The following is a 56405-nucleotide window of genomic DNA, read 5'->3' on the forward strand; positions in this document are numbered from 1 at the left end:
GCCCTGCCCGCCGTGGCCTTCGCCGCCGCGGCCCGCGGGGGCCCCCGCGCCGCGCTCGACCACCGGGGCACCGGGGCGCAGGTTCTGCTTGCCGTCCACCACCACGCGTTCACCCGCGCGCACACCGTCCACCACCGCGTCGTTGCCAGCGGCGTAAGTCACCGTGACGGGCCGCGCCGCGGCTTTGTTGCCCTCGATCACGAAGAGGGTCGTTCCGCGCGGGCCCTGGATGACGGCCGCCTGCGGCACCACCACCGCGCCGCGCAGCGTGCGCACGGTCAGGCTCACGTCCACGAAGGCGCCGGGCCACAGCGACTGGTCGGCGTTGTCGAACTGGGCCTTCACGCGCACCGTGCCCGACGCCAGGTCCACCGCGTTGTCCACGAACTGGAGTTTTCCGGTGCGGGGCTTGCGGCCTTCCGGCAGCACGGCCTGCACCTGGCCGCCGCCCTGGCCCATGAGCTCCAGCAGCGCGGGCAGCTCGCGCTGCGGCAGGTTGAAGGCCACGGCGATGGGGTCGATCTGCGTGAGCGTGAGCAGCGCCGCGCCCGTGGGCGAGACGCTGGTGCCGGGATAGACGTTCACGGTGCCGATGCGCCCGTCCCCCGGCGCCGTGATGCGGCTGTAGGACAGCGCCACCTTGGCGGCATCCAGCGCGGCGCGGTCCGCGGCCACCACGGCGGCCTGCGCCTCGGCCTGCGCCTGCGCCGTGTCCACCGCGCCCTGCGACACGAAGTTCTGCGCCAGCAGCTCGCGGCTGCGGGCGAGCTGGCGCTGGGCGTCGGCGGCGGTGGCCTGGTCGCGCAGCAGTTGCGCCTGCGCGCGGGCGACGTTGGCCTCGTCGTTGCGCGCGTCCAGCGTGAACAGCAGCTCGCCGCGCCTGACGTTCTGGCCCTCGCGCACGTGCACCTGCGTCACCTGGCTGGCCACCTGCGGCTTCACTTCCACGCTGCGCAGCGCCGTGACGGTGCCGGGCGCCTGCAGCAGCACCGGCACGTCGCGCTGCTGCGCCACCACGCTGGTGACGCTCACCGGCGCGCCGCCGGCGCCGGACGCCGCGCCGCTGGCGGGAGAGGCCGCCGCCGATGCGCCGCCGCCCGCGGGCGCGGCCTCCTTGCGGCCGTTGAACCACCAGGCGCCGGAGAGGCCGGCCACGATGAGGACCGCCGCCAGGGCAGCCGCTTTGGGCTTGGACATGGATCGCTGTGGTCCGTCGAAAGGAAGAAATTGCCGGTTCGCGGGTCTGTCGGCAAGTCGCCAGCCCGCAGCGGCCAAGGGTTTATTGATCGGCCAGCGGGGCGCCATCTTGATGCGCCGCGTGCCCGGGGCAAACGCTTAGGCGCATAAGCAAAGCAGGTTCAGTTCCGGCCGGTGGAACCGAAGCCGCCTTCGCCGCGCTGCGAATCGCCGAACTCCTGCACGCGGCGGAATTGGGCCTGCACCACGGGGACGATGATCATTTGCGCGATGCGCTCCAGCGGCTGCACGGTGAAGGGCTCCTTGCCGCGGTTCCAGCAGCTCACCATGAGCGGGCCCTGGTAGTCGGCATCGATGAGGCCCACGAGATTGCCCAGCACCAGGCCGTGCTTGTGGCCCAGGCCCGAGCGCGGCAGCAGCATGGCGGCCAGGCCGGGGTCGCCGATGTGGATGGCGATGCCCGTGGGGATGAGCGCCGCGTCGCCGGGCTGCAGCACCAGCGGCACGTCCAGGCAGGCGCGCAGGTCCAGCCCGGCGCTGCCGGGGGTGGCGTAGCGGGGAGCCAGTTCGTCCCAGCGCTCGGCGACGCGGGGGTCGAGGATTTTCAGGTCTATGGTGGTCATGCAGGGTTCCGGTTGAAAAAGGAACCGTCATGCCCGCGCACGCGGGCATCCACGAGCCGCGTGACGCAGCCTTGGCGGCATCACGGCAAGGGTGGATGCCCGCCTGCGCGGGCATGACGATGTGTTGTGGGAGTTGGGAGTTGGCCGGGTGTCTTCAGCTTCGGCTGGCCAGCCGCTGCGCAATTTCCTGTACCAGCACGCGCGAAAGCGCCCGCTTGGACGCGCAGGGCACTTCGCGCTCACCCTGGGCGTCCACCAGCAGCAGCGCGTTGTCGTCGCGGCCGAAGGTGGCGGGGCCCAGGTTGCCCACCACCAGGGGCACATTCTTTCGCTGAAGTTTTTCCCGCGCGTGTCTGGCCAGGTCGTGGCTCTCGGCGGCAAAGCCCACGCAGTAAGGCCTGCGCGCCAGCCGCGCCACCGCGGCCAGGATGTCGGGGTTCTCGACGAGCTCCAGCACCGGCACGTCGCGGCCCGGGGCCTTCTTGATCTTGGCGTCCGACACGTCGGCCGGGCGCCAGTCGGCCACCGCGGCAGTGGCCACGAACACGTCGTGCTCGGGGGCCAGCGGCAGCACCGCGTCGAACATCTGCCGCGCCGTGCGCACGTCGATGCGGCGCACCCCGGCGGGCGTGTCCAGGTGCACGGGGCCGGCCACGAGCGTGACTTCAGCCCCCGCCTCCTGCGCGGCGCGGGCGATGGCAAAGCCCATCTTGCCGCTGGAGAGATTGGTCAAGCCCCGCACCGGGTCGATGGGCTCGAAGGTCGGCCCGGCGGTGATCAGGAGCTTCTTGCCTTGCAAGACCTTGGGCTGGAAGAAGCCGATGACGGCGTCGCGCAGCTCAACGGCCTCCAGCATGCGGCCGTCGCCCACTTCGCCGCAGGCCTGGTCGCCGTGGCCCGGGCCCAGCAGCAGGGCGCCGTCGGCCACCACTTGGGCGACGTTGCGCTGCGTGGCCGGGTGGGCCCACATCTCGCGGTTCATGGCCGGGGCCAGCAGCAGCGGCACGCGCTCGTGGCCGGAGGCAAAGGGGCGGGCCAGGCATAGCAGGCTCAGCAGCTCGTCGGCGCGGCCCTGGGCGAGCTGCGCGATGAGGTCGGCGCTGGCCGGGGCGATGAGGATGGCGTCGGCCGCGCGGCTCAGGTTGATGTGGGCCATCGCGTTGTGCTCGCGCTCGTCCCACTGGCTGCGCACCACGGGGCGGCCGGAGAGGGCCTGCATCGTCACGGCGGTGATGAACTGTTCGGCCGCGGGCGTCATCACCACCTGCACCGTGGCGCCGGCGCGCATGAGCTCGCGCACCAGCTCGGCGGACTTGTAGCAGGCGATGCCGCCGGAGAGGCCGAGCACCAGGTGCCGGCCGGCGAGATCGGGGGGTTCCTTCATAAGGCGCGCACTCTATCAGGGGCTTGCGCGCGGCCATGTCCAGGCCCGTGGCTCGCTATGCTGGACCTTGGGGCCGTCGCCTGGCGCCCCACCGTTGCTCTGCCTGGAGAGGGTTCCTGCATGAAACCGCTGCCGCGCCTGTTCCCGCTGTTGCTCTCCCTGGGCTTGCTGCTGCCCTGTGCGCGGGCCGCCGTGCCGCCGGCCGCGCCGCGCGTGCTGCTCTACGGCGAGCAGCACGACCAGGCCGACCAGCAGCGGCAGGTGGCGCAGGCGGTGCGCGAGCTGGCGCAGCAGCGGCGGCTGGCCGCCGTGGTACTGGAGATGGCCGAGAGCGGCGCCAGCACGGCGCGGTTGCCCGCCGCGGCCGACGAGGCCGCCGTCAAGGATGCCCTGCGCTGGAGCGCCGCCGCCTGGCCCTGGGATACCTATAAGGACGTGGTGATGTCAGCCGTGCGCGCCGAGGTGCCGGTGCTGGGCGGCAACCTGCCGCGGCGCGACATGCGCGAGGCCATGCAGAACGAGTCTCTGGACCGGCTGCTGCCCCCGGCCATCAACGACGAATTGAAAACCGCCATACGCGAGGGCCACTGCGGGCTGCTGCCGGCCGAGCACGAGGGCGGCATGTTGCGCATACAGCTCGCGCGCGACCAGAGCATGGCGCGCACCGTGGCGCAGGCCGTGGAGAGCGCGGGCCCAGGCCGTCAGGTGCTGCTGCTCTCCGGCGCGCAACACGCCGCGCGCGACCGCGGCGTGCCGCTGCACCTGCAGCAGCTCGGCTTCAAGGCCGACGACTTGTTCGTGACCATGTTCGGCCAGTTCCCCGGCGACACCCTGCCCTCGGACCGCACCCTGCCCGCGCTGCATTCCACCGGCGGGACGGACCCTTGCGAGCAGCTCAAGGGGCGTAAGTGAGGGCCAAGTGACAGCCGAAAGCTGATCGGCAGCGCCCCCCGAATCGTCATTCCCGCGAAGGCGGGAATGACGAGTTAGAGCGCAGATGTCGCCACTCACGGCCCGCACCACCCAACAAAAAGCCCGTCGGCCAACAGCGCGACGGGCTTTTCCCATTCAGGCGCCACGTTGGGCGCCACCGGCAGGCTTACAGCCGCTCGGCCACCCAGCCCTGCACCGAGGCCAGGGCCTGGGGCAGCTTGGAGGCGTCCGTGCCGCCGGCCATGGCCATGTCCGGCTTGCCGCCGCCCTTGCCGCCGACTTGCTGCGCCACGAAGTTCACCAGCTCGCCGGCCTTGACCTTGGCGATGGAGTCGGCCGTCACGCCCGCGGCGATCTGCACCTTGGCGCCTTCGACGGCGGCCAGGACGATGGCGGCGCTCTTGAGCTTGTCCTTGAGCTTGTCCATGGTCTCGCGCAGGGTCTTGGCGTCGGCGCCTTCCAGCGTGGCGGCCAGCACCTTCAGGCCCTTTACCTCCACGGCGCGGGTGAGCAGCTCGTCGCCCTGGGAAGACGCCAGCTTGCCCTTGAGCGCGGCGATTTCCTTCTCCAGCGCGCGCACCTGCTCCTGCACTTGCGTGAGGCGCGCCGGCACGTCGGCCGGCGTCACCTTCAGGGCGCCGGCCACGCTGCTGACCGTGGTCTCCAGCGACTGCACGTAGGCCAGCGCGTTCTCGCCCGTGACGGCCTCGACGCGGCGGATGCCGGCGGCCACGCCGCCTTCGGCCACGATCTTGAAGAGGCCGATGTCGCCCGTGCGCTGCACGTGCGTGCCGCCGCACAGCTCCTGCGTGGAGCCGATGCGCAGCACGCGCACGCGCTCGCCGTACTTCTCGCCGAACAGCATCATGGCGCCCGTCTTTTGCGCGTCTTCCAGCGCCATGACGGTGGCGTCGGTGGCCTCGTTGGCCAGGACTTCGGCGTTGACGATGGCCTCGACGCGGCGGATTTCCTCGGCCGTCAGCGGCGCGGTGTGCGCGAAGTCGAAGCGCGTGCGCTCCGGCGTCACCAGCGAGCCCTTTTGCTGCACGTGGCCGCCGAGCACCTCGCGCAGCGCCTTGTGCATCAGGTGCGTGGCGCTGTGGTTGCGCATGATGCGCGCGCGCCGCTCGGCGTCCACGCGGGCGTTGAAGGCGTCGCCCACGCGCACCTCGCCCTCGACGACGCGGCCGTGGTGGCCGAACACGTCGGCCTGGATCTTCATGGTGTCGTCCACTTCCACGCGCGTGCTGGCGTTGCGCAGCTCGCCGGCGTCGCCGACCTGGCCGCCGCTCTCGGCATAGAAGGGGGTGTGGTCCAGCACGATCACGGCGTCGTCGCCGGCGCGGGCGGACTGGGCCTGCACGCCGTCCACGTACACGGCCACCACGGTGGCGGTGTCGTGCAGCAGCTTGTCGTAGCCGTGGAAGGTCGTGGCCGAGCCGCTGTACTCCAGGCCGGCGGCCATCTTGAACTTGCCGGCGGCGCGGGCCAACTCGCGCTGGCGGTTCATGGCGACGTTGAAGCCGGCCTCGTCCACCGTCACGCCGCGCTCGCGGCACACGTCGGCCGTGAGGTCCAGCGGGAAGCCGTAGGTGTCGTGCAGCTTGAAGGCGGTCTCGCCGTCCACCACCTGCGCGCCCGTGGCCAGGGCCGCTTCCAGGATCTCCATGCCGTTGGCGATGGTCTGGAAGAAGCGCTCCTCCTCCTGCTTGAGCACCTCGGTGACGCGCGACTCGTTCTGGCGCAGTTCGGGGTAGGCGTCGCCCATCTCCTTGACCAGCGCGGCCACGAGCTTGTGGAAGAACGGGGTGCGCGCGCCCAGCTTGTAGCCGTGGCGGATGGCGCGGCGCGTGATGCGGCGCAGCACGTAGCCGCGGCCGGCGTTGCCGGGGATCACGCCGTCGGCCACCGTGAAGGCGCAGGCGCGGATGTGGTCGGCAATCACCTTGAGCGAGGGCGAGGCCGCGTCGCAGTGGCCGGCACCGGACGCGTCCACCGCGCCCTTGGCCGCGGCCAGCAGGTTCACGAACAGGTCGATCTCGTAGTTGGAGTGCACGTGCTGCAGCACCGCCGCGATGCGCTCCAGGCCCATGCCGGTGTCGACGCTGGGTTTGGGAAGCTTGTGCATCACGCCCGCTTCGTCGCGGTTGAACTGCATGAACACGTTGTTCCAGATCTCGATGTAGCGGTCGCCGTCTTCATCAGGCGACCCCGGCGGGCCGCCGGCGATCTCGGGGCCGTGGTCGTAGAAGATCTCGGTGCACGGGCCGCAGGGGCCGGTGTCGCCCATCATCCAGAAGTTGTCCGAGGCGTAGCGCGCGCCCTTGTTGTCGCCGATGCGCACGATGCGCTCGGCCGGCACGCCCACGGTCTTGTTCCAGATCTCAAACGCCTCGTCGTCCTCGGCGTAGACCGTCACCCAGAGCTTGTCTTCCGGCAGCTTGAACACCTTGGTCAGCAGCTCCCAGGCGTACTGGATGGCGTCGTGCTTGAAGTAGTCCCCGAAGCTGAAGTTGCCCAGCATCTCGAAGAAGGTGTGGTGCCGCGCGGTGTAGCCCACGTTGTCCAGGTCGTTGTGCTTGCCGCCGGCGCGGATGCACTTCTGGGCCGTGGTGGCACGGCTGTAGGGGCGCTTGTCGAAGCCCAGGAACACGTCCTTGAACTGGTTCATCCCCGCGTTGGTGAACAGCAGCGTGGGGTCGTCGCCCGGCACCACGGGGCTGGAGGCCACGATGGCGTGGCCCTTGGACTCGAAGAACTTCAGGAACGACTGGCGGATTTCGGCGGCTTTCATCCGGTGCTTTCTGGAGTCAGCGGGCGGCTCTCGCGGCCCGCGACAGGCATGCTCTGCGACGGCCTTCCCGTGGGGATGGGAAGCCGCCTCCTCGGCCGGCGCCGGCGACAGCCGCTGCAGCGGTCGCCAAGTGCTTGATTCGGCACGTGTTTAGACGAACCGGCGATTATAGGTCGGCACCTCGCCGGCTTCGGCTGCGTCAAGGCCGCCCGCAGGGGCGCGCCTATCATGTCGGCCCTGTCCCGTGCACACGAAGCAGCCGACATGAACGACAACACTCCCCTGACCACCCTCCAGGACCCCAGCCTGCTCAAGACCGACGCCCTCATCAACGGGCAGTGGGTCGCAGGCGAAACCCGTTTCGAAGTCCGCGACCCGGCCACGGGCCGCGTGCTGGCCGAGGTGCCCAACCTGGGTGGCAGCGAGGCCGAAGCCGCCCTCCAGGCCGCCGACAAGGCCTGGCCGGCCTGGCGCGCCAAGACCGCCAAGGAGCGCGGCGCCATCCTCATGCGCTGGTACCAGCTGCTGATGCAGAACGCCGAGGACCTGGCCCGCATCATGACCGCCGAGCAGGGCAAGCCCCTGGCCGAGGCGCGCGGCGAAGTGGGCTACGGCGCCAGTTTCATTGAATGGTTCGCCGAAGAGGCCAAGCGCGTCTATGGCGAGACCGTGCCGACCACCGACGGCAACAAGCGCTACCTCGTCATCAAGCAGCCCATCGGCGTGTGCGCGGCCATCACGCCGTGGAACTTCCCCATCGCCATGATCACGCGCAAGGTCGCGCCGGCCCTGGCCGCGGGCTGCCCCGTGGTGATCAAGCCCGCCGAGGCCACACCGCTGTCGGCGCTGGCCGTGGCCGAGCTCGCGCAGCGCGCGGGCATGCCCGCGGGCGTGCTCAACGTGATCACGGCCGACTCGCAGCGCTCCATCGAGGTGGGCAAGGTGCTGTGCGACTCGGACGTGGTGCGCCACCTCAGCTTCACCGGCTCCACCGAGGTCGGCCGCATCCTCATGAAGCAGTGCGCGCCCACCATCAAGAAGCTGGGCCTGGAGCTGGGCGGCAACGCGCCCTTCATCGTCTTCGACGACGCCGACCTGGACAGCGCCGTGGAAGGCGCGCTGGCCAGCAAGTACCGCAACGCCGGCCAGACCTGCGTGTGCGCCAACCGCATGTACGTGCAGGACGGCGTGTACGACGCCTTCGTGGCCAAGCTGGCCGAGCGCGTGGGCCAGCTCAAGGTGGGCAACGGCTTCGAGCCCGGCGTGCAGGTGGGCCCCATGATCGAGCCGGCCGCCGTGGAGAAGGCCGAGGCCCACGTGGCCGACGCGCTGGCCAAGGGCGCGCGGCTGGTGAGCGGCGGCGCGCGCGTGCAGGGCCTGCAGAGCAACCTCTTCTACGCTCCCACCGTGCTGGCCGACGTGACCGGCGACATGCTGTGCACGCGCGAGGAGACCTTCGGCCCGGTTGCCCCCGTGCAGCGCTTTGCCACCGAGGCCGAGGCCATCGCCCTGGCCAACGCCACCGAGTTCGGCCTGGCCAGCTACTTCTACAGCCGCGACATCGGCCGCATCTTCCGCGTGGGCGAGGCGCTGGAGTACGGCATGGTGGGCATCAACACCGGCATCATCTCCACGGCCGAGGTGCCCTTCGGCGGCGTGAAGCAGTCCGGCTTGGGCCGCGAGGGCTCGCACCACGGCATGGACGACTACATCGAGCTCAAGTACCTCTGCTTGGGCGACATCCTCAAGTGACGTGAGGCCCGCGGGCGCCGCCGCACCCCGGCGCGCCCGCCCTGCCCCGGCCCGCCTTCGCCCCGCGGACCGTGCGGGTTGTGCGTGCTGCTACCGGGAAGCATCCCCATGAACCTCTCTCTCCAACCGCGGCACTGGGTGCTGCTCGTCTTCGTGGCCTCGGCGCTGTACGCGCACTTCCGCGGCCGCGTGCGCTTCGGCATGGTCCGCGCGCTGCTGGACTTCCAGGTGCTGCTGGCCCCCGTGAACGCGCTGATGTACCTGTTCTCGCGCACGCCGCGCAGCGCCTTCATAGACCCGCGCGAGTTTCCCGAGATGCAGGTGCTCACGGACCACTGGCAGCTCATCCGCGAGGAGGCCCTGCGCCTGAACGAGCAGGGCGCCATACGCGCGGCCGACGGCCACATCGACATGGGCTTCAACAGCTTCTTCCGCACGGGCTGGAAGCGCTTCTACCTGAGCTGGTACGGGCAGGAGATGCCCTCGGCCGAAGCCGCCTGCCCGCGCACGGTGGCGCTGCTCAAGGGCATTCCGTCGGTGAAGGCGGCCATGTTCGCCTCGCTGCCGCCGGGCGCGACACTGGTGCGCCACCGCGACCCCTACGCCGGCTCGCTGCGCTACCACCTGGGCCTGGCCACGCCCAACGACCCGGGCTGCTACATCGAGGTGGACGGCCAGCGCCACCACTGGCGCGACGGCCAGGCGGTGATGTTCGACGAGACCTACATCCACCACGCCGCCAACGGCACGCAGCAGCAGCGCGTGATCCTGTTCTGCGACGTGGAGCGGCCGCTGTGGTTCGCGCCCGCGCGCTGGTTCAACCGCTTCTTCGCGCGCCACGTCATGTCGGCCGCCGCCACGCAAAACGTGCCCGGCGAGCACGTGGGCGCCTTCAACCGCTTCTTCAAGGGCTTTTATGCCCTGCGCCAGAAAGCCAAGGACCTCAAGAAGCGCAGCCGCACGACCTACTACGTGGGCAAGTGGGCGCTGATCATCGCCGCGCTGTGGGCGCTGTTCTGGTGAGGCGGCCGACGCCTGCACCGTAGAGGACAAGGGCCGCGATCAGCGGCCCTTTTGTTTTTCGGCGCGGAGAGCTCATTCCTCGTCGTTGGCTGCGGGCTGCGCGCCGCGCTCGCTGAAGTTGGCGTAGCCGGCGCGGCCCACGGCGGGCGCGGCGGCGGCCAGCGCCACGGATCGGCGCAGCAGCTCGGCGGCGTCGCGGCCGTCCCCGGGGCTCAGGCTCACGCCCAGGGCCACGCCCACGGCCACGGCCTCGCCCTGCAGGCTGAAGGGGCGCTGCAGCGTCTCCAGCAACTTGTCGGCGACCTTGCGCGCGTCGCCAGGGGCGTCTATCCAGGCCAGCAGCACGGCAAAAGTGTCCGGGGCGATGGCCGCCACCACGTCGCTGGCGCGCAAGCCCGCGCGCAGCCGCACCGCCACCTTGCGCCGCAGCACAGGGGCCGATTCGCCGCCCAGCCGCGCCTGCACGGTGGCAAAGCCTTCCACGCGCACGGCCAGCAGCGCCATGGGTGCGGGCTCGCGCTCGCGCAGCGCCAGCAGGTGGCTGACGTGCTCGATGAGCTGCTCGCGGTTGGGCAGCCCGGTGGCGACGTCGGTGGCAAAGGTGCCGCGGGCGGCGCGTTCGATACGCTTGCGCTCCACGGCCAGGCGCAGCGCGCGGGCCACGTCGCCGGCACCCGCGTGCAGCGGCAGCAGGTCCTGCGCGCCGCGACCCACCAGCGCCAAGCCATCGGCCGGCTGCGGCAGCGAGGCGACCAGCGCGCATTCGCCCACGGCAGCCGACAGCGCGCTCCAGTGCTGCAGCTCATGCAGCGCGGCGGTGTCGGCCACGCGAACCCACAGCGCATCGGCCGGCTGCTGCTGCAGTGCGGCCAGGGCGGCGTCCAGGTCGTCACACGGCTGGAATTCGAAGCCGCCCCAGGGCTCGGCGGGCAGTTGGGGGGACGGGACGGCCACGGTGATCACGCGCAGCAACTTCATGGCGGGCTCCGGAGGGCACGGGGGACGGGCAAGGCAAAGTCCCGCATGGTACGTCCGTGGCGAAAGGGGCCCGGCCCCCACAAGCGCCAAGGGCCGCACGAGGCGGCCCTTGGGGATGTGTGTGGAGCGGGCGAAGGGAGTCGAACCCTCGTCATTGGCTTGGGAAGCCAAGGTAATGGCCGTTATACGACGCCCGCTCTGAGAGGCCGGATTATAGGGGCTGCGAACGCCACTTCCTCACGGCTGTGGCCAGCGCGCCGCACGGCCGCCGCGGCGCCGGGGCCTTCGCGCCACGGCACAATGCGGCCCCTTTTGCGCCGCGCGCCGACCAACGGCCGCGCGCCGGCGCCAGGACCGATCCGCTTTTCCGCCCCCTGCCATGAACGCCGCCGACGACGTCTCCGCTCCCGCTCCCGCCGAGGAGCCCTCCTCCACCCAGCCGCCGCACGCCCGCGCCATCCGCAGCTACGTGCTGCGCGCCGGCCGCATGGGCACGGGCCAGCAGCGTGCGCTGGCCGAGCTGGGACCGCGCTTCGTCCTGCCCTACCAGCCGCAGCCGCTGGACTACCCGGCCGTCTTCGGCCGCCAGGCGCCCGTGGTGCTGGAAATCGGCTTCGGCATGGGCGACGCCACCGCGCAGATCGCCACCACGCTGGCGGACCACGATTTCATCGGCGTCGAGGTCCACACGCCCGGCGTCGGGGCGCTGCTCAAGCACATCGGCGAGAAGGGCCTCACCAATCTGCGCATCGTCCAGCACGACGCGGTGCAGGTGCTGCAGCACATGGTCGCGCCCGGCTCGCTGGCGGGCGTGCATATCTTCTTCCCCGACCCCTGGCACAAGAAGAAGCACAACAAGCGCCGCCTGATCCAGTCGCCCTTCGTGGCCGAGCTGGTCACGCGGCTGGCTCCCGGCGGCTACCTGCACTGCGCCACCGACTGGCAGCCCTACGCCGAGCAGATGCTGGAAGTGCTCTCGGCCGAGCCGGCCCTGGCCAACACGGCCGAGGGCTACGCGCCCCGCCCCGAGTACCGGCCGCTGACCAAATTCGAGGCCCGCGGCCTGCGCCTGGGCCACGGGGTCTGGGACCTGGTGTTCAAGAAGCGCTGAGGCGCTTTCAGCGGGATGGCCGGTAAGGCTCGTCCTCGCCGATCCAGTCCTGCTCGGCCAGCGCCCCGGCCACCCAGGCCGCCACGCCCGGCGCGGACCACACGCGCGCCATGTAGTCGGCCACCTGCGGCGGCACGGGCAGCGCGTAGGTGCGCAGCCGCGCCACCACGGGCGCATAAAACGCGTCGGCCGCCGAGAACTCGCCGAAGAGAAAGGGCCCGCCGCTGCCCTGCAGCGCCTCGGTCCACATGGCCGTGATGCGCGCCAGGTCGCGCGGCACGCCGTCGTCCCCGGCCATCAGCTGCGCGCCCACCGCGGGCAGGCTGGCCTCGATGTTCATGGGGCACTTGCTGCGCAGCGACATGAAGCCGGAGTGCATCTCCGCGCACAGCGAGCGCGCACGCGCGCGCGCTTTCGCGTCGCGCGGCCACACGGCCACGTCGGTGAGCTTCTCGGCCAGGTATTCGGTGATGGCCAGCGTGTCCCAGATGGCCAGATCGCCGTCCAGCAGCACCGGCACCTTGCCCACGGGCGAGACCTCGGCCAGCCGCGTGCGGAAGGCCGAGCCCGGGGTGAAGTCCAGCCGCAGCTTCTCCTCCTCGAACGGGATGCCCAACTGCTTCATCAGCACCCAGGGCCGCATGGACCAGGAGGAGTAGTTCTTGTTGCCGATCACCAGGCGCATGGCGCTCTCCTTGCGTTGTGGGAATCCGTGGTCAATCCACCCAGTCGACCCAGCCCGTGTAGGCCGTCAGCAGCACGATGCCGCCGAAGACCAGGCGATACCAGGCGAAGGGCACGAAGTCGTGGCTGGAGACGTAACGGATGAGCCAGCGTATGCACAGCAGCGCGCTGGCGAAGGCCACCACCGTGCCCACGGCAAACAGCGGCAGATCGGCCACGTGCAGCGCCTCGCGCTGCTTCCACACCGAGTAGGCGCCCGCGCCCATCAGCGTCGGGATGCCCAGGTAGAAGCTGAACTCCGTGGCCGCCTTGCGCGAGAAGCCCAGCAGCATCGCGCCCATGATGGTGGCGCCGGAGCGGCTGGTGCCCGGGATCAGCGCCAGGCACTGCAGCAGGCCCACCCGCAGCGCATCCAGCCCGCTCATCTGGTCCACCGTCTCCACGCGCGCCGCGCGCGGCTTCTCGGGGTCGTCCGAGCCGTAGCGGGCGCGGTGGATGCGCTCTATCCACAGGATCAGCAGGCCGCCCACGATGAAGGCCATGGCCACCGGCACGGGCTTGAACAGGTGCGCCTTGATGGTCTTGCCCAGCGCCAGGCCCAGCACCACCGCGGGAATGAAGGCCACCAGCACGTTCAGCGCAAAGCGCCGCGCCACCGGGTCGTGGCCCAGGCCGCGCACCGTGCCCAGCAGCCGCTGCCGGTACTCCCAGATCACGGCGAACATCGCGCCGGTCTGTATGGCGATGTCGAAGACCTTGGCCGTCTCGCCTTCGAAACCCAGCAGCGAGCCCGCCAGGATCAGGTGTCCCGTGGACGAAATGGGCAGGAATTCGGTCAAGCCCTCCACCACGCCCATCACGGCGGCTTTCAACAGCAGCATCCAGTCCAAGAGACAGCTCCGCTCAGCGCAAAAGCTGGGGATGTTACCTACCCCCCGTGGCGCTCACGCAACGGTCGCGCCGGCAACGGTCAGCGCGCCGCGCCGCGCGCGAAATGCACCACCAGCCCCTGCGGCTGCACCTCTATGGTCCCGACGTCCAGCCCCGCGCGGCGCAGCCGCTGCTGCTGCTCCGCGGGCATCTGCCACAGGGTGAAGCCTTCCAGCAGCTGCTCGGCCAGCAGCCGCCCCGCGCGCGAGGCCTGCGATTGCAGCGCGCCCGGCAGCCCCTGCAGCTCCAGCTGCTGCACGGCCACCTGCGCCAGGCGCAGCGAGGCGTCCGCGGGCTCCCAGCGCAGCCCGGTATCGAAGGCGATGCGCCCGCTGCCGCCGGCGTCGAACAGGCGCTCGCGCAAGCCCAGGGCGAAGTCGCAGGCCAGGCGGTTGCTTTCCGGCATCAGCCGCACGCGCGGGTCGCTCAGGGTGAGATCCAGCACTTCCAGCACGCGCTGCGTGCGCGGGAAACGCCGCGCCAGGCGCTCGTCGAGCTCCTGCTGCGTGAGCGTGAGCTCCGTGGGCAGCCCAAGCGCGCCACAACCGGCCAGCAGCGAAGCGCCCAGCGCCGGGAGGGTGAGCAGCAGCCGTCGGCGGCAGGGACCAAGGGGGCGAAAAGGCTTCATGCGGAAATTCTAGGCAGCGCCCGCCCGCCCTTGCGCTGGCCGCCGCAAGCCCCATGACATGGGGCCCGCCTAGAATCCCGGCCGTCGATTCACGCTGCAAACACCCACACAACCACCATGAACGTCGAACAAGCCCGCTTCAACATGATCGAGCAGCAGATCCGCCCCTGGGATGTGCTGGATTCGGATGTGCTCACGCTGCTGGCGGTGATGAAGCGCGAGGATTTCGTGCCCGCCTCGCAGCGGGCCCTGACCTTCGTGGACATGATGGTGCCGCTGCGCCAGGGCGGCGCCGCCGGCCAGTGCATGCTCGAGCCCAAGCTCGAGGCGCGGCTGCTGCAGGACCTCAGGCTCCAGCGCCACGAGAAGGTGCTGGAAGTGGGCACCGGCTCCGGCTACATGGCTGCGCTGCTGGCGCACCGCGCGCAGCAGGTCTTCAGCCTGGAGCTGGAGCCTGAGCTGGTGGAGATGGCCAAGGCCAACCTCAAGCGCGCCGGCATCATGAACGTCACCGTGCGCCAGGGCAACGGCGCGCTGGGACTGGCCGGCGAGTCGCCCTTCGACGCCATCATCCTCTCCGGCTCGGTGGCCGCGGTGCCGCAGGAGCTGCTGGAGCAGCTCAAGGTCGGCGGCCGCCTGGTGGCCATCGTCGGCAACGAGCCCATGATGCGCGCCACGCTCTACACCCGCACCGGCGAGCGCGAGTTCGGCGAGGTGGTGCTGTTCGACACCGTCGCACCGCGCCTGCTCAAGTTCCCCGAACCCACCCGCTTCTCGTTCTGAGCCGGGAAAGCCCGCTGCCATGCGCCGCCTGCGCGTTGCCGAGCTGCAGGACTTCCTGCAGGCCCATGCCCAGCAGCAGCCCGTGCTGCTGGACGTGCGCGAGCCCTGGGAGCTGGAGCGCGCGGCGCTGCGGCTGCCGGGCACGCGCGCGCTGGACATCCCCATGGGCGAGCTGACCTCGCGGCTCAATGAGCTGCCGGACGACGCGCCCATCGTCTGCCTGTGCCACCACGGCGTGCGCAGCGCGCACGTGGCGGCCTACCTCGCCCACCATGGCTTCGACGAGGTCTGGGACGTGATCGGCGGCATAGACGCCTGGTCGCTGGAGATGGACCGCTCGCTGCCGCGCTACTGACCGCCCTGCGCGCCGCGTACCGCCTGGCGGCGCGGCCAGAGCCCCTTCCCCGACACCGACCCGGGCCTCCGCCGCGGCGGCGCCCAACCCGATCGCATCCCGCCCATGCCTTCTCCCAAGACTTACGGCCGCATGGCCGTCTGGCTGCTGGCCCTGGCCGGCACGGCCCACGCGCAAGGCCTGACCGAGCTGTACCAGGCCGCGCGCGGATTCGACGCCGCCTACCTGAGCGCGCGCGCCCTGGCCGAGTCGGCGCCCTACCGCGCCGCGCAAAGCGACGCGCTGCACCGGCCCAACGTGAGCCTCGCCGGCAGCGCCACGCGCACCGACGGCAGCACCCGGGGCCCGGCCACGGCTTTCAGCAACGGCGTGAGCTCGCGCGACAACAACAGCAAGCAAGTGGCGATCAACGCGCGCCAGCCCCTGTTCAACCGCGCCAACGACGCCACCGTCCAGCAGTCGCGCCGCAGCCTGGAGGGCTCGCTGGCCGAGCTGCAGGTGGCCGAGCAGGACTTGCTGGTGCGCGTGGCGCAGGCCTATTTCGACGTGCTGTCCGCGCAGGACACGCTCACCACCACGCGTGCGAGCAAGCAGGCCATCGCCGAGCAGCTGGCCTCGGCCAAGCGCAACTTCGAAGTGGGCACGGCCACCATCACCGACACGCGCGAGGCGCAGGCGCGCTTCGACCTGGCCACCGCCCAGGAGATCGCCGCCGACAACGACCTGCGCACCAAGCGCATCGCGCTGGACCAGCTCGTGGGCCGCAGCGGCGTGCAGCCCCTGCCGCTGCGCCAGCCGGTACAGCTGCCCGACGTGCTGGCGCCCGCCGGCATAGACGACTGGGTGGAAGCCAGCCGTACGCTGCATCCGCAGGTGCAGCGCGCGCAGGCGGCGCTGGAGATCGCCAGGCTGGAAACCGAGAAGGCCCGCGCCAACCACCTGCCCACGCTGGACCTGGTGGGCTCCGTCTCCCGCGGCAACACCAATGGCGACGGCGTGCGCAACGCCTCGACCAACGGCACCACCCAGACAGGCAGCGTGGGCGTGCAGCTCAACCTGCCGCTGTACGCGGGCAACTCCATACAGAACCGCGTGGAGGAGACGCTGAAGCTGGAGGAGAAGGCCCGCAACGACTTGGAGGCCGCGCAGCGCACGGTGGCGCTGCAGACGCGCCAGCTCTGGAGCGCGGTGCTCTCCGGGCGCGCGCAGGTGGGCGCGCTGGAGGCGGCCGAAAGCTCCAGCCGCTTGGCGTTGGAAGCCACGCAACTGGGCTACCGCGTGGGCGTGCGCGTCAACCTGGACGTGCTCAACGCCCAAACCCAGCTCTACAGCACGCAGCGCGACCTCTACAAGGCGCGCTACGACCTGATGGTGGGCGCCCTGCGCCTGCGCCAGGCCGCGGGGCTGCTGGAGCCGGGCGATTTACAGCCGGTGGAAGGGATGCTGGCGGCGCCTTGAGGACAGCTGGCGGGGCCGGGCTCCAGGCTGGCGCCCGGCTTTCAAATCACCGCCGGCAGCAGCCCAACGATGCGCTCGGCCATGCGCTCCGTCGCCCCGCGGTGGCGGCTGGCGAAGGTGAGCGCGCGGTCCACCCAGCCGTTGCGCTGCGGGTCCACGGCCAGCATGGCGGCATAGACCACGCCCTGGCGGATGTCGGCCGCGCGCATCGCGGCGCGCGCCTGCACGGCCAGCTCGGCGGCTTCGGCAAAGTTGAAGGTGTGCGGGCCCAGCACCAGCGGGCAGCCGCAGGCGGCGGCCTCGATCAGGTTCTGCCCGCCCAAGGGCTCGAAGCTGCCGCCCAAAAGCCCGGAGTCCGAGCAGGCGTAGTACAGCGCCATCTCGCCTATGGAGTCGCCCAGCCAGACGTCGGCCAGCGCTGCCTCCTGCGGCGGCTCGCCCTCGCCCCAGCTGCTGCGGCGCACGCCACTGAAGCCGGCCTGCTCCACCAGGGCGGCCACCTCGTCGAAGCGCTGCGGGTGGCGCGGCACCAGCACCAGCAGCGGCCGCGGTTGCGGCAGCTCGCGCCAGGCGGCCAGCAGCGGCGCCTCCTCGTTCTCGCGCGTGCTGGCGGCCAGCACCACGGGGCGCTGCAGGCGCGAGCGCCACTGCTGCCCGCGCTGCAGCAGCGCAGGCGACGGGGCGATGTCGAATTTCAGGTTGCCGCACACCTCCACGAAAGGCGCGCCCATCTCGCGGAAACGCTGCGCGTCGTCCTGCGTCTGCGCCAGCACGCGCAGGAAGCGCCCGGCCGCCGGCCGCATGAGCGTGGCGAAGCGCTCGCCCTTGCGCAGGCTCTTGGCGCTCAAGCGCGCATTGGCCAGCACCATGGGCAACTGCTCGCGCGCGGCCACGGCCAGCAGGTTGGGCCAGACCTCGGTTTCCATGAGCACGCCCAAGAGCGGGCGGTGGTGGCGCAGGAAGCGGCGCACGGCACCGGGCGTGTCGTAGGGCAGCCAGGTGTGCACGTCGCCGGCGCGCAGCAGCGCGTGGCCCGCGGCCCAGCCGGTGGCGGTGCTGGTGGTCAGCAGCAGCCGCAAGTCCGGCCGCTGCGCGCGCAGCGCGGCAATCAGCGGCGCCGCGGCGCGCGTCTCGCCCAGCGAGACGGCATGCACCCACACCAGGCGCCGCGGCGGCGGCGCGGGGTATTCATAGCGGCCCAGCCGCTCGCCCAAGCGCTCGCGGTAGGCCGGCTCGCGGCCCCCTCGCCGCCACAGTTTCAACAGGTAGGCGGGCGTGAGCGACCACAGCAGCGCCCCGTACAGCGAGCGCGCAAGCGCCTCCACGCCCCGCCGCCTTTCAGTGCGCCGCCGCGGCGATGCGGGCGTCGGGCTTCACGGTGCGCAGCGCGGCCATGAAGTCGGCCTCGATGCGGTGCAGCGCCTCATCGGTGTGGCCCTCGAAACGCATCACCAGCACCGGCGTGGTGTTGGAGGCGCGGATGAGGCCGAAACCGTCGGCGTAGTCGGCGCGCAGGCCGTCTATGGTGACCAGCTCGCTGCCCGGGAACTGCGCCGTCTCGCGCAGCTTCTCGATGAGCGCGTGCGGCTCGCCCTCCTCGCACGCCACGTTGAGCTCCGGCGTGTTGAAGCTCGTGGGCAGCGCGTTGAGCACGGCGCTGGGGTCGGCCTCGCGCGAGAGGATCTCCAGCAGCCGCGCGGCGGTGTACATGCCGTCGTCGAAGCCGTACCAGCGCTCGGCAAAGAAGATGTGCCCGCTCATCTCGCCGGCGATGGGCGCACCCGTCTCCTTGAGCTTGGCCTTGACCAGCGAGTGGCCCGTCTTCCACATCAGCGGCACGCCGCCGGCCTCGCGCACCACCTCGGTCAGGCGCTGGCTGCACTTGACGTCGTAGATGATCTGCGCGCCGGGGTTGCGCGCGAGGATGTCGCGCGCGAACAGCATGAGCTGGCGGTCGGGGTAGATGATCTGCCCGTCGCGGGTGACCAGGCCCAGGCGGTCGCCGTCGCCGTCGAAGGCCAGGCCCAGCTCGGCCTCGGTGGCGTTGACCACCTTGATCAGGTCGGCCAGGTTTTCCGGCTTGCTGGGATCGGGATGGTGGTTGGGGAAGTCGCCGTCCACGCGGCTGTAGAGATCGATCACCTCGCAGCCCAGGGCGCGCAGGATGGCCGGGGCGCTGGCGCCGGGAATGCCGTTGCCGCAGTCCACGACGATCTTCATGGGGCGCGCGAGCTTGCAGTCGCTGGTGATGCGGTGCGTGTACTCGGGGACGATGTCCATGGCCGCGATGCGGCCCTGGCCCTGCGCGTAGTCCTCGGCCTCCATGCGGCGGCGCAGGCCCTGGATGTCCTCGCCATAGATGGCGCGGCCGGCCAGGACCATCTTGAAGCCGTTGTAGTCCTTGGGGTTGTGGCTGCCGGTGACCTGGATGCCGCTGTGGCAGCCGTGCTGGCCGCGCGTGGCGGCCACGTAATAGAGCATGGGCGTGGTCACGGCGCCCAGGTCCACCACGTCCAGGCCCGTCGAGGCCAGGCCGCGCATGAGGGCGGCGGACAAGCCCGGGCCGGAGAGGCGGCCGTCGCGGCCCACCACCACGGCGCGCTCGCCGGCGGCCACGGCCTCGGTGCCGAAGGCGCGGCCCAGGTGTTCAGCGAAAGTCTCGTCAATGGTCTGGCCGACGACGCCACGGATGTCGTAAGCCTTGAACGCGGAAGCGGCAGTCTGCATGGATGTCCTCCTGCCGGGGATTGTAGGCAGCCGCCGCGCCCTGCCGTTGCGCCAATCCAGCCCATGGGACGGGATCGCGCCCCGGCGGTCGCGAAAGCCGCAACGATCGCCCCGCCTATGATCCGGCGATGAAATCCCTGCAGTTTCCCGCTCAACCGCCACGCCGGCCGCACGCAAGCCGTACCGCAAATTTTCCTTTGGTGACAGGCCGTTTTGCCCCGCCGGCCGGCACGGCCGGCGCCGCAGAAAGCGCCACCGCCGCGCCCGGCGCCCCTGGGGCATGGGCATGAAGGGGCGCGACCGGCTGGAGCTCATCGTCCTGGCCGCGCTGTGGGGCGGCTCCTTCTTGTTCATGCGGCTAGCCGCGCCGGCCTTCGGTGCCTCGCCGCTGGCGGCCGTGCGCGTGGCCGTGGCCAGCGCCGTGCTGCTGCCGCTGCTGCTGCTCACGCAGCCCAAGGCGCTGGCCGCCTGCCGCGGGCGCTGGGCGGCGCTGGCGGTGGTCGGCTTGCTGAATTCCGCGCTGCCTTTCGTCTGCTACAGCTTCGCAGCGCAGTCCATCAGCGGCGGGCTGGCGGCCATCTTCAACGCCACCACGCCGCTGTGGGGCGCGCTGGTGGCGTGGCTGTGGTTTCGCGAGCGCATGGACGCGCAGCGCATGCTTGGGCTGGCCCTGGGCTTTGCCGGCGTGCTGGGCCTGGCCTGGGACAAGGCCAGCTTCAAGGCCGGCGCGCAGGACACGGGCCTGGCCGTGCTGGCCTGCCTGGCCGCTACGCTGATGTACGGCGTGGCCGCCAACGCCACGCGGCGCTGGCTCACCGGCGTGCCCGCGCTGGCCCTGGCCACGGGCAGCCAGATGCTGGCCACCGTCGCGCTGGCGGTGCCGGCCACCCTGGCCTGGCCGTCGCAGCCGGCGTCCGCCACCGCCTGGGGCGCGGCGCTGGCGCTGGGGGTGCTGAGCACGGCCGTGGCCTACGTCATGTACTTCCGGCTCATCGCGCAGGTTGGGCCGGCCAACGCCACGACCGTGACCTACCTGGTGCCGCTGTTCGCCATGCTCTGGGGTGGGCTGGTGCTGCACGAGGCGGTGACGCCCTCCATGCTGGCCGGCGGGGTGGTGATCCTGCTGGGCACCAGCCTGGCCACGGGCTGGTGGCGGCCGCTGGGAGCGGCGCGCCAGCCCTGAGCGGCGGGCCGCGGCCGGCAGTTGGGGTCGACCCCAACTGCCGAAAAAGGCCGCGCCTTACTTCTGCTGCTGCTTGTGCTGCGGGCTCTTCTGGCCCTGCTGCTGCTTGCTGCCGGAGCTGCTGGACTGGTCCTGCTGCTTGTCCTGCGACTGCTTGCCCTGGCCTTGCTGCTGGCTGGAGCTGCCTTGCTGCTTCATGGCTTACCTCTGTCAACGGGCTCGGCGACATTGCCGACCTGCGCAGGCCGGCAAGCCCGGTGCCTGCCATGAGGGGTGGCACCCCGGTTGCAGCAGCGCTCCTTCACCGCCAACACTCGCGCCACCACTGCAGGAGGTTCTGCCCATGAGCTCCACGCCCCAGGCCGCACGGCGCGGCAAGCCCGCCCCCTACGCCGCCCGCGATGACGCCGCGGCCGCCGCGCCGGCGCCCATGCCCGCGCACCGCGTGGTGCAGGCCTACGACCGCTGGTCCCCGCTGTACGACCTGATCTTCGGCCGCGTGCTGGAGCCCGGACGCCGCGCCATGACGCGCGCGGCCGCCGCGCTGCAGCCCGACTCGCTGCTGGAAGTGGGCGTGGGCACGGGGCTGACGCTGGCGGGCTATCCCGCGCACACCCGCGTGGTGGGCGTGGACCTTTCGGCCGAGATGCTGGAGCGGGCGCGAACGCGCGCCGCAGCGCTGCGCGGGCGCGACATCGCACTGCACCTGATGAACGCCGAGGCCATGGACTTCCCCGACGACAGCTTTGATTGCGTGGCCATGCCCTACGTGCTGTCGGTGACGCCGCAACCGGCCCGGCTCGTGGCCGAGGTGCGCCGCGTGTGCAGGCCCGGCGGCACCATCCTGGTGGTCAACCACTTCAGCGGCAGCCGCTTCTGGTGGCTGATGGAGCGCGCGGTGCGCTCCATGGCGCAGCGGGTGGGGTTCAGGTCCGACTTCGGCTTCGAGGAGCACGTCCTCGTGCACGACTGGCAGTTGCAGGCCGTGCAGTCGGTCAACCTCTTCGGCCTGTCGCGCCTGGTGGTGCTGCGCAACACCAAGGCAAAGGCCTGAGCCGCCCGCCGCGCCCGTGTAATTCCTTCGGCAAGCGGCCGGCCGCAAGCACCGGCACGGCCCAGCCGCCGGCAGGCGGCACTCCGCCGGGGCTGCGGACCGCCGGAGCACCGCGACACCTGCGCACCTGGTTGCCGCCCCCCCGGGAACCGGCCTTGCCGTGCACGGGGAAGCTTTTCACAGCAGCAGGAGGATCGGCCTTGAACCAGTGCAGGCAGTGGGTGGCGCTGCTGGCCACCGCGGGATGCCTGGGCGCCGCAGCGGCCGCGCCCCAGGCAGATTTCGGCACCCGCCACGCCGCGGCCGACGTGCGCCGCGTGGCCGATTGGGCGCTGGACAGCGGCGACGCGGGGCAGCGGCCCTTCGTCATCGTGGACAAGCGCCGGGCGCGGCTGTACGTGTTCGAGCCCGGCGGGCGGCTGCGCGGCGACGCGCCCGTGCTGCTGGGCCTGGCCCGCGGCGACGACACGGTGCCCGGCATCGGCGACAAGCCGCTGTCGCAGGTGAAACCGCAGGAGCGCACCACGCCGGCCGGGCGCTTCCAGGGCGAGATAGGCCACAACCTGCGCGGCGAGGACGTGCTGTGGGTGGACTACGACGCGGCCGTCTCCATGCACCGCGTGCTCACCACCAACCCGGCCGAGCGGCGGCTGCAGCGCCTGGCCAGCGCGGGCGTGGCCGACAACCGCATCTCCTACGGCTGCATCAACGTGCCCACGGCCTTTTTCGAGACCGTGCTCATGCCGGTGAGCCGCGCCGGCGCCGCGCCCGTGGTGTACGTGCTGCCGGAAACGCGGCCGCTGCGCGAGGTGTTCCTGAACATGCCGCCGGCCACGCCGGCGCTGGCCCAGGCTTCGACAGCCGCCAGACGCTGAACGAGAAAGGGGTCCTGCGCGGCGCCGGGCACAAGCCCCAGCGCCGGAAAGCCGAAAGCCGGGAAAGGGAAAAAGCAGCAGGCAAAGCAAAAGGACCGCCGAGGCGGTCCTTTTGGCGTTCGGTGCCGGCTCGTGAATGACCGGGGACCGACCGGGGTGTCGGTGGGTCAGTTGCGGTCGGCGCGCGGGGTGCGCGTGCTGCCCGTGGAGCCGCTGCCGTAGCTGCTGCTGCCCGTGGAGCCGGAGGACATGTCCGACGAGGTGCTGCCGCTGTTGCCGCTGCTCATGGAGCCGGTGGTGCCGGTGGAAGGCTGCATGGTGGAGGAGCTGGTGCCGCCGGTACCGGTGGTGGAGCTGCCGCTGCCCGTGGTGGGAGCGTTGTTGCCCATGGTGCCCGGGGTGGTGCCCATGTTAGCGGACGAGTTGTTGCTGGTCTGGCCGTTGGACATGGAGCCGCTGCTGGTGCCCGCGCCGGTGGTGGAGCCCATGCTGCCGGAGCTGGTGCTGCCGGAGCCGGAAGTGCTGCCCGCGCCCGCGCCGGTGACGCTGGGGCTGGTGGCCGTGTTGGGGCCCGTGGGTGCCGGCACGCCCGGCGTGGCCGCGCCCATGCCCGTGCTGCTCGGACTGTCCGTCGTGCCCGCGCCGGAGGATTGGGCATGGACGATGCCGGTGGCGGCGGCCGCGCAGACGGCGGCGGCCAGCAGGCTCTTGCGGATGATGCTCATGTGATGGACTCCTGTGTTACGCCGACGCTGGCGTCCCGTGGCCTGGAGCGCATCACGCCCCGCGCCATGGAATGTCCCGTCTTGGCTGACCAGAGTCGGCAACGCACGTGCCCGCAGCGCGAAGAGCGCTCGCCGCTTCAGTCGCGGACGAAGAGCGTCACCAGCGGCTCGTCGCCCAGCTGGCGGCTGCGGTGGCCGTGCAGCGCGGGGTCGAACACGGCGCCCGCGGGCAGGGTGTCGGCCGAATAGAAATGCTCGCCGGGGCCGAAGACGCGGGTGCTGCCGTCCTGCAGGCCGATTTCCATGCGCCCGCGCAGGACGAACAGCCACTGCGGGTGGCCGGTGCAGTGGAAGCTGCTCTGGAAGCCGACAGGGCTCTGGCGCAACTGCAACGCGCTGGCGGCCATGGCTTGCGACAGCCGCGAGGCGGGTGTGCCCTCGGTCAGCGGGATCTGCACGTCGCGAAAGCGGGCGCGGCCGTCGCTGTCCGTGAAGAGCTGGACCTGGGTAAAGACCGGCGTGGCGTCAGGAGTGGGGGTGGTGCTCATGGGGCGCGATTGTGGCGGCGCCGCGCGCCCTGCCCCGCCGATGCCGTGCCGCATACTGCCCGCCCCGTGGCCGCCGCCGGCGCGCTCGCGGGCCCAGGCACGACCCAAGACACCAGAGACTCACATGAACGGAACTCCCCACGACAAGGTCGCCCTCGTCACCGGCGCGGGCAGCGGCATAGGGCTGGCTTGCGCGCAGGCGCTGCTGCGCGACGGCTGGCGCGTCGTCTTCGTTGGGCGGCGGCTGGCACCGCTGCAGCAGGCCATAGACGCGGCGGGCGACCCCTGGGGCGACATCGCCGCGCGCGCCCTGGCGGTGAGCGCCGACGTGAGCGACGCCGAGGCCGTGCGGCGCCTCTTTGACACGGTGGCGCAGCGCTTTGGGCGGCTGGACCTGCTGTTCAACAACGCGGGCGTGTTCACCCAGCCCATGGCGCTGGAGGAGCTGCCGCTGGAGCGCTGGCGCGAGGCGCTGGACGTGAACCTGAGCGCGCCCTTCCTGTGCACGCAGCAGGCGTTCCGGCTGATGAAGGCGCAGTCGCCGCGGGGGGGCCGCATCATCAACAACGGCTCGATCTCAGCGCACGTGCCGCGGCCGCAGTCCTCGCCCTACACCATCACCAAGCACGCCATCAGCGGGCTCACACGCGCGGCGGCGCTGGAGGGGCGTGCGTTCGACATCGCCGTTGGGCAGATCGACATCGGCAACGTTGCCACCGACATGACCACGCTCATGGCGCAGGGCGCGATGCAGGCCGACGGCAGCATCCGCCCCGAAGCGCGCATGCACATGAACGCCGTGACGAGCACCTTCCTGGCCATGGCGCGGCTGCCGCTGGAGGCCAACGTGCTGACCATGACCGTGATGGCCACGGGCATGCCTTACGTTGGACGGGGTTAAGCGCTGTGGCGCAGGCCGTACGCCTGAAGCGGCTTGAGCAGAAAAAAAGCCCTGCCGCGCGCGAAGCGGCAGGGCTTTTTCGGGAATTGGTGGAGCCGGGGGGAATTGAACCCCCGTCCGCAAGCCATCACCGGACAGTTCTACATGCTTAGCTGACTGATTTGAGTCTCGCCCCGCAGGTCGCGCAGCAGCACGCTACCTGCGAAGCCAGTCACTTGATCTCGCTACCAACCGAGTGACCCGGTCAGCAACCAGCCGATGTGAATGACCTCTCAGCCCTTGCGGGCCCGGCCCATCGGCCTGCCGTTGAGAGGCTCACCGGTGTTAAGCGGCGAGAGCGAAACGTTCGTCGTTCGCAGTTACTTTGTTCCAGTGGATTTACGAGCGAACTGGTGCTCGGCATGCCCTGCGCCGGATCCGCACCCACGTCGAAACCGGGTCGGCCCCTTTGCAAAGAAGTCCACTAGTTTAAGGCATTCCCAACCACTTCAAGAGGACCAGGGGATTTTCAATCACGGCGTCCGCGCCCCACTCGTGCACGGGCTCGCCCTCGCCCAGGTAGCCCCAGGCGGCCGCCAGCGTGGCCATGCCGGCAGCGCGGCCGGCCTGCACATCGCGCAGGTCATCGCCCACGTACACGCATTCCTGCGGCGCCACGCCCGCGCGGCGTGCGGCCTCCAGCAGCGGCTCCGGGTGCGGCTTGGCATGTGCCGTGGTGTCGCCGCAGATGAGGGCGGCTGCGCGCTCATGCAAGCCCAGCCCGCGCACCACCGGCTCGGCAAAGCGCGCGTGCTTGTTGGTGACGATGCCCCAGGGCAGCGCCGCGCGCTCCAGCGCCTGCAGCACCGCCACCATCTCGGCGAAGACGGCCGTGCGCAGCAGCAGGCCGTCTTCGTAGCGCTGCAGGAACTCGTCGCGCAGCGCCTCGAAGCCCTGCTGCCCCGGCGCCACGCCGAAGGCCGCGCCCACCATGCCCCGTGCGCCTGAGCCCACCATGGGGCGCAGCCGCTCGTAGGGCAACTCGGCCAGGTCGCGCGCCACGCGCATGGCGTTGGCGGCGCCGGCCAGGTCGGGGGCGCTGTCAATGAGCGTGCCGTCCAGGTCGAAGAGCACGCAACGGATGGAAGCAGTCATGGGCAGAACAGCGGCCACGCTCAGCCCGGCTTGCGCAGGGCAAAGAGGTAGTTGACGCTGGTGTCGTTGCTCAGCGCGTAATGGCGCGTGAAGGGGTTGTATTCCAGCCCGCGCGTGCGCTGCAGCTCCAGCCCGGCGTCGCGGCACCAGCGCGCCAGCTCGCTTGGACGGATGAACTTCTCGTATTCGTGCGTGCCGCGCGGCAGCAGCTTGAGCACGTACTCCGCGCCCACGATGGCCAGCAGGAAGGCCTTGGCGTTGCGGTTGAGCGTGGAGAAGAACACCCAGCCGCCGGGCTTGACCAGCGTGGTGCAGGCGCGCACCACCGACTCCGGCGCGGGCACGTGCTCCAGCATCTCCATGCACGTCACGACATCGAAGCTCGCTGGCCGCTCGGCCGCCAGCGCCTCGACGGCGATTTCGCGGTAGTCCACGTTGTGCACGCCGGACTCCAGCGCGTGCAGCTGCGCGACCTTCAATGGCTTGACGGCCAGGTCTATGCCCAGCACCTGCGCGGCACCGCGCTGCGCCATGGCTTCGGACAGGATGCCCCCGCCACAGCCCACGTCGAGCAACTGCTTGTTGGCCAGCGGCACCAGGGAATCGATCCACTGCAGCCGCAGCGGGTTGATCTGGTGCAAGGGACGGAATTCACTCTCGGGATCCCACCAGCGGTGGGCGAGCTCGCTGAACTTGGCCAGCTCCTGGGGGTCGGCGTTGATCATGGCGCGCATCGTAGCGGTACTAAAAAGCACAAACCCCGCCGGGGCGGGGTTTGTGACTCAAGCGGTCCGGGAAACCGGATTACTTGTTGCGCGTGCCGACCACTTCGATTTCGACGCGGCGGTTCTTGGCGCGGCCGTCGGCAGACTTGTTGTCGGCCACGGGCTGCTTCTCGCCCTTGCCTTCGGTGTACACGCGGTTCTTCTCGATGCCCTTGCTCACCAGATAGGCCTTCACGGCTTCGGCGCGGCGCACCGACAGGCGCTGGTTGTAGGCATCGGTGCCGACGGAGTCGGTGTGACCCACGGCGATGATGACCTCCAGATTCACGCCACCGGTCTTGCCGACCAGCTCGTCCAGCTTGGAGCGGGCTTCGGGCTTGAGCACAGCCTTGTCGAAGTCGAAGAAGGCGTCAGCGGCGTAGGTGACCTTCTCGCTCACCGGGGCCGGCGGCACCACGGCCGGAGCCGGAGCCGGGGCGGGAGCCGGAGCCGGAGCAGCAGCCACCGGAGCCACAGGGGCGGGAGCCGGCGGCTTCAGGGCGCCGTCGCAAGCCTGGTCAGCCGTGGCCGGCGTCCAGGTGGAGTTGCGCCAGCACAGTTCGTTCGTACCGTTCTTGACGACCGTGCCGTCCGTGGCACGCCAGTTATCAACCGTCTGGGCAAAGGCACTCGACAGCGGGGCAGCAAGCGCGGCCGATGCAAACAGCACCGCCACGGCATTCAGTTTCTTCATTGATTCTCCTCTCAAGGAAAGCCGCAGGACTCTGCGAAACGTCCGAATCGGAAGCAAGAAAACCCGGCAAACACCCGGTCTCGCGAGCGATCACCACCGACGACCCATTGTGCCATCGGGGCTTCTTGACTCCTCCATTTTGGCTCGCGCCTCCCCAAGCGGCCTCCACCCCTGTTGCGCGGCTGCGACAAGCTGCGCGGCTTAGAATCGCCGATCCGCTGCTTCTTTTTAATGCGGAGCCAGCTTCGCGCCCGCGCGCGACGGCCGAGCCCGTCTGCCCATGACCCAGTTCGCCAAGGAAACCCTGCCCATCAGCCTCGAAGAGGAGATGCGGCGCTCGTATCTCGATTACGCCATGAGCGTGATCGTGGGCCGTGCCCTGCCTGACGCGCGAGACGGCCTCAAGCCCGTGCACCGCCGCGTGCTCTACGCGATGCACGAGCTCAACAACGACTGGAACCGCCCCTACAAGAAGTCCGCCCGCATCGTCGGCGACGTGATCGGTAAGTACCACCCTCACGGCGACAGCGCGGTGTACGACACCATCGTGCGCATGGCGCAGGACTTCTCGCTGCGCCACATGCTCGTGGACGGCCAGGGCAACTTCGGCTCGGTGGACGGCGACAACGCCGCGGCCATGCGCTACACCGAGATCCGCCTGTCCAAGATCGCCCACGAGATGCTGGCCGACATCGACAAGGAAACCGTCGATTTCGGTCCCAACTACGACGGCTCCGAGAAGGAGCCGCTGGTGCTGCCCACGCGGCTGCCCAACCTGCTGGTCAACGGCAGCGCCGGCATCGCCGTGGGCATGGCCACCAACATCCCGCCGCACAACCTCAACGAGGTGGTGGACGCGTGCCTGCACCTGCTCGGCAACCCGCAGGCCACGCTCGATGAGCTCATGGAGATCATCCCGGCGCCGGACTTCCCCACCGCCGGCATCATCTACGGCCTCTCCGGCGTGCGCGAGGGCTACCGCAGCGGCCGCGGCAAGGTGGTCATGCGCGCGCGCTGCCACTTCGAGGACATCGGCAAGAACGGCGAGCGCCAGGCCATCGTCGTCGACGAGATCCCCTACCAGGTCAACAAGAAGACGCTGCTGGAGCGCATCGCCGAGCTGGTCAACGAGAAGAAGCTCGAAGGCATCAGCCACATCCAGGACGAGTCCGATAAGTCCGGCATGCGCGTGGTCATCGAGCTCAAGCGCGGCGAAGTGCCGGAGGTGGTGCTCAACAACCTCTACAAGCAGACGCAGCTGCAGGACAGTTTCGGCATCAACATGGTCGCCCTGGTGGACGGCCAGCCCAAGCTGTGCAACCTCAAGCAGCTGCTGGAGATCTTCCTGGAGCACCGCCGCGAGGTCGTGACGCGGCGCACCGTGTACGAGCTGCGCCGTGCGCGCGAGCGTGGCCACGTGCTCGAAGGCCTGGCCGTGGCACTGGCCAACATCGACGAGTTCATCGCCATCATCAAGGCCGCGCCCACGCCGCCGCTGGCGCGCAGCGAGCTCATGGCGCGCAGCTGGGATTCGTCGCTGGTGCGCGAGATGCTCGTGCGCGCCCAGGCCGATGCCATCGGCGGGCGCGAGGCCTTCCGCCCCGAGGGCCTGCCCACGCACTACGGGCTGCAGCCCGACGGGCTCTACCGCCTCTCCGACGAGCAGGCGGGCGAGATCCTGCAGATGCGGCTGCAACGGCTCACCGGCCTGGAGCAGGACAAGATCATCGGCGAGTACCGCGACGTGATGGCCACCATCGCCGACCTGCTCGACATCTTGTCCAAGCCCGCGCGCGTGACCGTCATCATCAGCGACGAGATCAAGGCGCTGCGCGCGGAGTTCGGCCAGGCCAAGGTCGGCGCGCGCCGCTCCACCATCGAGCACAACGTGCAGGAGCTCGGCACCGAGGACCTGATCACGCCCACCGACATGGTCGTGACGCTCTCGCACACGGGCTACATCAAGAGCCAGCCGCTGGCCGAGTACCGCTCGCAAAAGCGCGGCGGCCGCGGCAAGCAGGCCGCGCAGACCAAGGAAGACGACTGGATCGACCAGCTCTTCATCGCCAACACGCACGACTGGATCCTGTGCTTCTCCAACCGCGGCCGCGTGTACTGGCTCAAGGTCTGGGAAGTGCCGCAGGGCGGGCGCACCTCGCGCGGCAAGCCCATCGTCAACATGTTCCCGCTGCAGCCTGACGAGAAGATCACCGTCGTGCTGCCGCTCACGGGCGAGTTCCGCACCTTCCCCGGCGACCACTACGTGTTCATGGCCACGGCGCTGGGCACGGTCAAGAAGACCTCGCTGGACGAGTTCGCCAACCCGCGCAAGGCCGGCATCATCGCCGTCACGCTGGACGAGGGCGACTACCTCGTGGGCGCGGCGCTGACCGACGGCCAGCACGACGTGATGCTGTTCTCCGACGGCGGCAAGGCCGTGCGCTTCCCCGAGGACGACCTGCGCCCCATGGGGCGCAACGCCCGCGGCAACCGCGGCATGAACTTGGAGCCGGGCCAGAGCGTGATCGCCATGCTCGTGGCCGAGGACGAGTCGCAAAGCGTGCTCACCGCCACCGAAAACGGCTTCGGCAAGCGCACGCCCATCGCCGAGTACACGCGCCACGGCCGCGGCACCAAGGGGATGATCGCCATCCAGCAAAGCGAGCGCAACGGCAAGGTCGTGGCCGCCACGCTGGTGCGCGAGGCCGACGAGATCATGCTCATCACCGACCGCGGCGTGCTCGTGCGCACCCGCGTGGCCGAGATCCGCGAGATGGGCCGCGCCACGCAGGGCGTGACGCTGATCGCGCTGGATGACGGCGCCCGCCTGGGTGGCCTGCAACGCATCGTCGAGAACGACGCCAACGTGGACGGCGCAGCCGCCGCCGACCCTGCCGCCGACGCCGGCGAGGAGAACAGCTGATGTGGAAATCGATCGCGCTGGCCGCGGCGCTGGCCGTGGCCGGCGCCGGCGCCCACGCGCAAAGCAAGAAGGAGCTGGCGCAAAAGGCCGTGCAACTGCAGGCTGAAGGCGTCGAGGGCATTGGGCGCAGCATCGCCGACCAGACGGCCAACCAGGTGCTCAGCGCCGTGGGCCCGGCGCTGCAGGCCGTGCCGCCGGAAAAGCGCGAGGCCACGGCCAAGGACTTGCAAGCCGAGATCAAGAAGTTCCACGCCGAGATCGAGACCGTGCTGCGCAAGCGCGCCGCCGAAACCGGCCCCGCCACGCTGGGCGCGCTGCTGGAGTCGCGCTTCAGCGAGGATGAGCTCAAGACGCTCATTGCCTGGCTCGAATCCCCTGTGTCCAAGAAGTTCGAGCAGATCGTCCCCGAGATGCACCAGGCCCTGTCGCAAAAGGTGGTGGCCGACACCAAGGGCACCGTGGAGCCGCGCCTGAAGGCACTGGAAGCCACCCTGCGCAAGCGGCTGGAGGCCGGCGGCGCCCAGCTCTCGGCCCCCGCGGCCGGCAGCGCGCCCGGCAAGAAGTGAGCGAGGCCCGCATGAAGCAGCGTCCCTACAACTTTTCCGCCGGCCCGGCCGCGCTGCCGGCCGAGGTGCTGGAGCAGGCCGCCGCCGAGATGCTGGACTGGCACGGCAGCGGCATGGGCGTGATGGAGATGAGCCATCGCGGCAAGGAGTTCATCTCCATCGCCCACCAGGCCGAAGCCGACCTGCGCCGCCTGCTGGCCGTGCCGCCCAACTTCCACATCCTGTTCATGCAGGGCGGCGGCCTGGCCGAAAACGCCATCGTCCCCATGAACCTGAGCGCCGGCGCGGCGGCGGACTTCGTGGTCACCGGCAGCTGGTCGCAGAAGTCGTTCAAGGAAGCCAAGAAGTATTGCGACGCGCAGCTCGCCGCCACCAACGCCGTGGAGGGCCGCCACACCACGCTGCCTGCCCCGGCCTCGTGGAAGCTGCGCCGCGAAGCGCGCTACGTGCACCTCTGCAGCAACGAGACCATCCACGGCGTGGAGTTCCACGAGCTGCCGGACCTCCAGGCGCTGGGCAGCGGGCTGCCGCTGGTGGTGGACTGCTCCTCGCACATCCTCTCGCGCGCCATCGACTGGTCGCGCGTGGGCCTGGCCTTCGCCGGCGCGCAAAAGAACATCGGCCCCGCGGGGCTGACCCTCGTCATGGTGCGCGAAGACCTGCTGGGCCACGCCATGTCGGTGTGCCCCTCGGCCTTCGACTACAAGACCGTGGCCGAGCACGGCTCCATGTACAACACGCCGCCGACGTATTCCATCTACATCGCCGGGCTGGTCTTCCAGTGGCTGCTGCGCCAGGGCGGCGTGGCCGAGATGGAGCGCCGCGCCATCGAGAAGGCCACCCTGCTCTACGGCGCCATAGACGGCTCCGGCTTCTACAGCAACCAGGTGGATGCCGGCTGCCGCTCGCGCATGAACGTGCCCTTCTTCATGCCGGACGAGCGGCTGTACGCCCCCTTCCTGGAAGGCGCCGCCGAGCGCGGGCTGCTGCAGCTCAAGGGCCACAAGTCCGTGGGCGGACTGCGCGCCTCCCTCTACAACGCCATGCCGCTGCAAGGCGTGCAGGCGCTGGTGTCCTACATGACCGAGTTCCAGGCGCGCCATGGCTGACCACGACGACACCCTCCCCCAGGACCTGCCGGGCCTGCGCGTGCGCATCGACGCGGTGGACCGCGAGCTGCTGGCGCTCATCAACCGCCGCGCCGCGCTGGCGCACGCCGTGGGCGAGATCAAGAAGAAGGAAGGCTCACCCGTCTTCCGTCCCGAGCGCGAGCAGCAGGTCATAGAGAACCTCAAGTCCATCAACCCCGGACCGCTGAAGAACGAAAGCCTGGCGCCCATCTGGCGCGAGGTCATGTCCGCCTGCCGCGCGCTGGAGACGCCCACGCGCGTGGCCTTCCTGGGCCCGGCGGGCACCTTCAGCGAGGAGGCGGCGCTGAACTACTTCGGCAGCTCCATCGTCCGCGTGCCTTGCGCCAGCATCGACGAGGTGTTCCGCGCCACCAGCGCCGGCTCGGCCGACTTCGGCGTGGTGCCGGTGGAGAACTCCACCGAGGGCGCCGTGGCCCGCTCCATGGACCTGTTCCTCACCACGCCGCTGAACATCGTGGGCGAGACCAGCCTGCTGGTGCGCCACAACCTGCTGCGCCTGCGCGAGGACCTGCAAGGCATCACCGCCGTGTGCGCCCACCCGCAGGCCCTGGGCCAGTGCCACGAGTGGCTGTCGCAGCACCTCCCGGGCGTGGAGCGGCGTCCCGTCACCAGCAACGCCGAAGGCGCGCGGCTGGCCTCCAAGGACCCGTCGCTGGCCGCGCTGGCCAGCACGCGCGCGGGCAACGAGTTCGGCCTGCACGTGGTCGCGCCCGGCGTGCAGGACGACCCGCGCAACCGCACCCGCTTCGTGATGGTGGCCGACCCGCTCAAGCAGCCCCTGCCCGCGCCCTCCGGCGTGGACTGCACCAGCCTCGTGATCGCCGTGCCCAACCTGCCCGGCGCCATGCACGACCTGCTGGTGCCGCTCAAGGATGCGGGCGTGTCCATGAGCCGCTTCGAGTCGCGCCCGGCGCGCTCCGGGCAGTGGGAGTACTACTTCTACATCGACCTGCAGGGCCACCCCGACGAGCCGCGCGTCGCGCAGGCGCTGCAGGTCCTGCGCGCCAAGTGCAGCTTCTTCAAGCTGTTGGGCGGCTACCCGCTGGACAGGCACTGAGCATGCGCGTGCAGCGGCTGGCCCTGGTGGGCTGCGGCCTCATGGGCGGCTCCTTCGCCCTGGCGCTGCGCCGCGCCGGGCTGGCCGGCCGCATCGTGAGCTGCGGGCCGGACGCGGTGGCCCTGGCCAAGGCGCTCGAATTGGGCGTGATCGACGAAGTCGCCCCCGGCGCCGCGCAGGCCGCCGAGGGCGCGGACCTGGTGCTCGTGGCCGTGCCCGTGGCCGCCACCGAGCCCGTGCTGGCCGAGATCGCCCCCGCGCTTGGGGCCGAGGCGCTGCTCATGGACGTGGGCAGCACCAAGCGTGACGTGGAAGCCGCCGCGCGCCGCGTGCTGGGCCCGCGGCTGGAGCGCTTCGTCCCCGCCCATCCGATCGCCGGCAAGGAGACCGCCGGCGTCGCCCATGCCGACGCCGCGCTCTTTGCCAACCGCCACGCCATCCTCACCCCGCTGCCGGAGAACCCGGCGGCGCTGGTGCAGCGCGCCGCCGCGCTGTGGGAGGCGCTGGGTGCGCGCGTGCGCCGCATGAGCCCGCAGGCGCACGACGCAGCCTTCGCCGCCGTCAGCCACCTGCCCCACCTGCTGGCCTACGCCTACTTCGACGGCGTGGCGCGGCAGCCGTTGGGCGCGGACTTCCTCTCGCTGGCCGGCCCGGGTTTTCGCGACTTCACCCGCATCGCCGCCAGCGATCCCGCGGTGTGGCGTGACATCCTGCTGACCAACCGCGACGAGGTGCTGCGCCAGGCCGGCGAGTTCCGCCGCGCGCTCGACGGCTTCGAGCAACTGCTGCGCACCGGCGACGCCCAAGCGCTGGAAGACCACATCCGCGAGGTGGCCCAGGCGCGCGCGGGCTGGCATCCGGGCGCCCCACCCTCACAGTCCCGCTGAACATCCCCCCAGCGCGCCGCCCGGCGGCGGCGCGCCCAACGCGACCCACGCGCCCCTTCGCATGTACGACATCCCCTTCCTCGACCTGCCCCCGCTCATCGGCGCCGCCGGCACGGTGCGCCTGCCGGGCTCCAAGAGCATCTCCAACCGCGTGCTGCTGCTGGCCGGCCTCTGTGAGGGCCAGACCCTGGTGCACGACCTGCTGGACTCGGACGACACCCGCGTGATGCTGGACGCGCTGCGCCGCCTGGGCTGCGGCGTCGAGGCCACGGCCGAGGGCCCGCTGCGCGTCACCGGCCTGGGCGGCCGCCTGAGCGTGCACGACGCCGAGCTGTTCCTGGGCAACGCCGGCACGGCCATGCGCCCGCTCACCGCGGCGCTGGCGCTGCTGGCGGCCACGCAGGGCGGCACCTTCGAGCTCAGCGGCGTGCCGCGCATGCACGAGCGCCCCATCGGCGACCTCGTGGACGCGCTGCGCCAGCTCGGCTGCGGCGTGGACTACCTGGGCCAGGACGGCTACCCGCCGCTGCGCCTCACGGGCAGCGCCGGCGGCCGCGCGGACACGGCCGCGCCCATCCGCGTGCGCGGCGACGTCTCCAGCCAGTTCCTCACCGCGCTGCTGCTGGCGCTGCCGCTGGTGAGCGAGGGCGGCCCAATCACCGTCGAGGTGCAGGGCGAGCTGATCTCCAAGCCCTACATCGACATCACGCTCAAGCTGCTCACGCGCTTTGGCATCGCCGTGCAGCGCGAGGGCTGGGAGCGCTTCACCATCCCGCAGGGCAGTGCCTACCGCTCGCCGGGCGAGATCTGGGTGGAAGGCGACGCCTCCTCGGCCTCCTATTTCGTGGCGCTGGGCGCCATTGCCGCCACCGAGGCACCGCTGCGCATCGAGGGCGTGGGCAGCGAGTCCATCCAGGGCGACGTCGCCTTCGTGGACGCCGCGCGCGCCATGGGGGCTGCCGTGACGCTGGGGCCCAACTTCATCGAGGTCAGCCGCGGCGCCTGGCCGCTGCGGGCCGTCCACATGGACTGCAACCACATCCCCGACGCGGCCATGACGCTGGCGGTGATGGCGCTGTACGCCCGCGGCAGCACGCGGCTGACCAACATCGCCAGCTGGCGCGTGAAGGAAACCGACCGCATCGCCGCCATGGCCGCCGAGCTGCGCAAGGTGGGCGCCACGGTGGTCGAGGGCGAGGACTTCATCGAGGTCTCGCCCCCCACCACCGGCGGCTGGCTGCCCGCGGCCGTCCACACCTACGACGACCACCGCATGGCCATGTGCCTGTCGCTGGCCGCCTTCAACCCGCTGGCCTCGGCCGACCCGGTGGTGCCCGTGCGCATCCTGGACCCCAAGTGCGTGGGCAAGACCTTCCCCGACTACTTCGAGACGCTCTTCGGCTTGGCGCGCGCCGAGCGCTCGCTGGTGCCCGTGATCACCATCGACGGGCCCACGGCCTCCGGCAAGGGCACGCTGGCCAGCACCGTCGCCCAGGCGCTGGGCTACCACACGCTGGACTCCGGTTCGCTCTACCGCGTCACGGCGCTGGCCGCGCTCAACCGCGGCGTGGACACCACCGACGGCGAGGCCATGGCCGCGCTGGCGCGCGGCCTGAACCTGCGCTTCGAAGGCGAGCGGCTGTGGCTGGACGGCCAGGACGTCAGCCACGAGCTGCGCCGCGAGGAAGTGGGCTCCACCGCCTCGCGCATCTCCGCGCTGGGCGAGCTGCGCGCCGCGCTCTACGCCGTGCAACTGGCCTTCCGCCGCGCGCCGGGGCTGGTGGCCGACGGCCGCGACATGGGCACCGTCATCTTCCCGGACGCGCCGCTCAAGGTGTTTCTGACCGCCAGTCCGGCCATGCGCGCGGAACGCCGGTATAAGCAATTGATTTCAAAAGGAATTTCTGCTAGCATCGACGAGCTTCGTGCCGACCTTGAGGCGCGCGACGAACGGGACAGGAACCGCTTGATCGCCCCCTTGAAGCCGGCGCAGGACGCGCTGCTGCTGGACAACTCGGCGCAGACGGTGCAGGCCTCGACCGGCATCGTGCTGCAGTGGTGGGCCCAACGCGGCCCGTTTCGGGACGGCGGCGCGCCGCAGTCCTGAAGGGTTTCTCGACAAGCCCACGAAGCCTACGGGCCCGCTTTCCCGCTGCCTTCGCACCGCCTGGGCAGTGTCCCCGCACCGCAAGGCGCGCCGGGAAAGCGGATTCACAACCTAACCCCGCAACGGCAGTTGCACGAAACGCCGGCACCGCCTTCGACGCGGCCCACCGGCCAGGAAACACCCCATGATGGATACCCAAAACGCCACCCAGGGCGGCGAGTCTTTTGCCGCCCTGTTCGAAGAAAGCCTGCAGCAGCGCGACATGCGCGCTGGCGAGGTCATCTCCGCCGAGGTGGTGCGCATCGAGCACAACTTCGTGGTGGTCAACGCCGGCCTGAAGTCCGAGGCCTACGTTCCCATCGAAGAATTCAAGAACGACCAGGGCGAAGTCGAAGTCCAAGTGGGCGACTTCGTCTCGGTGGCCATCGACGCGCTGGAAAACGGCTACGGCGACACCATCCTGTCGCGCGACAAGGCCAAGCGCCTGGCCTCGTGGCTGTCGCTGGAAAACGCGCTGGAATCCGGCGAGTTCGTCACCGGCACCGTCTCCGGCAAGGTCAAGGGCGGCCTGACCGTCCTGGTCAACGGCATCCGCGCCTTCCTGCCCGGCTCCCTCATCGACACCCGCCCCGTCAAGGATCTGACTCCTTACGAAGGCAAGACGATGGAGTTCAAGGTCATCAAGCTCGACCGCAAGCGCAACAACGTGGTGCTGAGCCGCCGCGCCGTGGTCGAAGCCTCGATGGGCGAAGAGCGCGCCAAGCTGCTGGAAACGCTGACCGAGGGCGCCATCGTCCACGGCGTGGTCAAGAACATCACCGAGTACGGTGCGTTCGTTGACCTGGGCGGCATCGACGGCCTGCTGCACATCACCGACATGGCCTGGCGCCGCGTGCGTCACCCGAGCGAAGTGGTCCAGGTGGGCCAGGAGCTCGACGCCAAGGTGCTGAAGTTCGACGCCGAGAAGAACCGCGTCTCCCTGGGCCTGAAGCAACTGGGCGACGACCCCTGGCACGGCGTGTCGCGCCGCTACCCGGCCGGCACCCGCCTGTTCGGCAAGGTCACCAACATCGCCGACTACGGCGCGTTCGTCGAGATCGAGCCGGGCATCGAAGGCCTGGTGCACGTCTCCGAAATGGACTGGACCAACAAGAACGTCGCTCCCGCCAAGGTCGTCACCCTGGGCGAGGAAGTCGAAGTCATGGTCCTGGAGATCGACGAGGACAAGCGCCGCATCTCCCTGGGCATGAAGCAGTGCAAGCCCAATCCCTGGGAAGAGTTCGCCGAGACCGTCAAGCGCGGCGACAAGGTCAAGGGCCCGGTCAAGTCCATCACCGACTTCGGCGTGTTCGTGGGCCTGGCCCAGGGCATCGACGGCCTGGTGCACCTCTCCGACCTGTCCTGGAACGAGACCGGCGAAGCCGCCGTGCGCAACTTCAAGAAGGGCCAGGAAGTCGAAGCCGTCGTGCTGGCCGTGGACGTCGAGCGCGAGCGCATCAGCCTGGGCATCAAGCAGCTCGACGGCGACCCGTTCGCCACCTTCACCACGCTCAATGACCGCGGCTCGCTGGTCAGCGGCAAGGTGAAGACCGTCGACCCGCGCGGCGCCGAGATCCAGCTGACCGAAGAAGTGACGGGCTACCTGCGCGCCTCCGAAATCAGCCGCGACCGCGTCGAAGACGCCCGCAACGTGCTCAAGGAAGGCGACGACGTCTCCGCCATGATCATCAACATCGACCGCAAGACGCGTTCGATCCAGCTGTCGATCAAGGCCAAGGACAACGCCGACCAGCAAGAAGCCATGCAGCGCCTGTCGCAGAGCAACGAGCGCGAGACCGCCGGCACCACCAGCCTGGGCGCCCTGCTGCGCGCCAAGCTGGACAACCGCGACAACGGCTGAGACTGAAGGCGGCCCACGGTCATGACCCGTTCCGACCTCGTGGCCGAGCTGGCCGAGCGCTTCGGCCAGCTCACGCACCGCGACACCGAGTTCGCGGTCAAGACCATTCTCGACGCGATGTCCGACGCCCTGGCGCGCGGCCACCGCATCGAGATCCGGGGCTTCGGCAGCTTCTCCATCAACCGCCGTCCGCCGCGCATGGGGCGCAATCCCCGCAGCGGCGAGCCGGTGCTGATCCCGGAGAAGCTGGTGCCGCATTTCAAGCCCGGCAAGGCACTGCGCGAGGCGGTGGACGCCAACGTCCCCGTCGCGCCGGAGCCCGCCGAGCTGGCCGCGGACTGAGCTTTCAGCCCCGCCGCCCCGACAGCGGTCTTTTCCGTCCCGTCCCATTGCAAACGGCGCCTTCACGGCGCCGTTTTTCCGTGCGCCGGGCCTTGGCCTGGCGCAAAGCCGAGCGCGGGCCAGAAGTCCGCGGCTCCTCCCATACCGGGGCGCGTGGTGAGCGCTCGCTAAAATCGCCCGCCCATGCGCTTCCTCGTCTGGCTCTTCCGGGCCTTCCTCTTCTTCGCGCTGTTCGCCTTCGCGCTCAACAACCGCCAAACCGCCACCGTGCACTGGTTCTTCGGCCAGGAATGGCACGCGCCGCTGGTGATCGTGGTGCTGGCGGCCTTTGCCGCGGGCTGCGCCGTGGGCGTGCTGGCCATGGTGCCGGCGTGGTGGCACCACCGCCGCCAGGCCACGCGCCAAGTCGAAGGCGCCACGCCCGCAGCCGCCGCGCAGCCGCAGCCCGCGGCCGAGGTGCTGGCCGAGCATCCGCCGCGCGAGGGACTCTGAGATGGTGCTCGATCCGCTGTGGCTGCTGCTGGCGCTGCCCGTGGCTTTCGCGCTGGGCTGGGTGGCCTCGCGCCTGGAAATGCGCCAATGGGTGCGCGAGCAGCGCGACGCGCCCAAGGCTTACTTCAAGGGCCTGAACCTGCTGCTCAACGAGCAGCAGGACAAGGCCATCGACGCCTTCGTCGAGGCCGTGCAGGACGACCCGCACAGCGCCGACCTGCACTTCGCGCTGGGCAACCTCTTTCGCCGCCGCGGCGAGTTCGAGCGTGCCGTGCGCGTGCACCAGCACCTGCTGCGCCGCGGCGACCTCTCCGGCGGCGAGCGTGAGCGCGCGCAGCACGCGCTGGCGCAGGACTTCATGAAGGCCGGCCTCTTCGACCGCGCCGAAGAGGCCTTCCGCGCGCTGGAGGGCACGCCCTTCGACACCGAGGCCCGCCTGGCGCTGCTGTCGCTGCACGAGCGCTCGCGCGACTGGCGCGCCGCCGCCGAGGTGGCGGCCAAGCTGGAGCGCAGCGGCATTGGCTCCTTCTCCACCCGCATTGCGCACTACTGGTGCGAGCTGGCGCTGGAGGCCGACGCCCGCGGCGACGCCGAGGGCGCGCAGGCCGCGCTGCAGCGCGCGCGCGAAGCCGCCCCGGCCGCGCCCCGCCCCTGGCTGGTGGAGGGCGAGCGCCACCTGCGCGGCGGCCGCGTGGCGCAGGCCCTGCAGGCCTGGGACGAGCTGCGCGCGCGCCATCCCGGCACCTTCCCGCTGGTGGCCCAGGCCTACGCCCAGGCCGCCATCACCGCCGGACAGCGCGTGCACGCACGCGAGCAGTTGCAGCCGCTGTACGAGCAGCAGGCCGACACCGACCTGCTGGGCGCGCTGCGCCGGCTGGACGAGCCGCCGCAGGCCGCGCAGCGGCTGCTGCAGCACCTGCGCCAGCAGCCCGCGCTGACCGTGGCGGCGCAGGTGCTGGAGATCGCGCCGGCCGATTGGGCCGAGGACACGCGCACCCGGCTGCAAGCCACCGTCGCCCGCGCCGCGCAGCCCATGCAGCGCTACCGCTGCGCCGCCTGCGGCTTCGAGGCCCGCAACTACTTCTGGCAATGCCCGGGCTGCCAGGGCTGGGACACCTACCCGCCGCGGCGCATCGAAGACCTCTGACACGCCCCTGCCCGCTTCCAACGATCACGACACCCATGAGCCAGCAGCAGCGCGTCATTCTCTGCATGAAGTGGGGGACCAAATACGGCCCCGAGTACGTCAACCGGCTTTACGCCATGGTGCGCCGCCACCTGCGCGGGGATTTCAGCTTCGTCTGCCTCACCGACGACGGCGCCGGCGTGCGAGCCGAGGTGCGCTGCCTGCCCATCCCCGACCTGGCGCTGCCCGCGGGCATCCCGGAGCGCGGCTGGAAGAAGCTCACCACCTTCGAGGCCGACCTGCACGGCCTGCGCGGCACGGCGCTGTTCCTGGACCTGGACGTGGTGATCGTGGACGACATCACGCCCTTCTTCGAGCAGCCGGGCGAGTTCCTCATCATTCACGACTGGAAGCGGCCCTGGCGCGTCACTGGCAATTCCTCCGTCTACCGCTTCGAGCTCGGCGCGCATGCGGACGTGCTGGCGCAGTTCAGGGCGCGGCCCGACGAGGCGCGGGCCAACTTCCGCAACGAGCAGGCCTTCCTCTCCGACGTGCTCAACCAGCAGGGCAAGCTCGCCTACTGGCCCGCGGCCTGGTGCGCGAGCTGGAAGTATCACTGCATCCCGCGCTTCCCCACCAACTACTGGCGCGTTCCGGCCATTCCGGCCGGCGCGCGCATCCTCATCTTCCACGGCGTGATGAATCCGCCGGACGCGCTGGCCGGCAAGCGCAACGGCAACTGGCGCCACGCCCGCCCGGCCGGCTGGATCGCCTCGCACTGGCGCGAATGAGTGACCGCGCCCGCCCAATGCGCCCGCTGTCCGCCCCGCACCCATGAACGCCGCCGCCATGCCTGTCTACGTCATCAACATGCCCAGCGCCGCGCAGCGGCGCCGGCGCATGCAGGCCGCGCTGCAGGCCGTTGGGCTGCAGGCCGAGTGGGTGCAGGCGGTGGTGGGCCGCGAGCTCGACGCCCAAACCCTGGACGCCCTGTACGCGCCGCGCCTGAACCGGCGCCAGTTCTACCGGCCGCTCACGCCGGGTGAGATCGGCTGCTACGCCAGCCACCTCAAGGTCTGGCAGCTCATGGTGCAGCGCGGCCAGCCCTGCGCGCTGGTGCTGGAGGATGACGTGGCGCTGGAGCCCGCGCTGCCCGCCGTGCTGCAGGCGCTGGCGCTCCGCGCCGACTGGGACATGGTCAAGCTCGTGGGCCGCGACAACGAGGCCCCCGCGCAGCGCCTGCCCCTGGCCGGCGGCGCGGAGCTGGTGCGCTACCGCCGCGTGCCCAGCCTCACCGGCGCCTATGCCATCAGCCTGGAGGGCGCGCGCAAGCTCACGCAACGTCTGCCGCCCTTCGGCCGCCCGGTGGACGTGGACCTGCGCCACCACTGGGAATTCGGCCTGCGCATGTTCGGCGCCCTGCCCTACCCGGCGCGGCTCAACGAGGACAGCCTGGTCTCCACCATAGACGGACGAAACGCCCCCGGGCTCAGCCTGGTCCCGCGCCTGCGCAAGCTTCGCTACCAGCTTCGCTACTCCTGGTACAACCATTTCTTCAGCCGACGGTCCTCGTGACGTCCGGTAGTCCCGTTATGTCGCAAGCGCGATCCATTTCCCGTCCCGTTGTCCTGTTCTCGTGGGACGGCCACAGCCCACCGCTGCGCATGCTGCACATGGACGTGCCACCGCAGTTCGAAGTGCTGCTCTTCGATTATTCGGGCTCCACCACCGAGCCCTATGTCGTGGTACACGGCGTGCAGTGCCGCGTGCTGGCGGGCGTGACCGAGTGCAAGGGCGAGATCTACAGCGCGCTGGCCCGCCACCTGCAGCAGCGCGGCACGGTGCCGCCATTCGTTGGGCTGATAGACGATGACGTCGTCCTGTCGGTCAGCGGCATCAATTACGCGCTGCACCTTGGGAACTGCCTGGAGTGGAGCTCCTTCTCGCCCGCGCTCAGCCACGACAGCATCTACACCCACCGCTGGTCGCTGCGCCAGCCCAGCCGGCTCTACCACGCCACCGACTGGGTCGAGGTCATGATGCCCGTCTACCGCGGCGACCTGTTCATGGCCGGCGCGCCGTACTACGAGGGCAACGTCTCCTCCTGGGGCATAGACAAATACCTCATGCCCACGCTGCAGCAGCTCATGGGCATGCAGCGCACGGCCATTGTCGATGCGGTCATGGCCGCGCACACGCGGCCCGTGACCAGCGGCATGAAGGTGTACCGCAACGGGCTGACAGCAGCGCAGGAGAGGGAGCGCATGAAGCAGCTGTGCCTGGAGATGCTGGCTGAGCGCCAGCCGGCACTGCTGGGCAGCAGTTGGTTCCAGCGCATCTTCAAGCAACGCCACAGCCGCACGCTGGGCCAGCGGCTGCTGCTTGGGCTGGGCCGGCCGATACGGCGCTGGCTGGAGCGCAGCACCTGACTCAAGCAATTGGAATATTTACCGACGGTTCACCCACTTTTTCTTTTTCAGTACCCCGGAATATATGATGAAGTTTGAAAGAATAAATTCCGCCCCCAACTTTCTCAGGCCAGTTCAAAAAAATTCCCCAAACAATACATCACAAGAAATAAAAAAAGCTGCCAAGAGAAGCAATGGTATTGTCATCTCAGTCAGCCACGACGACTACACCAGGGTTGTTGGAGGCATTCAAAATATAATAGGCGCCGAACATCTTGAATTCAACAAGCGAGGCATTACCTACATACACCTCTGCCCCGAACTGGCCTTGCGTGGATTATCTAAAATCACGAAATCAGCAGATTTCAAATTTTCAATCCGACTCGATGGCCGCCCGCTCCTCTCTATTAACGGACAAGAGCTTCAAAATACGTTGAAACAGCTTCAGGCGCAAAGCAAAACTCCACTGTGGGTATTTCATCACCTCATGGGGCATTCACCAGAAGTACTTCAAGAATTACTATCCCATGGGACCAAAAAACCTTTGCTCTGGATCCATGACTATTTTGCAGCCTGCTCAAGCTTCACATTGATGCGCAATGATGCCGCCTATTGTGATGCCCCTCCCCCACAGTCCACCACATGCAGCAGTTGCAAGTATGGTTCAAACCGCCAGGAACATATAACCCGGATGCGACGCTTTATCGAACAGACACAGCCCATCATCACAGCACCTTCGCAATTTGCGCTGAAGCAGTGGTCCAAGGTGACCGGCATTTCTCCCGTTGACAGCGTCGTGATCCCCCCTGTTCGGCTGACTCTAGAACCAGTCTCTCGCCCGGAACCATCCCGGACATTGCGCATCGCCTATATAGGCAGGCAAGATAAGCACAAAGGCTGGGATATATATTACCAGCTTGCAGAAGCGTTCCGGCGCGATAATCGCTATAAATTTTTCCAGTTTGGCAAAGCACCCAAGGGCATTTTCAGGCAATTCAATACAACGGTTCGGAACGTGTCTGTGGCCGTCAGTGCGCGAAATAGGGACGCCATGGTTGAAGCATTGACGCGCCACAAGATCGACGCCGTGGTTTGCTGGAGTTTGTGGCCTGAAACTTTCAATATCACCGTGCATGAAGCCATGGCCAGCGGTGCGTTCATCATCGCGCGGCGCCAGCAGGGCAATGTCTGGCCGGTGGTCAGCCATCATGCGCCGCTGGCATCGCGGGCACTGGACAGTGAGGGCGATTTGCATGCTTATTTTCAAGCAGGCCAACTCCATACGGATCTGCTCAAATCACCCTGCTATCGTGGAAAAACCATACCATCCACAGGCAGTGTTGAAGTGCTGACATAAATCCCCGGCAGGGCAGGGCAGGAGCGAGGTGCTCCTTCTGCCTGCTCCGCGACACAACCTGACAATACAGCTCTTAGCAGTTGGCGCTGCTTTTTCGTTACCCTTTACGCTGTAGCGCCGGCAACAACTCCGCTGCAGTATTTGGCCCGGGCAAGCGCCATGAGCTTATCGTTAATATGCTCAGGCGTGTCTATAAGTGACAAAGGCAGCCGCAGTGCGCCCGAGTAATCTTCCAAGCGCTCAGCTTGAGCTCCGATGTCAAATACGGCAATGGGCAAATCCGTGTGCATCGCAATTGACAGAGTATAGCAGAATGTTTCGGGCCACACAGAAGGCAGAAAAATGACGTGCGGCTTTTGCAAAGCCAGCAGTTCACACACTTCCTCTTCCTGATATTTCCCTGTAACTGTCACATTCTCAAGCGCTTCCAGTTCAGGCAGGTCGGTATAGCCGATCACGACAAAATGCAACGGAAGATTCCGAACCAGCGCATCCTGTGCGCAATCCCATAAGACGCGAGAACCCTTGTGTGGACCGATTGCACCGATGAGGGCCACTCGCACGCGATCATTATCACACAAGGGATTCGGTTGAATCTTGCATTCCGGCGCAGGCAATTCAGTATGCGGTTGGATTTGAAATTGCATTTGCGGAAAGTAGCGCTGAAAACGATTGCCTGTGTCCGGGCTGGGCACGATGATTTTCTGCGCTCCCTCCAACAGTACCCTATAGTTTGCCCGCCAGTGCTCGATATCAGCATCATGGCAATCGGGGTGAATTTCCTTCAAGCGCTCCGGCTTATGCCGCAAGCAACTACGACACTGCTCCACACCGAGTTCACCGCAATAGCGGCCCGATTCATTGATGAGCGTGACTTGAGGGCAGACACTGACATAGTCATGCAGCGTTACGGTGTAGGGCACGCCCAATTGCGCCGACAACTCCTTGATGGTCGACAGTATTTCCACAGACCAGCTCACCGTGCTATGCAACTCAATGTCGTGCACACCCAATTGCTTGATTGCTTTGCAAAACTCGGTCTGCGCCTTGGCCAAGTCCAGCGCGGCGAGATTGGAAGAGTGCAGCACGCCATCCTGGCCTGCTGGCGCAATCTGGGCAATCAAGGTACCGGCGCTTGCAGGCGTGAGTACCAACAAGTCACGGCCTTGGGCTTCGAGCAGTTGCTGCCGCTCCCGTAAATGCCGCTCTATTCCCCCTCCCCAAGCATGCGTGAAGCACAGCACCAGCGGCCTCACAGGCCGGCCGAAAGCGCGGGAAATGTCCAGGGCAATGCGCCCGTAACAGGCAGGATCCGCTTGGATGTAGCGCTTGACCTGTGCCGCGTAGTCCGGGTGCAGCCGCAGCAGCGTCTTGTAGCCTCTTGACTTGCCGGCGCTGGCCCCTTCGGCAAACGACGTTTCACCGGAGTGGAATACGAAGGCATCCAGGGCATGCACGTTGCGCCAGCCGGCTTTGAGCGCCCGTTGGCAAAAATCGTTTTCTTCTCCATAACCGGCGCCGAAGCTCTCCACATCGAACAAGCCAACTTCATTGAGCGCAGCCCGCGCGATGTACATGCAAAAGCCGACGCCGGTCGGAACCTCCACATGCTGGCCCGCGTTGACGGCCGCGGCGAGCTGGTCGAGCTGCGCATAGCCGGTTTCCAGCAGCGCGGAGTTGTCTTTGCAGAAGAACGGATAGCTGCAAATGGTCCCGTTGTTGGTGAAGGGCGTCACGCTTGCGATGCGTGCGCCAGGCGCCTGGGCATGGGCGCGAATGCGGTCCAGCCAGTCGTTGAACACCAGCGTGTCGCTGTTGAGCAGCAGCACGTCGCGCTGCGGGTGCAAGGCCATGCCGCGGTTGACCGTGCCGACGAAGCCCAGGTTCTTTTCGTTGCGCAGCAGCGTGAACAGACCGCGGTCGGCCAAGCGTTGCAAGTCAGCGGAAATCTTGGGATCCGGTGAGCAGTCGTCAATGACGATGAGCTCGAACGCGCTGCGGTTGCGCGAGCTCATCACCGACAGCAGACAGGCAAACGTGTCGTCGTAGCCTCGGTACACCGGCACGATGACGTCCACCGCGTCTGCGCCAAGCGGCAGCGGCTTGGGCAGCCGCTCGAACTCCGCCCAGTCGGGGCAAGGCGGCCGGTACGCGGGCAGCACGACCTCCGACGGCTTGCCGCGTCGCAGGAAGTGGCGCAACGGCGAACGCTGCCACCAGAACCGCCGCTCCTTCAGCCACGGCCGCTGCGCCAGATACACATTGGGCTCGAAGCTGTCGGATGCCGCCCGCCCTTCGGCCTCGCCATGCTTGATGTAATGCAGCAGCGGATTGATGCCGCTGCCGCGCACATCCGGGTTGCGCGCCAGGTAAAAGCCACTGTCGAACACGCGGTTGGGATTTCTGCCCTCGTAGGCCCCATACAGCAGGTAGTGCACCAGGGGATGCATGCTCTGGGTGGCGACGTCCTGGTTGCAGTTGCGGTACCAGCGCCGGTCGAACAGGCCCGACAGTGCCAAACGCCGGCAATCCCGGGCCAGCGGATTGAGGCCCAACAGCCAGGCCACCTGGCTCGTCCAGCGCTTGCTCACCGTCTTGGGGAAGTTACGCGCCAGCTCGCGGGTCATGTGCAGCCGTTGCGCGTTCAGTACGGCCATTTGCTCGGCCGCCTGCCGGGCCGCTTGCTCTGCCGCCCGCTGCGCCGCGTCGAAGGCGGCCTTGGCTTGCGCCCGCTGCCGGGCCAGCACAACCTCGGCCTTCGCCTGCTGCCTTGACAATTCGGCCTGGGCCGCCACCTGCTGCTGCAACTGGATGGCATGCTGGCGCTGCATCTCCTCACGCAGGCGCTGGGGCTTGCGGTCAAAAGTCGTGGCATCGCCGTAGCGCGGAGTTTCCAGCAGCAGCCGGGCCAGGGCCTCCAGACTCGACACCGGCTGCAGCACAGCAGCGGACCTGCGCGCCGGCGCCGGCCTCCCAGGCGGCAGCATCAGCAAGGCCGTTTCGCAGGCATGGCCGAATATGTTGTCGCTTTCGCCGCGATAATTGTCGGGATTGAATGCAGCAGTTTCAACAAAATAAGCTTGATACTCAAATCCACGAAGTGCTTCCAGGATTCGAGCCGCGCCATCTAAATCGTTGATTTCGCAAAACAATACAGGACGGTCCCGTGCAATCAATTGCCGAGCCCCTTGCAATGCGGCGCCCTCGTAACCCTCCAGATCAAATTTCATGAAGGATACGGGCGTCAGTTCCTGTGAATCCAGGGTAGAAATTTCAACGGCAATTCCGTCCTTCAGCGGAGATTGGCTTACCTGGCTGGCGCCTGCATTGGTCGGATGCAAAAAATCCATTCCAGGCATGAACACCTGCCCCAGCTGGGCCCCCAGTGCGCAAGGATGAAGCACCATACGCGCGCCACTTCTGGCGTGCCCGCATTCCAGATTGCGAGCGGCAAGCTCCAACAAGGCAGGCTGCGGCTCAAAGGCGTGCACCGTTAAACCGGGTCGGCCCTCAACCATTGCAACCGAATGCAGGCCCACATGGCAGCCTGCATCAATCACCACGCCTGACGCCGGTATGAACTGTTGAAGAAAATCGATTTCAATACCCGCCCATTCCCCGTACAACTTCAAAGCATCGGCAATGGGCTTGTCATTTTCATAAACAAACAAAATACCATGAGAAGTTTGAGCAGCGACGACTCTTGCTTTCAAGCTGGACATACAATTCCTCTATATTTTTGACAGTAAGCTTTTGGAAAGCCATGCCGCACTGGATCTTGGAGAGTAATTTTAAGTTAAGTAAACCATAAAAAATCTTGCGGAACCATTGATCCGCATCGATGCACGGCAAACGCGCCGGCAACCACACACGGTGGCCGGCGGCACCCCAAAAATGCTGTGACGTTACCGGGTTGCGACGTTGCACGGGCACCTACAGGTTGCGTGCACAGCCATCGGTAAACCATGCCGCCGTAACCAGCCCGCAGAGCCTGAACGGCACCCACCCCGACACAAGGCCCATGCGCGTTTCTAGCCGCTGTACTGCCGTGCATCGCAGCCGCCCCGGCGGCCGGCCGCAGTCCGGCTGCGTCAAGCGGCAATAATGCTGGCTGCCCCCCAACGGACAAGACATCGCTCCTGAAAATTTTCGCTTCAAGAAGCAACCTGATTCCCGCTTCTCCACAACGGTGACTGAATCGCTTTGAAGCCGGGCAAATACCGATCAGCAATGTATTTGTGAAATGTTCATCACGATGAAAACAAACACAACAGCCATGGAGTCTGCCAACGACATGGCGCCATCAATACCCAAACTCGTAACGGAGCGGGCCAACTGGCTGGCGCTTGACGGCCTGCGGGGTTGGGCCATTATTTTTGTCATTACGATACACCTTTGGGCTCACTGCACGCGCGAGGGCTCGGGCATACCCATTACTTTGCAGATAGGAGCCGAGACGGTCAATCTGACCTGGTTGTTTGCAACGGGTCACAACGCAGTTATCGTCTTTTTCGTTCTGTCAGGCTTTCTGTTATACCGACACTGGCTGGAACGCCAGGGAAAAATAGCATTCAAGGCCCAGTGCTGGTCTTTTGCACAAAGTCGTGCGCGACGCATATTGCCTGGCTATTTGCTTTACCTGGTTATGTATTTGCTGCTGGTTGCCCTTGTCGGCAAGCACCGATACGGCGCCAACATGGATTCTTCCAATTTCCTACTCAATTTCTTTTTTCTCACGCCAGTTGCGAACCTGTCTTCGCATACCCCGCCTCTGGCCACGACGCTGGACCTCATGCCGGGCACTTGGTCGCTCAATGCCGAGATGTGGTTTTATGCTGTGATGCCGTTGCTTGCGCTGGCGCTTGGCCGCATCAGTGGCCGCTGGAGCGGCTGGCTGCTGTTGCTGACAGCCACGGCCGGGCCGATGAGCCGCCACATGATGGGCGAACAGCCCGCCTGGATCCTTCGCTATTCCGTTTTTGGCGTGTTCGACGCATTTATCATGGGCATGGCCATAGCCGCACTGGCAGCCGGCTACAAGCCTCGCGCGGCTTGGAAAGTACTGTTTCCGCTGGGGGTGGCGTATTACTTCAGTATTTGTGCCGGCCATCTCCTGCACTTCGCGGACTACGCGTTCCAGCTTGCCCTTGCCAGCGGGCTGATGATTCTGGGCCTTCTTTCACCCACGCCCAGCGTCTGGAAATCAAGCCTGGAGCGCCCTTGGATCGTGAATGTCGGTCATTGGTCCTACGGGCTTTTTCTGTGCAACACCACGGTGGCCTGGTACATCGTGCTGCCGCTGTCGCAAGCGGTCAAAACCGTGCCGGGCGGCCAGTTGCTGGCGCTGAACTTCGCCGTGGGCCTGCCGTTGATGCTGCTACTGGCTCGCACGACGTACGAAGTCTTGGAGCAACCGCTGATCAGGCGCGTGGCACCGGACTGGCGCCAGGTGCGCCGCCGCGTCGGCGGCTTGATGCTGGTGTACGTCGCGGCCTCGCTTGCGCTGTCGGCCATCGCGTATCACCGCAATCCCGAAGCCGAATTCCAGCACAGACTGGTCAAAGTCTTGGCCACCCCCTACGCCAAGACCCACTGAGCCCGGCGCGGGCAGCGGTGAGCGCGCGCTTTTGCACAGCGCGCCACCGGCCGCAGACTCAAGCCGCCTGCTGAACCTTCACCATGGCGGCGTAGCGGCCGTCCAGCGCCAGCAGTTCGGCGTGCGAGCCTTGCTCGATCACCCGGCCCCCTTCCATCACGCAAATGGCGTCCGCCTTGCGAATGGTGCTCAGCCGGTGGGCGATGACGATCATGGTCTTCTGCCCCTGCCACTGCTCCAGCGCCTGCTGGATGGCGCGCTCCGACTCTGTGTCCAGCGCCGAGGTGGCCTCGTCCAGTATCCACACCGGCGCGTCCTTGTAGAGCGCACGCGCGATGGCCAGGCGCTGGCGCTGGCCGCCTGAAAGCCGGCTGCCGTTGACGCCTATGGGCGTCTCCAGCTTCTCCGGCAGGCTGCACACGAAGTCCCACAGCGCCGCGGCACGCAGGCAGCTCTCCACCCGCGCGGCATCGAAGGGCTGGGCATACACCACGTTGGCGGCGATAGAGCCGTCGAAAAGCACGATGTCCTGCGACACCACCGCGAACTGCTTGCGCAGCGACGCCTTGGTCAGCTCCGGCAGTGGCACGCTGTCCAGTCGCACTTGGCCGGACTGAGGCTCGGCAAAGCCCAGCAGCGTGCTGACGACGGTGGTCTTGCCCGCGCCGGAGCTGCCCACCAACGCCACCGTGGTGCCCGGCGCCACCGTCAGCGCCAGCCTGTCCAGCGCGGGCTGCTCGGCGCCAGGGTAGAGCACCGTCACGTCGTCAAAAACGATCTCGCCCTGGACCCGCTCCAGCACGCGTTTGCCCGCATCGGGCTCCGGCGGCGTGTCCATCAGATCGAAGCTGGCGCGCGCCACGATGATGCCGCCCACGATGGGCTGAGACACATCGGTCAGCGGCCGCGTCTTGGACACCACCAGCAGCAGCGCCGCGACGTAGGCGGCGAACTCGCCCACCGTGGCGCCGTTTTGCTGCGCCTGCCACATCGCCAGCGTCACGATGGCCGCCACGCCGAAGCTGGCCACCAACTGCGACATGGGCGTCATCATGGCCGAGGCCGCAGCGCTTTTAACCGCAAAGCGCTGCACCTGCCGCGCCTCGCGCTCGAAGCGGCCCTGCTCGAAGGCCGCGGCGTCAAAGGTGCGGATCACGCGCCAGGCGCGCGCCATGTCGTCCACCACCGACACCAGCCGTATCTGCGCCTCGTAGCCCACCGAGCCGACGTGCTGCACGCGCCGGTGCACCGAGCGCATGCCTATGCGCAGCAGCGGCACGGTGATGAGCGACAGCAGCGTGAGCTGCCAGTTCAGATAGAACAGGTACACCAGCAGCGCGAAGACCGTGGTGCCGTCGCGCAGCACCGTGATGATGGCGCCGCCCAACATGCCGGCCATGTTCTGCGGGTCGTTGATGACCTTGGTGACCACCACGCCGGGCGTGAGCCGCGAGTAAAGCGGCGCGTCGGCGCGCAGCACGGCGTTGGAGAGGTCCCGGCGCAGGTACAGCACCACGCGCGAAACACTGCGCTGGAGCATGTAGGTGCCCGCAAAGCTCAGCGCGCCGCGCGCCATGAACAGGCCAATCAGCGCCACCGGCACCATCCACAGCGGAAAGGCCGGCTTTTCCAGGAAGCCCTTGTCTAGCGCCTGCTGCAGCAGCAGCGGGATCAGCGGCTCGGTGGACGAGCCCGCCAGGAAGGCCACCAGGGCACCGCCTATGCCCCAGCGCTCGGGCTTGAAATAGCGGCTCAGCCGCTGCAGGACCTGCCAGTTCGTCATTGGAATGCTGCTCGCACGCGGGTCCGGCCACGGCCGGACCCGCAAAGGTGCTTTGTCATCAGGGCGGGAATGCTAGCGGGGTTTGCCGGCATGCCCATCCGTGGCCGTTGCGGGCCGCGGACATGCCGGTAAAGAAGCACGCGCGACGCCACCGGCGCGTGACAGGCCAACAACAGTGCCCGCTTCAGTCACGCCATTGCCGCGCTATCCACGGCACCGGCAGCACGTAGCGCTGCAGATGGCGCCAGCGGCTCTTGTCCACGCGCTCGCCGCTGAAGGTGGCCTTCAAGTGCTCCCAGCGCGATCGGTGCGCGGGCACCATCTTGTTCCAGCGCCCGTCCTGCACGTCGTCGGGGTTAGGCCCGCCGGGGAAGGTGACGATGCGCACGCCGCGCGGGATGCGCGCCGTCATGAAATAGCGCAGCGGGAACTTGGGCAGGCAGTGCAGCCGGAAGTGGCAGGTCCAGGCTTCGGGCCACAGCTTGATGCCGCCCTTGACCGCATGCGTCACCCAGTGCTGCTCGAAGCCGTGGCGGTCGGCCACGCCTTGCGGGTCGGCACGAAAGCCTTCGAGCACCTGCGGGTTGCCGCCCACGGGGAAGCGGAACACCGAGGTCTGCCCAAGCCGCGCCATAGGCCGCGCCCAATTACGCGCCAGGATCACGTCTTGCGGGTCGCCGTAGGTGAAGTAGTCGTCCAGCGAACCGACGATCACGGAATCCAGGTCGATGAACAGCGCCGGCTGCCCCGGCTCCAGCCCCGGCACGGTGTGGTCCCACAGGATCTGCTTGCGCCACTTGCCCATGGTGCGTTCCGGGTGCGGGCAGCCGATATCGGGCAACGCATGGCACTCCACCTCCGGCCGGATGCCCGTGGCGTCGTCGGTCAGGCACACCATGCGAAACGGCGGCGTCAGGTGCCGCGCCACCATGGCGTACATGTGGTTCACATACTCGGGTCCGTACAGCGTGCCCCACTTGACACAGACGATTTGCTTCAAAACGACGACCTCTCAGCGCTGCGGCGCCCGCGAAAACAGGGGGCACCCCTTGACGGGCGGGCAGCGTATCACAGGGTTTGCCACGACTCGCCGGCCAGGGGTTGCAGCACCTTGACGCGCGTTGCGCACCGCACAATGGGTCGCATGAAACGTTTTGTCACGTCGGCCTCGATGGCCTTGCTGTGGAGCTGCGGCATCCAGGCTGCTGCGGCGCTGGACGCCAACACCGCTACCCAGGCGCAACTGGAGCAGCTGCGCGGCATAGGCGTGGCGATGTCGGAAAAGCTGCTGGCCGAGCGCGCCAGGCAGCCTTTTGAAAGCTGGGCCGACCTGCTCTCGCGCGTGCCCGGCATAGGGCCGCGCGGCGCGGCGCGCCTGTCGGACCAGGGCCTGCGCGTGGGCGGCCAAACTTACGAGCCGCCGCCACGCTGAAGCCACGGGCCCGGGCGGCCCGCCTCAAGCCAGGTCAGGCATCAGTCCTTGTGCTTGCCGTGGCCATGCCCGTGGCCATGGCCATTCCCATGGCCGGGATGGTCGTCCCAGTCGCGGCCGCCGCCCCCGCGCTCGTCGCGCCAGTCGCCGCGGCCACCGCGATCGTCGCGGTCATGGCGCTCGTAGCGCTCGCCGCGGTGCGGCAGCACGTGGTCCCGGTACCAGCGGTCCTGGACGAAATACACCGGCACGCCGCAGGCGTTGTAGCGGCCGCAATAGTTGCGCCATTTCTTCTGATGGCCCGGTGGCACCCACAGGTACACCGGCTGCGGCTGCGCCACCACGTAAGCCGGCTGCTGGACGATGACGGGCTGCGCCACCATCACGGCCGGCTGTGGAAAGCGGCCGATGTCCACGCGGCCATACACGCCCGGCTCGCTGATCTGCACCGACACGCCCACATCCGTGGCGTGGGCGCTGCCCAGCGCCAACAGCGACACCGCGGCCAGCGCGGCAGTGACCAAGACCTTCATTCAAATCCCTTGCGTTGTCGTTCAGGTGGCTCAACGTGCCACGCCCGCCACCCGGCGGACAGCGGCGATGCACCAGATTGAATCAGCTTGTTGCTTCGGCGCCATACACGAGGCGGCTCTTGCCGTGCGTGCCGCGCGACCAGCATGCCAGCGCTTCGTCGGTGGGATAGAAGCGCGCCGCGTCGCCCAGGTCCAGCTCGGCCTGCGCACCCTCGCGCTGCAGCAGCAGCCGCACGGTCAGCCCCTGGAACTGCTCGCCGGCCTCGTCCTCGAAGCGCCGCGCCGGGAAGTCGCGCAACACCTCCTCCACCGGCGGCGCCGTGCCGTTGACCGGCACGCGCAAGAAGCGCGCGAAGCGGCAGCGCGCCGCCGCCAAATCCCACACCTGCTGCACGTTAAGCCGCAGCCCGCCGCTGAAGCGGTCGGGCTGGCACTTGGCCTGGACAATGACCAGCTCGTCGTCGCGCAGCAGCTCCTTGTTGGCGTCCAGCAGCCGCTCGTCGGCCACCGCCTCGATGAAGCCGCTGCGGTCGTCGAGCTTGAAGATGCCCACGCGCCCGCGCGCGCCGTTGACGATGCGCAGCTCGGTGACGATCCCGGCCAGCAGTTGCGGCTCACGGCTGTCCTGCAGGTCGGCCACGCGCAGCCGCGCAAAGCGCCGCACCTCCTCCTCGCACTGGTCGAAGAGGTGGCCGCTCAGGAAGAAGCCGATGGCCGTCTTCTCCTGCAGCAGCCGCTCCTTGATGCTCCAGGGCTCCACCACCACCAGCGGCGGCTCCTGCGCGCTGGAGCCGTGGCTGTCGTCGCCGAAATCGAAGAGGCCGCCCTGGTCCACATGCGCCGCCTGCGTGTTGGCCCACTCGAAGGCCAGGCCCACGCTGGCCAGCAGGCTGGCGCGCTGCTCGCTCGGGTAGAGCGAATCGAAGGCCCCGGCCTTGACCAGCGCCTCCATCACGCGCTTGTTGACGCGGCTGCGGTCCACGCGGGCGCAGAAGTCGAAGAAGCTCTTGAACGCCCCGCCCTCCTTGCGCGCGGCCACGATGGCCTCGATCGCGCCCTGCCCCGTGCCCTTGATGGCGCCCAGGCCGTAGCGGATGCGCTTGCTCTCCACCGGCTCGAAGCGGTAGACGCTGGCGTTCACGTCCGGCGGGTCGAACTGGATGCCGAAGTTGTTGCGCGCATCGGCCAGCAGCACCTTGAGCTTGTCGGTGTCGTCCAGCTCGATGGTCATGTTGGCCGCGAAGAACTCGGCCGTGTAATGCACCTTGAGCCAGCCCGTGTGGTAGGCCAGCAGGGAGTAGGCGGCGGCGTGCGACTTGTTGAAGCCGTAGCCCGCGAACTTCTCCATCAGGTCGAAGACCTCGTCCGCCTTGGCCTGGTCGATGTTCTTCTCGGCCGCGCCCTTGCGGAAGATTTCCCGGTGCTTGGCCATCTCCTCGGGCTTCTTCTTGCCCATGGCCCGGCGCAGCATGTCGGCGCCGCCGAGCGAGTAGCCGCCCAGCACCTGCGCCACCTGCATCACCTGCTCCTGGTAGACCATGATCCCGTAGGTCTCGGACAGGACGGGCTCGGTCAGCGGATGCGGGTAAATCACCTCCTCGCGGCCGTGCTTGCGCGCCACGAAGGTCGGGATCAGGTCCATCGGACCCGGCCGGTACAGCGCGTTCAGCGCAATCAAATCTTCCAGCCGGCTCGGTTTGGCGTCGCGCAACATGCCCTGCATGCCGCGGCTTTCAAACTGGAACACCGCCTCGGTCAGGCCCTTGGAGAAGAGGTCGTAGACGCGCCGGTCGTCCAGCGGAATCGTCTCGAAGGCGAAGTCCTTCTGGTCCGCGTGGCGCGAAACGATGAAGTGCCGCGCCAGTTCCAGGATGGTCAGCGTCGCCAGGCCCAGGAAGTCGAACTTCACCAGGCCGATCGCTTCCACGTCGTCCTTGTCGTACTGGCTGACCGCCGAGTCGCTGCCGGGCTGCTGGTACAGCGGGCAGAAGTCGGTGATCTTGCCCGGCGCGATCAGCACGCCCCCGGCGTGCATGCCGATGTTGCGCACCATGCCTTCCACGCGCATGGCCAGCTTCAAAAGCTCCGCGACCTCCTCTTCCGCGGCTTCGCGCTGCTCCAGCTCCGGCGCCTCCTGGCGCGCGTAGATGACGTTGCTCTCCGGCTTGTCCGGCACCTTGGCCAGCGTCACGCTCTTGCCCGGCGGCGCGGGGATGAGCTTGGCGATGCTGTCCACATGGCCATAGCCCATGCCCAGCACGCGGCCCACGTCGCGCAGCGCGGCCTTGGCGGCCATGGTGCCGAAGGTGGCGATCTGGCTCACCGCCTCGCGGCCGTACTTGTTCTTGACGTACTCGATGACCCGATCGCGGTTGCCCTGGCAGAAGTCGATGTCGAAGTCGGGCATGGACACCCGCTCCGGGTTCAGGAAGCGCTCGAACAGCAGGTTGTATTGCAGCGGGTCGAGGTCCGTGATCAGCAGCGCGTAGGCCACTAGCGAGCCCGCGCCGGAGCCCCGGCCCGGCCCAACCGGGCAGCCGTTCTCCTTGGCCCACTTGATGAAGTCCGACACGATCAGGAAGTAGCCCGGGAAGCCCATCTTCAAGATGGTCCCGATCTCGAACTCCAGCCGGTCCACGTAGCGCGGCCGCTCGGCGTCGCGCTTGGCCTCGTCGGGGAACAGCATTTTCAAACGCAGCTCCAGCCCCTCGAAGGACGCCTGGCGGAAGTAGTCCGCAATCGGCATGGGGCTGCCGTCGGCCAGCGGCGGCGTGGGAAAGTCAGGCAGCTGCGGCTTGCCCAGCACCAGGCTCAGGCTGCAGCGCTTGGCGATCTCCACCGTGTTGGCGATGGCGCTGGGCACGTCGGCGAAGAGCTTTTCCATCTCCGCCTGGGTCTTGAAGTGCTGGTCGCGCGTGAAGCGCTTCACCCGCCGCGGGTTGCCCAGCGTCTCGCCCTCGGCGATGCACACGCGCGCCTCGTGGGCCTCGAAGTCGTCTGGCTCCAGGAACTGGATGGGATGCGTCGCCACCACCGGCAACCGCAACTGCCCGGCCAGCGCCACGGCGGCGCGCACATGCGCCTCGTTGCCCGGCAGGCCGGCGCGCTGCAGCTCCAGATAGAAGCGGTCCGGGAAAATCTCCGCCAGCCGCAGCGCGGCGGCCTTGGCGCGACGCGTGTCGCCGGCATTCAGGGCCAGGCCCACGTTGCCGCAATCGGCGCCGGACAGGGCGATCAACCCGCCGCCCAACTCCTCCAGCCACTCCCACTTCACCCAGGCCTGGGCGCGCTGGGTGTTGCGCGTCCAGGCGCGGGCCAGCAGCTCGCTGAGGTTGTGGTAGCCATCGACGTTCTGCACCAGCAGCGCCAGGCGACTGGGCTGCGCCTGCCCTTCCTCGGGCTCCATCCACACGTCCACGCCCACCACGGGCTTGAGCCCCTTCTTGCGGCAGGCGCTGTAGAACTTGAGGGCGCCAAAGAGGTTGTTGAAGTCCGTGATGCCCAGCG

48 protein-coding genes, 1 tRNA gene and 1 other RNA gene (1 of these 50 running past the window's edge) are annotated in these 56405 nt (G+C 68.6%); 27 read left to right on the forward strand and 23 right to left on the reverse strand.

The window, feature by feature from the left end; translation table 11 throughout:
- From SM757_RS20865 to coaBC, 3 genes are all read right to left on the reverse strand, one after another.
- Window positions 1–1197 (reverse strand): efflux RND transporter periplasmic adaptor subunit (locus SM757_RS20865; RefSeq protein WP_322466905.1); only part of this gene is annotated, 1197 nt, incomplete at its 3' end.
- A 161-nt stretch (window positions 1198–1358) separates the two neighbouring features.
- Window positions 1359–1820, reverse strand: a complete 462-nt coding sequence (dut, locus tag SM757_RS20870) for a dUTP diphosphatase (RefSeq protein WP_066333854.1) — start codon at window positions 1818–1820, stop codon at window positions 1359–1361.
- Window positions 1821–1974: 154 nt separating this feature from the next.
- Entirely contained in the window at window positions 1975–3204 is a 1230-nt protein-coding gene (coaBC, locus tag SM757_RS20875) for a bifunctional phosphopantothenoylcysteine decarboxylase/phosphopantothenate--cysteine ligase CoaBC (protein WP_322466906.1), read from the reverse strand.
- Between the two features lie 120 nt (window positions 3205–3324).
- On the opposite strand from coaBC, the gene SM757_RS20880 reads away from it, so the two are divergent.
- Window positions 3325–4116, forward strand: a complete 792-nt coding sequence (locus SM757_RS20880; RefSeq protein ID WP_322466907.1) for a ChaN family lipoprotein — start codon at window positions 3325–3327, stop codon at window positions 4114–4116.
- 187 nt (window positions 4117–4303) lie between these two features.
- On the opposite strand, the gene alaS is transcribed toward SM757_RS20880, so the two are convergent.
- Window positions 4304–6931 carry an alanine--tRNA ligase gene (gene alaS, locus SM757_RS20885; RefSeq protein ID WP_322466908.1) on the reverse strand — a complete coding sequence of 876 codons (2628 nt, stop codon included), beginning with the start codon at window positions 6929–6931 and terminating at the stop codon, window positions 4304–4306.
- A 264-nt stretch (window positions 6932–7195) separates the two neighbouring features.
- Here alaS and SM757_RS20890 point away from each other — a divergent pair, with 264 nt between their 5' ends.
- Both SM757_RS20890 and SM757_RS20895 read left to right on the forward strand, forming a co-directional pair.
- Entirely contained in the window at window positions 7196–8683 is a 1488-nt protein-coding gene (locus SM757_RS20890) for an NAD-dependent succinate-semialdehyde dehydrogenase (RefSeq protein ID WP_066333862.1), read from the forward strand.
- Window positions 8684–8791: 108 nt separating this feature from the next.
- A complete protein-coding gene (locus tag SM757_RS20895; protein ID WP_322466909.1) occupies window positions 8792–9706 on the forward strand; it encodes an aspartyl/asparaginyl beta-hydroxylase domain-containing protein in 915 nt (304 codons plus the stop codon).
- Window positions 9707–9778: 72 nt separating this feature from the next.
- Here the strand turns inward: SM757_RS20895 and SM757_RS20900 are convergent, their stop codons facing one another.
- Both SM757_RS20900 and SM757_RS20905 read right to left on the reverse strand, forming a co-directional pair.
- Complete coding sequence (locus SM757_RS20900; protein WP_066333864.1) at window positions 9779–10684, reverse strand: GGDEF domain-containing protein; 906 nt, start codon at window positions 10682–10684, stop codon at window positions 9779–9781.
- A 122-nt stretch (window positions 10685–10806) separates the two neighbouring features.
- Window positions 10807–10881 (reverse strand) — tRNA-Gly (locus SM757_RS20905).
- Between the two features lie 182 nt (window positions 10882–11063).
- Between SM757_RS20905 and trmB the strand changes: the two genes are divergently transcribed.
- Window positions 11064–11795, forward strand: a complete 732-nt coding sequence (gene trmB, locus SM757_RS20910) for a tRNA (guanosine(46)-N7)-methyltransferase TrmB (RefSeq protein ID WP_084267278.1) — start codon at window positions 11064–11066, stop codon at window positions 11793–11795.
- 7 nt (window positions 11796–11802) lie between these two features.
- Here the strand turns inward: trmB and SM757_RS20915 are convergent, their stop codons facing one another.
- From SM757_RS20915 to SM757_RS20925, 3 genes are all read right to left on the reverse strand, one after another.
- Entirely contained in the window at window positions 11803–12480 is a 678-nt protein-coding gene (locus SM757_RS20915; RefSeq protein ID WP_322466910.1) for a glutathione S-transferase family protein, read from the reverse strand.
- A 31-nt stretch (window positions 12481–12511) separates the two neighbouring features.
- Window positions 12512–13369, reverse strand: a complete 858-nt coding sequence (locus SM757_RS20920) for an undecaprenyl-diphosphate phosphatase (RefSeq protein ID WP_322466911.1) — start codon at window positions 13367–13369, stop codon at window positions 12512–12514.
- Between the two features lie 80 nt (window positions 13370–13449).
- Entirely contained in the window at window positions 13450–14037 is a 588-nt protein-coding gene (locus SM757_RS20925; protein WP_322466912.1) for a hypothetical protein, read from the reverse strand.
- A 117-nt stretch (window positions 14038–14154) separates the two neighbouring features.
- On the opposite strand from SM757_RS20925, the gene SM757_RS20930 reads away from it, so the two are divergent.
- The 3 genes from SM757_RS20930 to SM757_RS20940 all read left to right on the forward strand — a co-directional run bounded on the left by SM757_RS20930 (window position 14155) and on the right by SM757_RS20940 (window position 16633).
- Window positions 14155–14820, forward strand: coding sequence for a protein-L-isoaspartate O-methyltransferase family protein (locus SM757_RS20930; RefSeq protein ID WP_066333875.1), 666 nt, complete (start codon window positions 14155–14157; stop codon window positions 14818–14820).
- A 19-nt stretch (window positions 14821–14839) separates the two neighbouring features.
- Window positions 14840–15175, forward strand: a complete 336-nt coding sequence (locus SM757_RS20935; protein ID WP_322466913.1) for a rhodanese-like domain-containing protein — start codon at window positions 14840–14842, stop codon at window positions 15173–15175.
- 105 nt (window positions 15176–15280) lie between these two features.
- Complete coding sequence (locus tag SM757_RS20940) at window positions 15281–16633, forward strand: TolC family outer membrane protein (protein ID WP_322466914.1); 1353 nt, start codon at window positions 15281–15283, stop codon at window positions 16631–16633.
- A gap of 41 nt (window positions 16634–16674) precedes the next feature.
- On the opposite strand, the gene SM757_RS20945 is transcribed toward SM757_RS20940, so the two are convergent.
- Entirely contained in the window at window positions 16675–17958 is a 1284-nt protein-coding gene (locus tag SM757_RS20945) for a 3-deoxy-D-manno-octulosonic acid transferase (protein ID WP_322466915.1), read from the reverse strand.
- A 13-nt stretch (window positions 17959–17971) separates the two neighbouring features.
- Window positions 17972–19360: a phosphomannomutase/phosphoglucomutase gene (locus tag SM757_RS20950; protein WP_066333887.1), complete on the reverse strand. Its 1389-nt coding sequence runs from the start codon at window positions 19358–19360 to the stop codon at window positions 17972–17974.
- Between the two features lie 286 nt (window positions 19361–19646).
- Between SM757_RS20950 and SM757_RS20955 the strand changes: the two genes are divergently transcribed.
- Window positions 19647–20543, forward strand: coding sequence for a DMT family transporter (locus SM757_RS20955; protein ID WP_066333951.1), 897 nt, complete (start codon window positions 19647–19649; stop codon window positions 20541–20543).
- A 57-nt stretch (window positions 20544–20600) separates the two neighbouring features.
- Here the strand turns inward: SM757_RS20955 and SM757_RS20960 are convergent, their stop codons facing one another.
- On the reverse strand, window positions 20601–20741 hold the full coding sequence (locus SM757_RS20960; RefSeq protein ID WP_169805860.1) for a hypothetical protein: 141 nt from the start codon (window positions 20739–20741) through the stop codon (window positions 20601–20603).
- A 145-nt stretch (window positions 20742–20886) separates the two neighbouring features.
- On the opposite strand from SM757_RS20960, the gene SM757_RS20965 reads away from it, so the two are divergent.
- Together SM757_RS20965 and SM757_RS20970 are read left to right on the forward strand one after the other, a co-directional pair.
- The gene (locus SM757_RS20965; protein ID WP_322466916.1) at window positions 20887–21597 is read left to right on the forward strand and encodes a class I SAM-dependent methyltransferase; all 711 of its coding nucleotides are present in this window, start codon (window positions 20887–20889) and stop codon (window positions 21595–21597) included.
- A 200-nt stretch (window positions 21598–21797) separates the two neighbouring features.
- Window positions 21798–22472 carry a L,D-transpeptidase gene (locus tag SM757_RS20970; protein WP_174548608.1) on the forward strand — a complete coding sequence of 225 codons (675 nt, stop codon included), beginning with the start codon at window positions 21798–21800 and terminating at the stop codon, window positions 22470–22472.
- Window positions 22473–22639: 167 nt separating this feature from the next.
- On the opposite strand, the gene SM757_RS20975 is transcribed toward SM757_RS20970, so the two are convergent.
- Both SM757_RS20975 and SM757_RS20980 read right to left on the reverse strand, forming a co-directional pair.
- Complete coding sequence (locus tag SM757_RS20975) at window positions 22640–23197, reverse strand: hypothetical protein (protein ID WP_322466917.1); 558 nt, start codon at window positions 23195–23197, stop codon at window positions 22640–22642.
- 137 nt (window positions 23198–23334) lie between these two features.
- Window positions 23335–23745, reverse strand: a complete 411-nt coding sequence (locus SM757_RS20980; RefSeq protein WP_066333895.1) for a cupin domain-containing protein — start codon at window positions 23743–23745, stop codon at window positions 23335–23337.
- 124 nt (window positions 23746–23869) lie between these two features.
- Here SM757_RS20980 and SM757_RS20985 point away from each other — a divergent pair, with 124 nt between their 5' ends.
- Complete coding sequence (locus SM757_RS20985) at window positions 23870–24646, forward strand: SDR family oxidoreductase (RefSeq protein ID WP_322466918.1); 777 nt, start codon at window positions 23870–23872, stop codon at window positions 24644–24646.
- 87 nt (window positions 24647–24733) lie between these two features.
- Here the strand turns inward: SM757_RS20985 and ssrA are convergent.
- The 4 genes from ssrA to ompA form a co-directional block, all read right to left on the reverse strand.
- Window positions 24734–25093, reverse strand: a transfer-messenger RNA (tmRNA) gene (gene ssrA, locus SM757_RS20990).
- Between the two features lie 21 nt (window positions 25094–25114).
- Window positions 25115–25780, reverse strand: a complete 666-nt coding sequence (gene gph / locus SM757_RS20995; protein ID WP_322466919.1) for a phosphoglycolate phosphatase — start codon at window positions 25778–25780, stop codon at window positions 25115–25117.
- 20 nt (window positions 25781–25800) lie between these two features.
- Window positions 25801–26505 carry a bifunctional 2-polyprenyl-6-hydroxyphenol methylase/3-demethylubiquinol 3-O-methyltransferase UbiG gene (gene ubiG / locus SM757_RS21000; RefSeq protein WP_373862983.1) on the reverse strand — a complete coding sequence of 235 codons (705 nt, stop codon included), beginning with the start codon at window positions 26503–26505 and terminating at the stop codon, window positions 25801–25803.
- 79 nt (window positions 26506–26584) lie between these two features.
- Window positions 26585–27238 (reverse strand): outer membrane protein OmpA, encoded by a 654-nt coding sequence (gene ompA / locus SM757_RS21005; protein WP_066334718.1) that lies wholly within the window; start codon window positions 27236–27238, stop codon window positions 26585–26587.
- A 280-nt stretch (window positions 27239–27518) separates the two neighbouring features.
- On the opposite strand from ompA, the gene gyrA reads away from it, so the two are divergent.
- The 14 genes from gyrA to SM757_RS21075 all read left to right on the forward strand — a co-directional run bounded on the left by gyrA (window position 27519) and on the right by SM757_RS21075 (window position 43554).
- Window positions 27519–30161, forward strand: a complete 2643-nt coding sequence (gene gyrA / locus SM757_RS21010) for a DNA gyrase subunit A (protein ID WP_066334721.1) — start codon at window positions 27519–27521, stop codon at window positions 30159–30161.
- A complete protein-coding gene (locus SM757_RS21015) occupies window positions 30161–30727 on the forward strand; it encodes a DUF2059 domain-containing protein (RefSeq protein ID WP_322466920.1) in 567 nt (188 codons plus the stop codon). The genes gyrA and SM757_RS21015 overlap by 1 nt, the downstream gene beginning before the upstream one ends.
- Before the next feature lie 11 nt (window positions 30728–30738).
- Complete coding sequence (serC, locus tag SM757_RS21020; protein WP_066334727.1) at window positions 30739–31836, forward strand: 3-phosphoserine/phosphohydroxythreonine transaminase; 1098 nt, start codon at window positions 30739–30741, stop codon at window positions 31834–31836.
- A complete protein-coding gene (gene pheA, locus SM757_RS21025) occupies window positions 31829–32935 on the forward strand; it encodes a prephenate dehydratase (RefSeq protein ID WP_066334728.1) in 1107 nt (368 codons plus the stop codon). The genes serC and pheA overlap by 8 nt, the downstream gene beginning before the upstream one ends.
- Before the next feature lie 2 nt (window positions 32936–32937).
- Window positions 32938–33822 (forward strand): prephenate dehydrogenase, encoded by an 885-nt coding sequence (locus SM757_RS21030; protein ID WP_066334730.1) that lies wholly within the window; start codon window positions 32938–32940, stop codon window positions 33820–33822.
- 61 nt (window positions 33823–33883) lie between these two features.
- Window positions 33884–35929: a bifunctional 3-phosphoshikimate 1-carboxyvinyltransferase/cytidylate kinase gene (locus SM757_RS21035; protein WP_322466921.1), complete on the forward strand. Its 2046-nt coding sequence runs from the start codon at window positions 33884–33886 to the stop codon at window positions 35927–35929.
- Window positions 35930–36113: 184 nt separating this feature from the next.
- A complete protein-coding gene (gene rpsA, locus SM757_RS21040) occupies window positions 36114–37829 on the forward strand; it encodes a 30S ribosomal protein S1 (protein WP_373862984.1) in 1716 nt (571 codons plus the stop codon).
- 21 nt (window positions 37830–37850) lie between these two features.
- The gene (locus SM757_RS21045; RefSeq protein ID WP_066334739.1) at window positions 37851–38171 is read left to right on the forward strand and encodes an integration host factor subunit beta; all 321 of its coding nucleotides are present in this window, start codon (window positions 37851–37853) and stop codon (window positions 38169–38171) included.
- 183 nt (window positions 38172–38354) lie between these two features.
- Window positions 38355–38663 (forward strand): LapA family protein, encoded by a 309-nt coding sequence (locus SM757_RS21050; RefSeq protein ID WP_066334742.1) that lies wholly within the window; start codon window positions 38355–38357, stop codon window positions 38661–38663.
- Window position 38664: 1 nt separating this feature from the next.
- On the forward strand, window positions 38665–39810 hold the full coding sequence (gene lapB, locus SM757_RS21055) for a lipopolysaccharide assembly protein LapB (protein WP_322466922.1): 1146 nt from the start codon (window positions 38665–38667) through the stop codon (window positions 39808–39810).
- A 35-nt stretch (window positions 39811–39845) separates the two neighbouring features.
- Window positions 39846–40580, forward strand: a complete 735-nt coding sequence (locus SM757_RS21060; RefSeq protein ID WP_066334745.1) for a glycosyltransferase — start codon at window positions 39846–39848, stop codon at window positions 40578–40580.
- A gap of 43 nt (window positions 40581–40623) precedes the next feature.
- The gene (locus SM757_RS21065) at window positions 40624–41364 is read left to right on the forward strand and encodes a glycosyltransferase family 25 protein (RefSeq protein ID WP_322466923.1); all 741 of its coding nucleotides are present in this window, start codon (window positions 40624–40626) and stop codon (window positions 41362–41364) included.
- 98 nt (window positions 41365–41462) lie between these two features.
- Window positions 41463–42218, forward strand: coding sequence for a hypothetical protein (locus SM757_RS21070; protein WP_322466924.1), 756 nt, complete (start codon window positions 41463–41465; stop codon window positions 42216–42218).
- Window positions 42219–42285: 67 nt separating this feature from the next.
- Window positions 42286–43554 carry a glycosyltransferase family protein gene (locus tag SM757_RS21075; protein WP_322466925.1) on the forward strand — a complete coding sequence of 423 codons (1269 nt, stop codon included), beginning with the start codon at window positions 42286–42288 and terminating at the stop codon, window positions 43552–43554.
- A gap of 104 nt (window positions 43555–43658) precedes the next feature.
- Here the strand turns inward: SM757_RS21075 and SM757_RS21080 are convergent, their stop codons facing one another.
- Window positions 43659–47276, reverse strand: coding sequence for an FkbM family methyltransferase (locus SM757_RS21080; protein ID WP_322466926.1), 3618 nt, complete (start codon window positions 47274–47276; stop codon window positions 43659–43661).
- Between the two features lie 521 nt (window positions 47277–47797).
- On the opposite strand from SM757_RS21080, the gene SM757_RS21085 reads away from it, so the two are divergent.
- Window positions 47798–49150, forward strand: coding sequence for an acyltransferase family protein (locus tag SM757_RS21085; RefSeq protein ID WP_322466927.1), 1353 nt, complete (start codon window positions 47798–47800; stop codon window positions 49148–49150).
- Window positions 49151–49208: 58 nt separating this feature from the next.
- Here SM757_RS21085 and SM757_RS21090 read toward each other — a convergent pair whose 3' ends face one another.
- Window positions 49209–50933, reverse strand: a complete 1725-nt coding sequence (locus SM757_RS21090) for an ABC transporter transmembrane domain-containing protein (RefSeq protein ID WP_322466928.1) — start codon at window positions 50931–50933, stop codon at window positions 49209–49211.
- 184 nt (window positions 50934–51117) lie between these two features.
- Complete coding sequence (locus SM757_RS21095) at window positions 51118–51873, reverse strand: glycosyl transferase (RefSeq protein ID WP_322466942.1); 756 nt, start codon at window positions 51871–51873, stop codon at window positions 51118–51120.
- 204 nt (window positions 51874–52077) lie between these two features.
- Here SM757_RS21095 and SM757_RS21100 point away from each other — a divergent pair, with 204 nt between their 5' ends.
- Entirely contained in the window at window positions 52078–52365 is a 288-nt protein-coding gene (locus SM757_RS21100) for a ComEA family DNA-binding protein (protein ID WP_322466929.1), read from the forward strand.
- 41 nt (window positions 52366–52406) lie between these two features.
- On the opposite strand, the gene SM757_RS21105 is transcribed toward SM757_RS21100, so the two are convergent.
- Window positions 52407–52898 carry a hypothetical protein gene (locus SM757_RS21105; protein WP_322466930.1) on the reverse strand — a complete coding sequence of 164 codons (492 nt, stop codon included), beginning with the start codon at window positions 52896–52898 and terminating at the stop codon, window positions 52407–52409.
- An 82-nt stretch (window positions 52899–52980) separates the two neighbouring features.
- Window positions 52981–56405, reverse strand: partial view of a DNA polymerase III subunit alpha gene (dnaE, locus tag SM757_RS21110; protein ID WP_322466931.1) — the 3' portion only. 103 nt of this gene lie beyond the right edge of the window; only the last 3425 of its 3528 coding nucleotides appear in the window; the start codon falls outside the window, past its right edge — the gene reads right to left on this strand; the stop codon is at window positions 52981–52983.

This window comes from Azohydromonas lata (genome assembly GCF_034427735.1).
Taxonomy (GTDB): domain Bacteria; phylum Pseudomonadota; class Gammaproteobacteria; order Burkholderiales; family Burkholderiaceae_C; genus Azohydromonas; species Azohydromonas lata.

Excerpts from the sequence above, each read along its gene's own strand:
- dut (WP_066333854.1), bottom strand. The coding sequence starts at position 1,820 with ATGACCACCATAGACCTGAAAATCCTCGACCCCCGCGTCGCCGAGCGC.
- coaBC (WP_322466906.1), bottom strand. The coding sequence starts at position 3,204 with ATGAAGGAACCCCCCGATCTCGCCGGCCGGCACCTGGTGCTCGGCCTC.
- SM757_RS20880 (WP_322466907.1), top strand. The coding sequence starts at position 3,325 with ATGAAACCGCTGCCGCGCCTGTTCCCGCTGTTGCTCTCCCTGGGCTTG.
- alaS (WP_322466908.1), bottom strand. The coding sequence starts at position 6,931 with ATGAAAGCCGCCGAAATCCGCCAGTCGTTCCTGAAGTTCTTCGAGTCC.
- SM757_RS20890 (WP_066333862.1), top strand. The coding sequence starts at position 7,196 with ATGAACGACAACACTCCCCTGACCACCCTCCAGGACCCCAGCCTGCTC.
- SM757_RS20895 (WP_322466909.1), top strand. The coding sequence starts at position 8,792 with ATGAACCTCTCTCTCCAACCGCGGCACTGGGTGCTGCTCGTCTTCGTG.
- SM757_RS20900 (WP_066333864.1), bottom strand. The coding sequence starts at position 10,684 with ATGAAGTTGCTGCGCGTGATCACCGTGGCCGTCCCGTCCCCCCAACTG.
- trmB (WP_084267278.1), top strand. The coding sequence starts at position 11,064 with ATGAACGCCGCCGACGACGTCTCCGCTCCCGCTCCCGCCGAGGAGCCC.
- SM757_RS20915 (WP_322466910.1), bottom strand. The coding sequence starts at position 12,480 with ATGCGCCTGGTGATCGGCAACAAGAACTACTCCTCCTGGTCCATGCGG.
- SM757_RS20925 (WP_322466912.1), bottom strand. The coding sequence starts at position 14,037 with ATGAAGCCTTTTCGCCCCCTTGGTCCCTGCCGCCGACGGCTGCTGCTC.
- SM757_RS20930 (WP_066333875.1), top strand. The coding sequence starts at position 14,155 with ATGAACGTCGAACAAGCCCGCTTCAACATGATCGAGCAGCAGATCCGC.
- SM757_RS20935 (WP_322466913.1), top strand. The coding sequence starts at position 14,840 with ATGCGCCGCCTGCGCGTTGCCGAGCTGCAGGACTTCCTGCAGGCCCAT.
- SM757_RS20940 (WP_322466914.1), top strand. The coding sequence starts at position 15,281 with ATGCCTTCTCCCAAGACTTACGGCCGCATGGCCGTCTGGCTGCTGGCC.
- SM757_RS20950 (WP_066333887.1), bottom strand. The coding sequence starts at position 19,360 with ATGCAGACTGCCGCTTCCGCGTTCAAGGCTTACGACATCCGTGGCGTC.
- SM757_RS20955 (WP_066333951.1), top strand. The coding sequence starts at position 19,647 with ATGAAGGGGCGCGACCGGCTGGAGCTCATCGTCCTGGCCGCGCTGTGG.
- SM757_RS20960 (WP_169805860.1), bottom strand. The coding sequence starts at position 20,741 with ATGAAGCAGCAAGGCAGCTCCAGCCAGCAGCAAGGCCAGGGCAAGCAG.
- SM757_RS20965 (WP_322466916.1), top strand. The coding sequence starts at position 20,887 with ATGAGCTCCACGCCCCAGGCCGCACGGCGCGGCAAGCCCGCCCCCTAC.
- SM757_RS20975 (WP_322466917.1), bottom strand. The coding sequence starts at position 23,197 with ATGAGCATCATCCGCAAGAGCCTGCTGGCCGCCGCCGTCTGCGCGGCC.
- SM757_RS20980 (WP_066333895.1), bottom strand. The coding sequence starts at position 23,745 with ATGAGCACCACCCCCACTCCTGACGCCACGCCGGTCTTTACCCAGGTC.
- SM757_RS20985 (WP_322466918.1), top strand. The coding sequence starts at position 23,870 with ATGAACGGAACTCCCCACGACAAGGTCGCCCTCGTCACCGGCGCGGGC.
- gph (WP_322466919.1), bottom strand. The coding sequence starts at position 25,780 with ATGACTGCTTCCATCCGTTGCGTGCTCTTCGACCTGGACGGCACGCTC.
- ubiG (WP_373862983.1), bottom strand. The coding sequence starts at position 26,505 with ATGATCAACGCCGACCCCCAGGAGCTGGCCAAGTTCAGCGAGCTCGCC.
- ompA (WP_066334718.1), bottom strand. The coding sequence starts at position 27,238 with ATGAAGAAACTGAATGCCGTGGCGGTGCTGTTTGCATCGGCCGCGCTT.
- gyrA (WP_066334721.1), top strand. The coding sequence starts at position 27,519 with ATGACCCAGTTCGCCAAGGAAACCCTGCCCATCAGCCTCGAAGAGGAG.
- SM757_RS21015 (WP_322466920.1), top strand. The coding sequence starts at position 30,161 with ATGTGGAAATCGATCGCGCTGGCCGCGGCGCTGGCCGTGGCCGGCGCC.
- serC (WP_066334727.1), top strand. The coding sequence starts at position 30,739 with ATGAAGCAGCGTCCCTACAACTTTTCCGCCGGCCCGGCCGCGCTGCCG.
- pheA (WP_066334728.1), top strand. The coding sequence starts at position 31,829 with ATGGCTGACCACGACGACACCCTCCCCCAGGACCTGCCGGGCCTGCGC.
- SM757_RS21030 (WP_066334730.1), top strand. The coding sequence starts at position 32,938 with ATGCGCGTGCAGCGGCTGGCCCTGGTGGGCTGCGGCCTCATGGGCGGC.
- SM757_RS21035 (WP_322466921.1), top strand. The coding sequence starts at position 33,884 with ATGTACGACATCCCCTTCCTCGACCTGCCCCCGCTCATCGGCGCCGCC.
- rpsA (WP_373862984.1), top strand. The coding sequence starts at position 36,114 with ATGATGGATACCCAAAACGCCACCCAGGGCGGCGAGTCTTTTGCCGCC.
- SM757_RS21045 (WP_066334739.1), top strand. The coding sequence starts at position 37,851 with ATGACCCGTTCCGACCTCGTGGCCGAGCTGGCCGAGCGCTTCGGCCAG.
- SM757_RS21050 (WP_066334742.1), top strand. The coding sequence starts at position 38,355 with ATGCGCTTCCTCGTCTGGCTCTTCCGGGCCTTCCTCTTCTTCGCGCTG.
- lapB (WP_322466922.1), top strand. The coding sequence starts at position 38,665 with ATGGTGCTCGATCCGCTGTGGCTGCTGCTGGCGCTGCCCGTGGCTTTC.
- SM757_RS21060 (WP_066334745.1), top strand. The coding sequence starts at position 39,846 with ATGAGCCAGCAGCAGCGCGTCATTCTCTGCATGAAGTGGGGGACCAAA.
- SM757_RS21065 (WP_322466923.1), top strand. The coding sequence starts at position 40,624 with ATGAACGCCGCCGCCATGCCTGTCTACGTCATCAACATGCCCAGCGCC.
- SM757_RS21070 (WP_322466924.1), top strand. The coding sequence starts at position 41,463 with ATGGACGTGCCACCGCAGTTCGAAGTGCTGCTCTTCGATTATTCGGGC.
- SM757_RS21075 (WP_322466925.1), top strand. The coding sequence starts at position 42,286 with ATGAAGTTTGAAAGAATAAATTCCGCCCCCAACTTTCTCAGGCCAGTT.
- SM757_RS21080 (WP_322466926.1), bottom strand. The coding sequence starts at position 47,276 with ATGTCCAGCTTGAAAGCAAGAGTCGTCGCTGCTCAAACTTCTCATGGT.
- SM757_RS21085 (WP_322466927.1), top strand. The coding sequence starts at position 47,798 with ATGTTCATCACGATGAAAACAAACACAACAGCCATGGAGTCTGCCAAC.
- SM757_RS21090 (WP_322466928.1), bottom strand. The coding sequence starts at position 50,933 with ATGACGAACTGGCAGGTCCTGCAGCGGCTGAGCCGCTATTTCAAGCCC.
- SM757_RS21095 (WP_322466942.1), bottom strand. The coding sequence starts at position 51,873 with ATGTACGCCATGGTGGCGCGGCACCTGACGCCGCCGTTTCGCATGGTG.
- SM757_RS21100 (WP_322466929.1), top strand. The coding sequence starts at position 52,078 with ATGAAACGTTTTGTCACGTCGGCCTCGATGGCCTTGCTGTGGAGCTGC.
- SM757_RS21105 (WP_322466930.1), bottom strand. The coding sequence starts at position 52,898 with ATGAAGGTCTTGGTCACTGCCGCGCTGGCCGCGGTGTCGCTGTTGGCG.